The 57,522-nt window shown below is 63.4% G+C and carries 48 protein-coding genes, 2 tRNA genes, 1 pseudogene and 1 riboswitch (1 of these 52 cut by a window edge); of the genes and pseudogenes, 16 read left to right on the plus strand and 35 right to left on the minus strand.

Annotated features, from left to right (window positions below):
* The 3 genes from OEG79_RS18035 to OEG79_RS18045 all read right to left on the minus strand — a co-directional run.
* Positions 1-665, minus strand: partial view of an SO2930 family diheme c-type cytochrome gene (locus OEG79_RS18035; protein WP_264146313.1) — the 5' portion only. The gene continues 442 nt to the left of window position 1, outside the view; the window shows 665 of its 1,107 coding nt (coding positions 1-665); its start codon is at positions 663-665; its stop codon lies off the left edge, out of view.
* The gene (locus OEG79_RS18040; RefSeq protein ID WP_264146314.1) at positions 662-1,909 is read right to left on the minus strand and encodes a parallel beta-helix domain-containing protein; all 1,248 of its coding nucleotides are present in this window, start codon (positions 1,907-1,909) and stop codon (positions 662-664) included. The genes OEG79_RS18035 and OEG79_RS18040 overlap by 4 nt, the downstream gene beginning before the upstream one ends.
* A 236-nt stretch (positions 1,910-2,145) precedes the next feature.
* Positions 2,146-4,422 (minus strand): YgiQ family radical SAM protein, encoded by a 2,277-nt coding sequence (locus tag OEG79_RS18045; RefSeq protein WP_264146315.1) that lies wholly within the window; start codon positions 4,420-4,422, stop codon positions 2,146-2,148.
* A gap of 274 nt (positions 4,423-4,696) precedes the next feature.
* Between OEG79_RS18045 and OEG79_RS18050 the strand changes: the two genes are divergently transcribed.
* Positions 4,697-6,604 carry a diguanylate cyclase gene (locus tag OEG79_RS18050; protein ID WP_264146316.1) on the plus strand — a complete coding sequence of 636 codons (1,908 nt, stop codon included), beginning with the start codon at positions 4,697-4,699 and terminating at the stop codon, positions 6,602-6,604.
* Here OEG79_RS18050 and alr read toward each other — a convergent pair.
* The 8 genes from alr to rnr all read right to left on the minus strand — a co-directional run bounded on the left by alr (position 6,601) and on the right by rnr (position 14,778).
* Positions 6,601-7,677: an alanine racemase gene (alr, locus tag OEG79_RS18055; RefSeq protein ID WP_264146317.1), complete on the minus strand. Its 1,077-nt coding sequence runs from the start codon at positions 7,675-7,677 to the stop codon at positions 6,601-6,603. The genes OEG79_RS18050 and alr overlap by 4 nt on opposite strands.
* Positions 7,678-7,784: 107 nt before the next feature.
* Positions 7,785-9,179, minus strand: coding sequence for a replicative DNA helicase (gene dnaB, locus OEG79_RS18060; RefSeq protein WP_264146318.1), 1,395 nt, complete (start codon positions 9,177-9,179; stop codon positions 7,785-7,787).
* A 117-nt stretch (positions 9,180-9,296) separates the two neighbouring features.
* Entirely contained in the window at positions 9,297-9,743 is a 447-nt protein-coding gene (gene rplI / locus OEG79_RS18065; RefSeq protein WP_003246849.1) for a 50S ribosomal protein L9, read from the minus strand.
* A gap of 21 nt (positions 9,744-9,764) precedes the next feature.
* Complete coding sequence (locus OEG79_RS18070) at positions 9,765-10,652, minus strand: hypothetical protein (protein WP_264146319.1); 888 nt, start codon at positions 10,650-10,652, stop codon at positions 9,765-9,767.
* Positions 10,653-10,688: 36 nt separating this feature from the next.
* Positions 10,689-10,919 carry a 30S ribosomal protein S18 gene (gene rpsR, locus OEG79_RS18075; protein ID WP_003246847.1) on the minus strand — a complete coding sequence of 77 codons (231 nt, stop codon included), beginning with the start codon at positions 10,917-10,919 and terminating at the stop codon, positions 10,689-10,691.
* A 28-nt stretch (positions 10,920-10,947) separates the two neighbouring features.
* Complete coding sequence (gene rpsF / locus OEG79_RS18080) at positions 10,948-11,370, minus strand: 30S ribosomal protein S6 (RefSeq protein WP_264146320.1); 423 nt, start codon at positions 11,368-11,370, stop codon at positions 10,948-10,950.
* Between the two features lie 175 nt (positions 11,371-11,545).
* Positions 11,546-12,298 carry a 23S rRNA (guanosine(2251)-2'-O)-methyltransferase RlmB gene (gene rlmB / locus OEG79_RS18085; RefSeq protein WP_264146321.1) on the minus strand — a complete coding sequence of 251 codons (753 nt, stop codon included), beginning with the start codon at positions 12,296-12,298 and terminating at the stop codon, positions 11,546-11,548.
* Complete coding sequence (rnr, locus tag OEG79_RS18090; protein ID WP_264146322.1) at positions 12,295-14,778, minus strand: ribonuclease R; 2,484 nt, start codon at positions 14,776-14,778, stop codon at positions 12,295-12,297. Before rnr ends, rlmB begins: the two co-directional genes overlap by 4 nt.
* A 207-nt stretch (positions 14,779-14,985) precedes the next feature.
* Here rnr and OEG79_RS18095 point away from each other — a divergent pair.
* Together OEG79_RS18095 and OEG79_RS18100 are read left to right on the plus strand one after the other, a co-directional pair.
* Positions 14,986-15,072: transfer RNA gene (locus OEG79_RS18095), tRNA-Leu, on the plus strand.
* A gap of 83 nt (positions 15,073-15,155) precedes the next feature.
* A tRNA-Leu gene (locus OEG79_RS18100) sits at positions 15,156-15,242 on the plus strand.
* A 108-nt stretch (positions 15,243-15,350) separates the two neighbouring features.
* Here OEG79_RS18100 and OEG79_RS21360 read toward each other — a convergent pair.
* The 14 genes and pseudogenes from OEG79_RS21360 to OEG79_RS18165 all read right to left on the minus strand — a co-directional run bounded on the left by OEG79_RS21360 (position 15,351) and on the right by OEG79_RS18165 (position 30,434).
* Positions 15,351-16,235 carry a methyl-accepting chemotaxis protein gene (locus OEG79_RS21360; RefSeq protein ID WP_413247553.1) on the minus strand — a complete coding sequence of 295 codons (885 nt, stop codon included), beginning with the start codon at positions 16,233-16,235 and terminating at the stop codon, positions 15,351-15,353.
* A 21-nt stretch (positions 16,236-16,256) separates the two neighbouring features.
* Positions 16,257-17,267: pseudogene (locus OEG79_RS21365) on the minus strand (methyl-accepting chemotaxis protein); the annotation flags it as partial.
* A gap of 237 nt (positions 17,268-17,504) precedes the next feature.
* Entirely contained in the window at positions 17,505-18,800 is a 1,296-nt protein-coding gene (locus OEG79_RS18110; protein ID WP_264146324.1) for an adenylosuccinate synthase, read from the minus strand.
* Positions 18,801-18,858: 58 nt separating this feature from the next.
* Positions 18,859-20,046, minus strand: a complete 1,188-nt coding sequence (locus OEG79_RS18115) for an ATP phosphoribosyltransferase regulatory subunit (RefSeq protein WP_264146325.1) — start codon at positions 20,044-20,046, stop codon at positions 18,859-18,861.
* A gap of 37 nt (positions 20,047-20,083) precedes the next feature.
* On the minus strand, positions 20,084-20,269 hold the full coding sequence (locus OEG79_RS18120) for a DUF2065 domain-containing protein (RefSeq protein ID WP_264146326.1): 186 nt from the start codon (positions 20,267-20,269) through the stop codon (positions 20,084-20,086).
* Between the two features lie 105 nt (positions 20,270-20,374).
* On the minus strand, positions 20,375-21,244 hold the full coding sequence (gene hflC, locus OEG79_RS18125; protein WP_264146327.1) for a protease modulator HflC: 870 nt from the start codon (positions 21,242-21,244) through the stop codon (positions 20,375-20,377).
* Positions 21,244-22,413: an FtsH protease activity modulator HflK gene (gene hflK, locus OEG79_RS18130; protein WP_264146328.1), complete on the minus strand. Its 1,170-nt coding sequence runs from the start codon at positions 22,411-22,413 to the stop codon at positions 21,244-21,246. Before hflK ends, hflC begins: the two co-directional genes overlap by 1 nt.
* A 97-nt stretch (positions 22,414-22,510) precedes the next feature.
* On the minus strand, positions 22,511-23,812 hold the full coding sequence (gene hflX / locus OEG79_RS18135) for a ribosome rescue GTPase HflX (protein WP_264146329.1): 1,302 nt from the start codon (positions 23,810-23,812) through the stop codon (positions 22,511-22,513).
* A gap of 13 nt (positions 23,813-23,825) precedes the next feature.
* Positions 23,826-24,086 (minus strand): RNA chaperone Hfq, encoded by a 261-nt coding sequence (gene hfq, locus OEG79_RS18140; protein WP_264146330.1) that lies wholly within the window; start codon positions 24,084-24,086, stop codon positions 23,826-23,828.
* 101 nt (positions 24,087-24,187) lie between these two features.
* Positions 24,188-25,162 (minus strand): tRNA (adenosine(37)-N6)-dimethylallyltransferase MiaA, encoded by a 975-nt coding sequence (gene miaA, locus OEG79_RS18145; RefSeq protein WP_264146331.1) that lies wholly within the window; start codon positions 25,160-25,162, stop codon positions 24,188-24,190.
* Positions 25,162-27,042, minus strand: a complete 1,881-nt coding sequence (gene mutL / locus OEG79_RS18150) for a DNA mismatch repair endonuclease MutL (RefSeq protein ID WP_264146332.1) — start codon at positions 27,040-27,042, stop codon at positions 25,162-25,164. The genes miaA and mutL overlap by 1 nt, the downstream gene beginning before the upstream one ends.
* Positions 27,042-28,457, minus strand: a complete 1,416-nt coding sequence (locus tag OEG79_RS18155) for an N-acetylmuramoyl-L-alanine amidase (protein ID WP_413247554.1) — start codon at positions 28,455-28,457, stop codon at positions 27,042-27,044. The genes mutL and OEG79_RS18155 overlap by 1 nt, the downstream gene beginning before the upstream one ends.
* Positions 28,458-28,479: 22 nt before the next feature.
* Positions 28,480-28,947, minus strand: a complete 468-nt coding sequence (tsaE, locus tag OEG79_RS18160) for a tRNA (adenosine(37)-N6)-threonylcarbamoyltransferase complex ATPase subunit type 1 TsaE (protein ID WP_264146334.1) — start codon at positions 28,945-28,947, stop codon at positions 28,480-28,482.
* Positions 28,935-30,434, minus strand: a complete 1,500-nt coding sequence (locus OEG79_RS18165) for an NAD(P)H-hydrate dehydratase (protein ID WP_264146335.1) — start codon at positions 30,432-30,434, stop codon at positions 28,935-28,937. The genes tsaE and OEG79_RS18165 overlap by 13 nt, the downstream gene beginning before the upstream one ends.
* A gap of 61 nt (positions 30,435-30,495) precedes the next feature.
* Here OEG79_RS18165 and queG point away from each other — a divergent pair, with 61 nt between their 5' ends.
* Positions 30,496-31,560: a tRNA epoxyqueuosine(34) reductase QueG gene (queG, locus tag OEG79_RS18170; RefSeq protein WP_264146336.1), complete on the plus strand. Its 1,065-nt coding sequence runs from the start codon at positions 30,496-30,498 to the stop codon at positions 31,558-31,560.
* Between the two features lie 87 nt (positions 31,561-31,647).
* Here the strand turns inward: queG and orn are convergent, their stop codons facing one another.
* Positions 31,648-32,190: an oligoribonuclease gene (gene orn, locus OEG79_RS18175; protein ID WP_264146337.1), complete on the minus strand. Its 543-nt coding sequence runs from the start codon at positions 32,188-32,190 to the stop codon at positions 31,648-31,650.
* Between the two features lie 30 nt (positions 32,191-32,220).
* Positions 32,221-32,976, minus strand: a complete 756-nt coding sequence (locus OEG79_RS18180; RefSeq protein WP_413247520.1) for a class I SAM-dependent methyltransferase — start codon at positions 32,974-32,976, stop codon at positions 32,221-32,223.
* A gap of 112 nt (positions 32,977-33,088) precedes the next feature.
* Between OEG79_RS18180 and rsgA the strand changes: the two genes are divergently transcribed.
* Positions 33,089-34,120: a small ribosomal subunit biogenesis GTPase RsgA gene (gene rsgA / locus OEG79_RS18185; protein ID WP_264146339.1), complete on the plus strand. Its 1,032-nt coding sequence runs from the start codon at positions 33,089-33,091 to the stop codon at positions 34,118-34,120.
* Here the strand turns inward: rsgA and motB are convergent.
* Both motB and motA read right to left on the minus strand, forming a co-directional pair.
* Positions 34,114-35,112 (minus strand): flagellar motor protein MotB, encoded by a 999-nt coding sequence (motB, locus tag OEG79_RS18190; RefSeq protein ID WP_264146340.1) that lies wholly within the window; start codon positions 35,110-35,112, stop codon positions 34,114-34,116. The two genes, rsgA and motB, sit on opposite strands and share 7 nt — an antisense overlap.
* Positions 35,113-35,115: 3 nt before the next feature.
* The gene (gene motA / locus OEG79_RS18195) at positions 35,116-35,967 is read right to left on the minus strand and encodes a flagellar motor stator protein MotA (RefSeq protein ID WP_264146341.1); all 852 of its coding nucleotides are present in this window, start codon (positions 35,965-35,967) and stop codon (positions 35,116-35,118) included.
* Between the two features lie 119 nt (positions 35,968-36,086).
* On the opposite strand from motA, the gene OEG79_RS18200 reads away from it, so the two are divergent.
* The 5 genes from OEG79_RS18200 to OEG79_RS18220 all read left to right on the plus strand — a co-directional run bounded on the left by OEG79_RS18200 (position 36,087) and on the right by OEG79_RS18220 (position 43,518).
* Entirely contained in the window at positions 36,087-37,610 is a 1,524-nt protein-coding gene (locus tag OEG79_RS18200; protein ID WP_264146342.1) for an HDOD domain-containing protein, read from the plus strand.
* Between the two features lie 51 nt (positions 37,611-37,661).
* Positions 37,662-38,477: a rhodanese-like domain-containing protein gene (locus OEG79_RS18205; RefSeq protein WP_264146343.1), complete on the plus strand. Its 816-nt coding sequence runs from the start codon at positions 37,662-37,664 to the stop codon at positions 38,475-38,477.
* Positions 38,478-38,545: 68 nt separating this feature from the next.
* The gene (gene asd / locus OEG79_RS18210; RefSeq protein ID WP_264146344.1) at positions 38,546-39,406 is read left to right on the plus strand and encodes an archaetidylserine decarboxylase; all 861 of its coding nucleotides are present in this window, start codon (positions 38,546-38,548) and stop codon (positions 39,404-39,406) included.
* A gap of 175 nt (positions 39,407-39,581) precedes the next feature.
* A complete protein-coding gene (locus OEG79_RS18215) occupies positions 39,582-41,384 on the plus strand; it encodes a molecular chaperone (protein WP_264146345.1) in 1,803 nt (600 codons plus the stop codon).
* A 64-nt stretch (positions 41,385-41,448) separates the two neighbouring features.
* Positions 41,449-43,518 (plus strand): EAL domain-containing protein, encoded by a 2,070-nt coding sequence (locus tag OEG79_RS18220; protein ID WP_264146346.1) that lies wholly within the window; start codon positions 41,449-41,451, stop codon positions 43,516-43,518.
* Between the two features lie 63 nt (positions 43,519-43,581).
* Here OEG79_RS18220 and serB read toward each other — a convergent pair whose 3' ends face one another.
* Positions 43,582-44,796 (minus strand): phosphoserine phosphatase SerB, encoded by a 1,215-nt coding sequence (serB, locus tag OEG79_RS18225; protein ID WP_264146347.1) that lies wholly within the window; start codon positions 44,794-44,796, stop codon positions 43,582-43,584.
* A 216-nt stretch (positions 44,797-45,012) separates the two neighbouring features.
* Between serB and OEG79_RS18230 the strand changes: the two genes are divergently transcribed.
* A complete protein-coding gene (locus OEG79_RS18230) occupies positions 45,013-46,491 on the plus strand; it encodes an AhpA/YtjB family protein (RefSeq protein WP_413247555.1) in 1,479 nt (492 codons plus the stop codon).
* 12 nt (positions 46,492-46,503) lie between these two features.
* Here OEG79_RS18230 and OEG79_RS18235 read toward each other — a convergent pair whose 3' ends face one another.
* From OEG79_RS18235 to OEG79_RS18250, 4 genes are all read right to left on the minus strand, one after another.
* Complete coding sequence (locus OEG79_RS18235) at positions 46,504-47,412, minus strand: metal ABC transporter ATPase (RefSeq protein ID WP_264146349.1); 909 nt, start codon at positions 47,410-47,412, stop codon at positions 46,504-46,506.
* Between the two features lie 144 nt (positions 47,413-47,556).
* Positions 47,557-48,366 (minus strand): aldo/keto reductase, encoded by an 810-nt coding sequence (locus OEG79_RS18240; RefSeq protein ID WP_264146350.1) that lies wholly within the window; start codon positions 48,364-48,366, stop codon positions 47,557-47,559.
* Positions 48,363-49,538 (minus strand): NAD(P)/FAD-dependent oxidoreductase, encoded by a 1,176-nt coding sequence (locus OEG79_RS18245; protein ID WP_264146351.1) that lies wholly within the window; start codon positions 49,536-49,538, stop codon positions 48,363-48,365. Before OEG79_RS18245 ends, OEG79_RS18240 begins: the two co-directional genes overlap by 4 nt.
* Positions 49,539-49,601: 63 nt before the next feature.
* Positions 49,602-49,934: a DMT family transporter gene (locus tag OEG79_RS18250; protein WP_264146352.1), complete on the minus strand. Its 333-nt coding sequence runs from the start codon at positions 49,932-49,934 to the stop codon at positions 49,602-49,604.
* Between the two features lie 88 nt (positions 49,935-50,022).
* Between OEG79_RS18250 and OEG79_RS18255 the strand changes: the two genes are divergently transcribed.
* Positions 50,023-50,910, plus strand: coding sequence for a LysR family transcriptional regulator (locus tag OEG79_RS18255; protein ID WP_264146353.1), 888 nt, complete (start codon positions 50,023-50,025; stop codon positions 50,908-50,910).
* Positions 50,911-50,953: 43 nt separating this feature from the next.
* A complete protein-coding gene (gene waaA, locus OEG79_RS18260) occupies positions 50,954-52,219 on the plus strand; it encodes a lipid IV(A) 3-deoxy-D-manno-octulosonic acid transferase (protein WP_264146354.1) in 1,266 nt (421 codons plus the stop codon).
* 81 nt (positions 52,220-52,300) lie between these two features.
* Here waaA and OEG79_RS18265 read toward each other — a convergent pair whose 3' ends face one another.
* Positions 52,301-53,737, minus strand: a complete 1,437-nt coding sequence (locus OEG79_RS18265; protein WP_264146355.1) for a TolC family outer membrane protein — start codon at positions 53,735-53,737, stop codon at positions 52,301-52,303.
* A 223-nt stretch (positions 53,738-53,960) separates the two neighbouring features.
* A riboswitch (TPP riboswitch) is annotated at positions 53,961-54,067 on the plus strand.
* Positions 54,068-54,162: 95 nt separating this feature from the next.
* Here OEG79_RS18265 and thiC point away from each other — a divergent pair.
* The 3 genes from thiC to OEG79_RS18280 all read left to right on the plus strand — a co-directional run bounded on the left by thiC (position 54,163) and on the right by OEG79_RS18280 (position 57,330).
* The gene (gene thiC, locus OEG79_RS18270; RefSeq protein WP_264146356.1) at positions 54,163-56,046 is read left to right on the plus strand and encodes a phosphomethylpyrimidine synthase ThiC; all 1,884 of its coding nucleotides are present in this window, start codon (positions 54,163-54,165) and stop codon (positions 56,044-56,046) included.
* A 241-nt stretch (positions 56,047-56,287) separates the two neighbouring features.
* A complete protein-coding gene (locus OEG79_RS18275; protein ID WP_264146357.1) occupies positions 56,288-56,887 on the plus strand; it encodes an NUDIX domain-containing protein in 600 nt (199 codons plus the stop codon).
* Complete coding sequence (locus tag OEG79_RS18280) at positions 56,878-57,330, plus strand: DUF1249 domain-containing protein (RefSeq protein WP_264146358.1); 453 nt, start codon at positions 56,878-56,880, stop codon at positions 57,328-57,330. The genes OEG79_RS18275 and OEG79_RS18280 overlap by 10 nt, the downstream gene beginning before the upstream one ends.
* Positions 57,331-57,522: the final 192 nt, after the last annotated feature.

Raw genomic sequence — 57,522 nt, forward strand, 5'->3', positions numbered from 1 at the left:
GCCGTGCCATCGGCATAGGCAAAATCCCTGTTCAGATGCCGCGCTTTCGGCCCCAGCGGTTGCGCCCCCTTGCCCGCCTGTTCCTCATGACAACCCGCGCACTGGTTCGCATCGGGCACCTGATAGTCCACCGCCAGCACCTCGCCGCGCTCATCATGCAACTCCAGCTCGAAGCTGGCGCCCGCCCAGTCCAGGGTCGCCTCGCGCTGATCGCCATCCCAGACATAGGGCAGAGCGACCCAGCCCTGCTCCTGGTGCAGCAGGATGCGAGTCTCGATCAGCCTCACCCGTTCAAGCTCTACTGCCTCGGCATTGTGCTGCTCACTGCGCAGCAAGCGTCCCTGAGCGTCGCGCGGATAGTAGAAGGTCTTGCTCAGTACGGTGCCCACCGGGTAATCGAAACGGGCTTCGCCATACCGCGCGTTAGTGCCTGAGGGCATCCAGATGGTGCGCAGCTTGTGCGCATAGTCGGTGAACAGCGGCGTGTTCAGGTCGTAGGGCAACACACCCTCGACAGGCTGCAGGCGGCCGTCGCGCTGCTGCAGCACACCCCATTCACTGAGCTTTTCCGGATAGTTCTCGCCACTGGGCAGGTACAGCGGTGTACGTGGCTGCTCGCAGGCGGCGAGCAGCGCACTGATGAGCAACAGCCAGCCGCTCTTCATGCCTCATCACCCGCCTCGGCCAGCGCGGCACGCAGCTCGACGGCAGGCAGACGGGGCAGCTCGCAGCGATGCGGCCCGATGTCGGTACTGATGTTCCTGTAGCCGCCCGGGCCATCGACATTGAGGATGCCGGCGTCGCCATTGTCGATGCAGATGGCCAGTTCGGGCGGCAGCTTGCCGTTCACCTCCTTCTCGGGATTCACGTAGCCGTCCCAGAGGATATCCGGCAGGCGGCCATTGAGACCGAACTTGGCCAGCTTCAGCGCCTTGAGTTCGAGATTGTCAGGGCTTGTGCCCGCTGCGCCGAAACGATTGCCATGGATATGGATAGCCTCCGGATAGGGATCGAAATCCTCGGTGGTGGAAAGGTCGGTATATCCGGTGCTGAAGTAGCTGCTGACGATGACGTTGGCCGTGCGGTGATCGCCGATGTCGTTGTCGAAGATCTCCACCTTGTCGTTGGAGTTGACCAGTACGCCGGAACCGGCCGGGACACTGGCCACCGGCGTGCCCTTGTGGCCAAAGTTGTCGTGATTGTTGCCTTCGACCTTGTTGCGATAGACCCGCGTGGTGTGCCCCGGCTGCGGCAGATTGGGCATGTTGAATACCAGGATGCCGCCGGTATTGCCGGTGGCGACGTTGTCGTAGACGTCGGCACCGATGGTGTTCTCGATCTCGATACCCGCGACGTTGCGCTCGGCACGGCTGTTGCGCACCACCACGTTGCGCGATTGGCCGACATAGATGCCGGCGTCCGAGGCACCTATGGCCACCACGCCGTCGATCAGCACATTCTCGGTCTGCACCGGGTAGATGCCGTAGGCACCATTCTCGGTAGCTGGGCCGTTGGTCCACTCGGTGCGCACGCGACGGATGACGATGTTCTCGCCGCCCACGACCTTGAGCGCATCGCCCTTGGTATCTTCGAGCGCCAGATCCTCGATGGTGAAGTCGGAGGCATTCACCAGCAGCCCCTCGGCGCCGGACTTCTGGCCCTTGAAGTTGAGGATGGTCTTGTCCATGCCGGCGCCCCTGAGAGTCACCCCGCTGACCTTGAGACTGAGGCTGCGGTCGAGCTGCCAGGTACCTGCGGGAATCTCGATCACTTCACCGGGCCTGGCCTTGATCAGCTGAGTCTGCAGCTGTTTCTGAAAATCGAGGTTGGCAACAGGCGCAACATCACCGTCGCCGCATGCGACCAGCAACAGAGACAGGGCGAACAGCGAGGGGGCAGCAACACGCATGGGAGAGCTCCGGTTTTGTTGTTATTTTGGAACTATAGTACCAACACACCAACAAACCAAGGCGCATGTCCCAGGCAGTGCGCCAACATCGCTCACAAGCCTCTGCGATGCCGTGCTGGCGCATGATCAGGCGCTTTTCTGGGGGAAACGGCTGAGGTCATCCCGGCCTCTGGCCTGCAGTGTCAGCGCAGCTGGTGGATCATGTACAAGGCAGGCCTGAAGCCTGCCCTGTACATTCAGCGCGGAGCGACCGGACGCGGCTTCTTCTTGCCGCCCGAAGCCTTGCCGCCCTTCTTCTGCTCCTGCAGTTTGGCGAAGGCAGCCGCCTTGGCCTGCTCGCGCTTGTCCCAGGGTTTGGCACCATCGCTGGCGCGCGGTGGCAGGCCGTTGTGCTGGGTCAGGATCCTGCCGACCTTCTTGCTGCCGGCAGGTGTCGAGTTCTTGCGCCGCGCGCTCTGGTACTCGTCGGTCTGCGGCTGATAGGTCGGAATCAGCTGATGCTTGCCGTTGCCGATCAGGTCGGCGCGGCCCATGCGCTCCAGTGCCTCACGCAGCATCGGCCAGCCCTTCGGGTCGTGGTAACGCAGGAAGGCCTTGTGCAGGCGACGCTGCTGTTCGCTCTTGACGATGGTCACACCGTCGCTCTTGTAGGTGACCTTGCGCAGCGGGTTCTTGCCCGAGTGGTACATGGCCGTGGCCGTGGCCATCGGCGACGGGTAGAAGGCCTGCACCTGGTCGGCGCGGAAACCGTTGCGTTTGAGCCACAGTGCGAGGTTCATCATGTCCTCGTCGGTAGTGCCCGGGTGCGCGGCGATGAAGTACGGGATCAGGTACTGCTCCTTGCCCGCTTCCTTCGAGAATTTCTCGAACATCTGCTTGAAGCGGTCGTAGCTGCCGATCCCCGGCTTCATCATCTTGTCCAGCGGGCCGCGCTCGGTGTGCTCCGGAGCGATCTTCAGATAGCCGCCAACGTGATGGGTGACCAGCTCCTTCACATACTCAGGCGACTCGACAGCAAGGTCGTAGCGCAGCCCCGAAGCGATCAGAATCTTCTTCACCCCTGGCAGAGCGCGGGCCTTGCGGTACAGCTCGATCAGCGAGCTGTGGTCGGTGTTGAGGTTCTCGCAGATACCCGGGAACACGCACGACGGTTTGCGGCAGTGCTTCTCGATCTCCGGGTCCTTGCAGGCGATGCGGTACATGTTGGCGGTCGGCCCGCCCAGGTCGGAGACCACGCCGGTAAAGCCCGGCACCTTGTCACGCATCTCCTCGATCTCGCGCAGAATCGAGTCGTGGGAACGGTTCTGGATGATGCGGCCTTCGTGCTCGGTAATGGAGCAGAAGGTGCAGCCGCCGAAGCAGCCGCGCATGATGTTCACCGAGAAACGGATCATCTCGTAGGCCGGAATCTTCTCCTTGCCATACGCGGGGTGCGGCACGCGCGCGTAGGGCATGCCGAACACGTAGTCCATTTCCTCGGTGGTCATGGGAATGGGTGGTGGGTTGAACCACACATCCACCTCGCCATGCTTCTGCACCAGCGCGCGGGCGTTGCCCGGGTTGGTTTCCAGGTGCAGCACGCGGTTGGCGTGGGCATAGAGCACCGGGTCGTTGCGCACCTTCTCGAAGGACGGCAGGCGGATCACCGTCTTGTCGCGGGTCATGCGCGGGCTTTCGAGAATCTGCACCACCTTGGCTTCGTTGGGGTCTTCGACCTCGCCTTTGGCCTGCTCGATGGCACAGGCCTCGGTGTCCTGCGTATTGACGTAGGGATTGATGATCTTGTCGACGCGGCCGGGCCGGTCGATACGGGTCGAGTCGATCTCGAACCAGCCATCCGGCGTATCACGACGAACGAAAGCGGTGCCACGCACATCGGTGATGGCTTCCACCTTCTCGCCCCGCGACAGGCGCTGGGCGATCTCGACCACCGCACGTTCGGCGTTGCCGTAAAGAAGGATGTCGGCAGTGGCGTCCATCAGGATCGAACGACGCACCTTGTCCTGCCAGTAGTCGTAATGGGCGATACGGCGCAGCGAAGCCTCGATGCCGCCGAGGATCACCGGTACATGGGTGTAGGCCTCCTTGCAGCGCTGGCTGTAGACCAGACTGGCGCGATCCGGGCGCTTGCCGGCCAGACCGCCGGGAGTGTAGGCATCGTCGGAGCGGATCTTCTTGTCCGCGGTGTAGCGGTTGATCATCGAGTCCATGTTGCCTGCGGCCACGCCGAAGAACAGATTCGGCTCGCCGAGCTTCATGAAGTCGTCTTTGCTGCGCCAGTCCGGCTGGGCAATGATGCCGACGCGAAAGCCCTGGGCTTCGAGCAGCCGGCCGATGATGGCCATGCCGAACGAAGGATGATCGACGTAGGCATCGCCGGTGACGATGATGATGTCGCAGCTGTCCCAGCCAAGCTGATCCATCTCTTCCCGGCTCATCGGCAGGAAGGGCGCAGGCCCGAAACACTCGGCCCAGTACTTGGGATAGTCGAACAGCGGCTTGGCGGCTTGCATATTTTTTGATCAATTAGCTATCACGAGGGGCGCGGATGATAGCACAAATTTTGACCAAATCAGACCATTGCGCTCGGCTTTAATGCCATCAACCGCTTCGATGGCAATGCCTCCGGCACTGAGGCCGGCGCAGCCCCTCGTTCGCTCTCAATAAAGGCGCAAGGGCAGAAAATTCGGGCATCTTCGGCAGTAGCCATACGCCATATTTGTTTACGTCCGATAACAATCCTGTGCATATACTCAATTACTCGGCTGCCCCAACTCCAGGTTACCTATGCTGCAGCGTTTCGCCTTCCTGCTCGCCTTTCTGCTAGGTCTGTCGACTTCGGGCCCGGCCGCGGCATCCGTGCTACTCACCGATGCCAGCAGCGGCATGCCGCTCAACGCCCATATCGAGTTGCTGGAAGACACTAACGGCAACCTGAGCATCGAAGATCTCACCAACCCCGAGCAGCAGGCCCGCTTTCACCCGGCCAATGGCCGGGCCAGTGTCGGCCAGAGCCTGAACCCCTGGTGGATAAAACTCACCCTGCAACGCGATACGCACGCGCCAGCCAACTGGGTACTGGAGGTAGGCTCGGTAACCCAGCTCGACCTGCAGCTCTACCAACCCGATGGCCAAGGCGGCTGGCTGCTGCGCCAATCCGGCGAACGGGTGCCCTATCACGAGAGTCGCGACCACCCTTACCGGCGCATGGTGTTCGACCTGCCGCCCCTCGGCGAACAGCCGACCACCTTCTACCTGCGCGCCTTCGACCCTGCCGGCAACTCATTCCCGCTACGCATCTGGCAGCTCGATGAACTCAAGCAACTGGCAGCCAGCGAAAACCTGGTGCTAGGCGCCATCTACGGCGTGATCTTCGCACTGCTGCTGTACAACCTGTTCATCCTCATCTCGCTACGCGACAAGGCCTACTTCTGGTACGTGCTGACCACTGCGTTCGCACTGGTATTCATCATCAGCATGACCGGCCATGGCGCGCAGTATCTGTGGCCCGGCGGCGCGGTCCCGCCCTGGTTTGATCGCGTCACCCTGCCCTCGCTGTGGGGGCTGTTCGCCTGCCGCTTCACCCAGACCCTGCTGCAGACCAAACTGTACGTGCGCTGGGCACATCACCTGCTGAGCATGGCCTGCGCCCTCTACATCGTCGCCATCGTGCTCAACCTGTTCGGTCAGCGCTACCTGGCGGCCTGGATCATCGCCCTGCTGTCGCTGACCAGCATCCCGGCAGCACTCGGCAGCGCCGTGGTGCGGTGGCGTCAGGGTTTCTTCCCGGCGCAGCTGTATCTGTACGGCTATGGTCTGGTGCTCGGCAGCGTGAGTATCCTGCTGCTGCGCACCACGGGCGTGCTGCAACCGGCGCAGTGGAATGCCTATGTGTTCCCGCTGGCAGTGGCCGCCGAATCCATCCTGTTCTCTTTCGCCCTGGCTTATCGCATTCAGATACTCAAGCAGGAGCGCGCCGTGGCGCTGCAACAGGCCGATCGCGAGAAGACTGCGCGCCTGGCCCAACTGCAGGCCAGTGCCGACGAGCTGCAAGCCGCGATAACCAGACGCACCGCCGAACTGGCCGCAGCCAATGAACGGCTGCGAGAACGCGAGCGCGAGCTGCAGCATGCCGCCTTTCACGATCCACTGACCGAGCTGCCCAACCGCCGCTATCTGGTCGAACGCTGCGAGTCGGCGCTGGGGCATGCCCAACGGCACAAGGAGAGTGTGGCTCTGCTGTTGATCGACCTGGATCACTTCAAACCGATCAATGATCGCTTCGGCCACGCGGCCGGCGACATGATGCTGCAGGTAATCGCCAAGCGCCTGCGCGAACGTGTGCGTCTTGGCGATGCAGTGGCGCGTCTGGGCGGTGACGAGTTCGCCGTGCTGATCTGCGGCAGCGACGCCGAAAGCCAGGCCCGGGAGATCGCCGAACGCCTGCTGGCGGAGCTTTCCGAGCCGGTGCACTACGGTGCCGAGCGCCTGCGTGTAACCATCAGCCTCGGCGTGGCGCTCTACCCGCAGCATGCACAGAACTTTGCCGGGCTGTACAAGGTCGCCGATCAGACGCTCTATCGGGTCAAGGAGCTGGGCCGCTCGGGAGCCCGCGTGCACGGCGATGATGGTGAGCTGAGCGAACAGGCCTGCCTGCAGCTGGACGTACTCAAGGTGCCCAGCGGCCTGGCCTAACCGATATAGCGACGCGGCACCCGCGCTGTGACCTTGGTCAGCAACTCGTAGCCAATGGTGCCGCACGCCGTCGCCACCTCGTCCAGCGGCAGATTGGCGCCCCATAGCTCCACCGGCGAATCGATATCGGCCTCGGGCAGGTCGGTGATATCCACAGCCAGCATGTCCATCGACACCCGACCCGCCAGCACGGCACGCTGCCCCTCGACGAGTACCGGCGTGCCACTCGGTGCATGGCGCGGGTAACCGTCGGCATAACCGCAGCTGACCGTGGCAATGCGCGAAGGCCGCTGCGCTACCCAGCTCGCGCCATAACCGACACTTTCACCAACCGCCACTTCGCGCACGGCGATTACCCGGGCAGCCAGGGTCATGGCAGGCTTCAGGCCAAGCTCACGCGCACTCAGTTCGGCAAACGGCGTGGCGCCATAGAGCATGATGCCCGGGCGCAGCCAGTCCATGTGCGCGGCGGGAATGGTCAGCACGGCCGCGGAGTTGGCCAGCGAGCGATGGCTGAAGTCGAGGTCCAGCAGATCGAGGAAACGCTCCACCTGCTGTTCGGTGAGCGGATGACCGCGCTCGTCGGCACAGGCGAAATGGCTGATCAGATTGAGCTCGGCGACCTGCTCGGCGCTCTCGAGCCGTGCGTGCCAGTGGCGCAGGCTGGCGGCATCGAAACCCAGCCGATGCATGCCGGAGTCCAGCTTCAGCCAGACATTCAGCGGCCGCACCGGCTCACTGGCGAGCAGGGCCTCAGCCTGCGCCGCGCTCTGCACCACCAGATCGAGCCCCAGCTGCGCGGCAATGGCGTATTCGCCGGCCTCGAAGCAGCCCTCGAGCAGCAGGATGCGCGCCTCGCCATGCATGGCGCGTACTTCCGCTGCCTCTTCCAGGCAGGCCACGGCGAAGCCATCGGCCACATCGTGCAGCGCCGTGACCACCTCACGGACACCGTGCCCATAGGCGTTGGCCTTGACCACCGCAAAAGCCTGGCGCCCGGGCGCGCAGCGCTTGGCGACAGCGTAGTTGTGAGCAATGGCGGAGAGGTCGATGATGGCAGCAAGCGGACGCATGGCAGGGAGCCTGAACGAAATACGGGCGCCCATCTTAACCGCTGGGCGCCCGTTTTCATTGAGCGAGATCAGATTGCTCTCGTGGGCGCATCCGCTGACAGGCGCTGTTACTCGTCTTCGAACTGATAGCTGCCCGGCGCCAGGTTCTCGAAACGCGAATACTTGCCGAGGAAGGCCAGCCGCGCGGTACCGAGCGGACCGTTACGCTGCTTGCCGATGATGATTTCGGCCACGCCCTTGTACTCGGTCTCCGGGTGGTAGACCTCGTCACGGTAGACGAACAGGATGATGTCGGCGTCCTGCTCGATCGCTCCGGATTCACGCAAGTCGGAGTTGATCGGGCGCTTGTTGGGGCGCTGCTCCAGGCCCCGGTTGAGCTGCGACAGGGCGATGACCGGGCAGTTGAACTCCTTGGCCAGCGCCTTGAGCGAGCGCGAAATCTCGGAAATCTCGTTGACCCGGCTGTCGCCGCTGGAACCGGGAATCTGCATCAGCTGCAGGTAGTCGACCATGATCAGGCCGATCTCGCCGTGCTCGCGCGCCAGGCGCCGGGTACGTGCGCGCATTTCCGATGGGGAAATACCGGCGGTATCGTCGATGAACAGCTTGCGATCGTTGAGCAGGTTGACCGCGCTGGTCAGGCGCGGCCAGTCATCGTCGTCGAGCTGACCGGCACGCACCTTGGTCTGGTCGATACGCCCCAACGAGGCGAGCATACGAATGACGATGGATTCCGAAGGCATCTCCAGCGAGTAGACGAGGATCGCCTTGTCGCTGCGCATCAGGGCGTTTTCCACCAGGTTCATGGCGAAGGTGGTCTTACCCATCGACGGACGGCCGGCAACGATGATCATGTCCGCCGGCTGCAGGCCGCTGGTGAGGTTGTCCAGGTCATCAAAGCCGGTGGACAGACCGGTAATCGCATCGCCGTTGTTGAACAGCGTGTCGATGCGGTCGATGGCCTTGACCAGAATGTCATTGATGCCCACCGGGCCACCGGTTTTCGGCCGGTCCTCGGCGATCTCGAAGATCTTGCGCTCGGCCTCGTCGAGAATCTCCTCGCCGGTACGGCCTTCCGGCGCATAGGCACTATCGGCGATCTCGTTGCTGATGCTGATCAGTTTGCGCAGGGTGGCGCGCTCACGAATGATCTGCGCATAGGCCTTGATGTTGGCTACCGACGGCGTGTTCTTCGCCAGTTCGGCGAGATAAGCCAGGCCACCGACCTGCGACAGCTGCCCCTCCTTGTCCAGTTGTTCGGACAGGGTGACGACGTCGAAGGGCTCGTTACGCTCGGCCAGCTTGAAGATCGCGCGAAAGATCAGACGATGGTCATGGCGGTAGAAATCGCCATCGGAAACTCCATCGAGCACACGCTCCCAAGCATTGTTGTCGAGCATCAGGCCACCCAGTACCGCCTGCTCCGCCTCGATGGAGTGCGGAGGCACTTTCAGGGCAGCAGTCTGCAGGTCGTATTGCTCGGGAATGCTGATGTCGTTCATAGGCTCGGGGAGAAAATACTGCGATAGAAAAACAAAGGGCACGGATCGCCGAAGCGATGCCGTGCCCGATTGTCAGCAGACCTGCAGCGGAGTGCAAGCCCGCCTGGCGGCTACTGATTAGGCAGCGACCACGATCACCTTGACGGTGGCTTCGACGTCGGTGTGCAGGTGCAGTGCAACGTCGTACTCGCCGACCTGACGGATAGTACCGTTGGGCAGACGAACTTCAGCCTTGGCCACTTCAACACCGGAGGCGGTCAGGGCGTCAGCGATGTCGTGGGTACCGATCGAACCGAACAGCTTGCCTTCATCGCCAGCGGTGGCGGTGATGGTGACTTCCAGCTCAGCCAGTTGAGCAGCGCGAGCTTCAGCGGAAGCTTTCTTCTCGGCAGCCAGTTTTTCCAGCTCGGCGCGGCGGGCTTCGAACGCAGCTACGTTTTCAGCGGTAGCAGCGGTGGCCTTGCCTTGCGGCAGCAGGAAGTTACGGCCGTAACCGGCTTTAACATTCACTTTGTCGCCCAGGTTGCCCAGGTTGGCGATTTTTTCCAGCAGGATGACTTCCATTTGGGTCTTACCTCTTAACTTTTAACCTTCACCGTCCGCGGGCCCGCTCTTGCGAGCGAGGCGACCGCGAAAATCAAACAGACTGTCGACGATGGCCAAAACCACCAGCAAGGGATAGATCAGCTGCATGAACAGCAGGAGCGTGATGTACATGCCCACCAGCCAGAAGCGAGCGAGTCGTCCCTCAACCACCAGGCCATGCACCAGGGCAATCCCGGCGAACAGCAAAGGCACACTGCACAGCGGCGTGAGCATGGCCAACTGCGGCCCCAGATTGGGGCCTAGCATCATGCCCGCCAGCAGCAACAGCGCCTGCGGCAGCGACAGTCTCAGGGCGCGGAACTCGCGACCGAAACCGCCAGGGTTGTACAACACGGCCTGCCAATAACGCCCAAGGATCAGGCTCAGCAAGCTCAGGATCTGCAGCAAGGCCGCCAGCAATCCGGTCAGCACCGGTGCAATCAGCGCCTCGAGCCGCTCGCGTTCGCTCTCAGACAACTGCTGATGAGCCCCATCGAACATGGTCGGCAGCAGCTTCTGCAGCTCACCGGCCATGGCCTCGATGGGTTCGCGGAATACCGCCCCAAGGACCAATCCATACACCAGGCCCAGTACCACACTGCTCAGCAGTATGCGGTTCCAGGTCCAACTGGCGCGTAACAACAACGCCAGCCCCAGCGCACCGACCAGCACCAGCAAGGTGCGCGGTTCGCCGAAATACCACCAGGCAATCGCCGGCAGCATGGCCCAGGCCAGGATGCCCATGGCATCACTGGCTCCGCGTCGCAACAGCACCAGGCTGCCAGCGGCGGCACTCAACCAGAACAACAGCGGCATCGCTGCCGATCCCACCACCACGAGGGTGGCCTGCATACGGCCGCGCATGATGTATTCAGCCAGGGCGCGCATGCGATCTATTCCTTAACTCTTGTCGACTATCCGATCTCAGCGGCCGTGGCTGTCGGTGTAGGGCAGCAGGGCCAGGAAGCGGGCGCGCTTGATAGCGGTGGCCAGCTGACGCTGATAACGAGCCTTGGTACCGGTGATACGGCTGGGAACGATCTTGCCGGTTTCCGAGATGTAGGCTTTCAGGGTGTTGAGATCTTTGAAATCGATCTCTTTCACGTCTTCAGCGGTGAAGCGGCAGAATTTACGACGACGGAAGAAACGTGCCATGTGATTGGCTCCTCAATAGATCCGTGGATTACTCGTCAGCGTTGTCGCTGTCGTTGCTGTCGCTGTCATCGCCGTCGTTGGACTCGGCGTTTTCAGGACGTTCACGACGCTCGCGGCGCTCACTGCGGTTCTCTTCGGCCTTCAGCATCTCGGACTGGCCAGTAACGGCCTCGTCGCGACGGATGACCAGGTTACGGATCACGGCGTCGTTGTAGCGGAAGTTGTCTTCCAGCTCGGCCAGGGCCTTGCCGGTGCACTCTACGTTGAGCATCACGTAGTGGGCTTTGTGGACGTTGTTGATGGCATAAGCCAGCTGACGACGGCCCCAGTCTTCCAGGCGGTGAACCTTGCCACCGTCTTCTTCGATCAGCTTGGTGTAACGCTCGACCATGCCGCCGACTTGCTCGCTCTGGTCCGGGTGAACCAGGAAGATGATTTCGTAATGACGCATAAATGCTCCTTACGGGTTGTAGCCTGCCAACTAAGGTGGTCAGGCAAGGAGTGGTTTTTTCTCGTGATGAGCTTGCCGGGCGGTAGGCGCAAATAGGCCTGCCGTTACGGCAAGGGGCGACATTCTAGAGAAGCCCCCTGCCGCACGCAAGGCGAATTGGCGATTATTTGAGCAGTCAACCCTGGTGCTTGGCCCGACGCTGGCGCACCGCCTCGAACAGGCAGACGCCAGTGGCGACGGAGACGTTGAGACTGCTGACGCTGCCGCCCATGGGCAGCCTGACCAGGTAATCGCAATGCTCGCGAGTCAGACGGCGCATGCCCTTGCCCTCGGCGCCCATGACCAGCACCGTCGGACCGGTCATGTCGAGCTGATACAGCTCCTGCTCGACCTCACCTGCAGTGCCGACCACCCAGAGCCCCTTCTTCTGCAGTTTCTCCAGGGTGCGCGCCAGATTGGTCACCGCCACCAGCGGGATCACCTCGGCCGCACCACAGGCCACCTTGCGCACGGTGGCATTGAGCGTGGCGGACTTGTCCTTGGGCACGATCACCGCCAGCGCCCCCGCCGCATCGGCGGTACGCAGGCAGGCACCGAGGTTATGCGGATCGGTCACGCCGTCGAGCACCAGCAGCAGGGGTACACCCTCGCTACGCTCGAGCAGCTCGTCGAGCATGTTTTCACCCCAGACCTGACTCGGACTGACCTCGGCGACCACACCCTGGTGCACGCCCTCGGCCCAATCGTCCAGCTCCTGGCGCTCCTTGTGCCCGACCGGCACGCGGTACTGCGCCGCCAGCTCCAGCAGCGGCTGGATACGTGGTGCCTGACGACTCTCGGCCAGCCACAACTGCTTGACCCGCTTGGGATGGTGGCGCAGCAGTGCCTCCACGGCGTGAACGCCGTAAACCTTTTCCAACTGACTCATCGCTTCGCCTTACGCTTGCTCGGCTTGCCACCGCCCGCTTCGGCCTTGGCCTTTGGCGCAGGCGCGCCCTTGCGGTGACTGGCGGTTTTCTTCGCCGGCGCCTTGCCGCCGCCCTTCTTCGCACTGTCGAGCAAGGCCTTCTTCACTTCCCGGCTTTTCTGCACATCGGTGTTGCCTATGCCGCCGGCTTTGCCACCACGCCGCGAATCACCCCCCTTGGCCTTGCCCTGACTCAGTTCGAAGTCGATCTTGCGCTCGTCCAGGTCGACGCGCATGACCTTGACCTCGACGCTGTCGCCAAGGCGGAAGCTGCGGCCACTGCGCTCACCGGACAGGCGATGGTGAACCGGGTCGAAGTGGTAGTAGTCGGCCGGCAGCGCGGTTACGTGCACCAGGCCGTCGACGTAGATGTCGCGTAACTCGACGAAGATGCCGAAGCCGGTCACCGCAGTGATCACGCCCTCGAAAGTTTCACCGACGCGATCCTGCATGAACTCGCACTTGAGCCAGTTGACCACGTCACGGGTCGCCTCGTCGGCACGACGCTCGGTCATCGAGCACTGCTCGCCGAGTTTCTCCAGCGCCGCCTCGTCATACGGATAGATACGCGCCCTGGGCATGATCGCCGCTCCAGCACGCTCCACGTGCTTGGTTTCGCGCTTGGAGCGGATCACGCTGCGAATGGCGCGGTGCACCAGCAGGTCAGGGTAGCGACGGATCGGCGAGGTGAAGTGGGTATAGGCCTCATAGTTGAGGCCGAAGTGACCGGCGTTTTCGGCGCTGTACACCGCCTGACTCAGCGAACGCAGCATCACGGTCTGGATCAGGTGATAGTCCGGACGCTCGCGGATGCTTTCCAGCAGCCGCTGATAGTCTTTGGGCGACGGGCCGTCCTTGGACTTGCCACGCTGCAGCGACAAACCCAGCTCGCCGAGGAAGGCCTTGAGCTTCTCCAGGCGCTCGGCCGGCGGGCCGTCGTGCACGCGGTACAGCGAGGGAATCTCGTGATCCTGCATGAAGCGTGCAGTGGCCACGTTGGCGGCCAGCATGCACTCCTCGATCAGCTTGTGCGCGTCGTTGCGCTGGGTCGGACGGATCTCGGCGATCTTGCGATCCTCACCGAAGATGATGCGCGTCTCCTGCGTTTCGAAGTCGATGGCGCCGCGCTCGTGACGGGCCGCAATCAGCACCTGATACAACGCATAGAGCTGGTTGAGGTGCGGCAGGACTTCCTTGTATTCGCTGCGCAGGGACTTGCCCTCGCTGCTCTTGGGATCTTCCAGCATCAGGCTGACCTTGTTGTAGGTCAGACGTGCGTGGGAGTGGATCACCGCTTCATAGAACTTGTAGTCGACCATCTGGCCGCTCTTGGACATGGTCATCTCGCAGACCATCGCCAGGCGATCGACATGCGGGTTGAGCGAGCACAACCCGTTGGACAGTTCCTCGGGCAGCATCGGCACGACGCGCTCGGGGAAATACACCGAGTTGCCGCGCTCGACCGCCTCGGCGTCCAGCGCCGAACCAACCTTGACGTAGTGCGACACATCGGCGATGGCCACGTAGAGCTTCCAGCCACCGGAGAACAGCTTCCAGCGGCTGCTGTTCTTCTCGCAGTAGACGGCGTCGTCGAAGTCGCGCGCGTCTTCACCATCGATGGTCACAAAAGGCAGGTGGCGCAGGTCGACGCGCTTTTCCTTGTCCTTTTCGTCCACTTCGGGCTTGAGCTTGCGCGCCTCCTTGATCACGGCCTCGGGCCAGACATGCGGGATGTCGTAGCTGCGCAGCGCCACGTCGATCTCCATGCCCGGGGCCATGTAGTTACCGATCACTTCGATGATGTCGCCCTGCGGCTGGAAGCGAGAGGTCGGCCAGTGAGTGATCTTGATCTCGACAAACTGCCCGACGCGCGCACCGGCGGTACGTCCGGGGGTAACCAGCACTTCCTGCTGGATCTTGGGATTGTCGGCAACCACGAAGCCGATGCCGTTCTCTTCGTAGTAACGGCCGACGATGCTCTCGTGGGCACGGCTGATCACCTCGACGATGCCGCCTTCGCGACGGCCACGCCGGTCGAGACCGGCCACGCGCACCAGGGCACGGTCACCATCGAACACCAGACGCATCTGCGCCGGACTGAGAAAAAGGTCATCGCTGCCGTCATCCGGCACGAGGAAGCCGAAACCGTCGCGGTGACCGCTGATGCGCCCGCAGATCAGATCGAGCTTGTCCACCGGCGCGTAGGTGCCGCGGCGGGTGTAGATGAGCTGACCATCGCGCTCCATGGCACGCAGACGGCGGCGCAGCGCTTCGAGCTGGTCCTCGGTATCGAGACCAAACTCTTCGACCAGTTGCTCGCGACTGGCGGGCGAACCCCGCTCGGCCAGATGGGCCAGGATCAGTTCGCGGCTGGGAATGGGGTTGTCGTATTTTTCCGCCTCGCGGGCGGCCTCGGGATCGAGGGATTGCCAATCGGCCATGTAGGAAGGATTACCTATGCTTATGTATAAAGGTGTATGCCATTTGCCTATTGAAGCGCGAAAACGGCATTTGCGGCAGCTTTTCCGCCGACAATAATTTTTTTGGGGTCAGGGGTTTACAAGCCAAATGCCCGCCCGTATAGTTCGCGCCCACAGCGTCGAGCAGACGTTGTAACACGAAGCAGATGAGGAATCATCGGTTTCTGTGCCCAGGTGGCGGAATTGGTAGACGCGCTGGTTTCAGGTATCAGTGGTGGCAACACCGTGGAAGTTCGAGTCTTCTCCTGGGCACCAAATTTCGTGAAGCGGCTTGATAACCCACTTTGCAAATAACGGATGCAACGCTCCGTGTCGGTAACGACGAACATTGCTGCAGTGCCCAGGTGGCGGAATTGGTAGACGCGCTGGTTTCAGGTATCAGTGGTGGCAACACCGTGGAAGTTCGAGTCTTCTCCTGGGCACCAAATTTCAAAAAACCGAGTCAGATGACTCGGTTTTTTATTGCCTGAAGAAAAGTCAGACGCGTCAGCAACCGCTGAGAAGCGAGGCGCACAAGGCGCCCCGCCCAACGATCAGACCTTGAACTGCCCCAGACTGGCCTTGAGCTGCGCCGCCAGTTCGTCCAGCACCCTCGCATTGCCGGCAATCGCCGCCACCGCATCGGCTGCACGCTGCGCTTCGGCATGGATGATCTCCACACGCCCACGCACCGCACCGGCCCCCTCGGCCTGATGGGCCGCAGCCTGAGTCGCCGCGTTGATAGCACCGTGCACATCGTCCACGGATTGCTGCACCGACTGCTGCAGGCGCGCGCTGTCACGCAGTACCTGCAGCCCTTCGCTGCCCTGCTCCCCCGCCTGGGCGATAGCGGCCACTGCTTCCTGCGCGCCACGCTGCAAGGCAGCGATGTGGGTCTGAATATCACCGGTGGACTGCTGGGTCTTGCTCGCCAGCGCCCGCACCTCGTCGGCCACGACGGCGAAACCACGACCGCTTTCGCCGGCGCGCGCCGCCTCGATGGCAGCATTGAGTGCAAGCAGGTTGGTCTGTTCGGCAATGGACTGAATCACCGTCAGCACCACCTCGATCTGCTCACTCTGCTTGGCCAGACGCTCGATCACTGCCGAGCCGTCCGCCACGCGTGCGACCAGCCCTTCGATCAGGGAGGAAAGTCGCTGGGCGATGGCCGCATTCTCATGCGCCGCCTGGCGAATGGTATCGACGCGCTGCAGCGCCTCCTGCATGGACTGGCTCTCCGCCTGCGCCTCGTCGGCCATTTGCTCCAGCGCCTGCAGACTCCCTGCCACCTCGTCGCGCTGACGCTCAGCGGCCGCTTCGGCTGCCACGCCGCGCTGGCTCAGGCTACGAATCTGCTCACCGGTACGCAGGGCCACTTCGCCAGACTCACGCACAATGGGCTGCAACTTGGCGATGAAGCGGTTTACCGCATCGGCCATCTCACCAACTTCGTCCTGACTGTCGATGCTCACACGCCGGGTCAGATCACCCTCGCCCGCTGCCAGGTCGTTGAGTGCGGCACTGAGCAGGCGCAGACGACTGAGCACGCGCCAGCCGAGCACCAGCGCCACGACCACCAGTGCCAAGGCACCGACGACCAGCAACCCCAGAGCGATGTTCCAGCGCAGCGAGTCAGCGGCCTCGAGCACCGATTCGCCACCGTTACGCGCCATCTCCTGGGTGTAACGCTCAGCCGATTGCAAACGCGCCCGCAGCGCCCCGGTCGCCTCCTCGAAGGCACCCGCCAGACTGCTGTCAACCAGTTCGCCGGCACCATTGACCAATGACGTGAAACGACCATCCAGGGCGGTCAGTTCGCGCTGAACCACATCCAGCGACAGGCCCATCTGGACCTTGCCAATCGAAGCCCCCATTGGATTGATGTCAGCCTCGACCACATACACTCGCGGGTCCCGCGAAGCGGCATCCACCAGCTTGTCCAGCGGCGAATCGCCCTGACCAGCGGCTACCAGCTCACGCACCTGCGCATTGCTGCGGTTGAAATTGCGGGTCAGGCGTTTGCCTTCCGCGTCATAGATGACGGCGAACAGCACCGCCGGGTCCTGCTGGGCAATTCGGGTCAACGCCGTGAGCCCCGGAATGTCCAGGTCCCAGATTGATTTCGGAGCGACACCAGCCAGCAACTGCGCCAGGGACTGACCAGACTGCTTGAGATTGCCCTCGAGCACCACGCGCAACTGCGCCTGCTCGTCCTTCAACTGAGTGGAAAGGCCTTCGCCCAGTCGACTACGCGTGCTGCCCGCCAGCCCCGAGAGCCCCTGGCTCAACTCACGCTCGGCCATACCCAACTCTTCACCCAGGCGGCGGCTTTCACCGCCCAGGCGCTGAGCCAGGTCTTCGACCATGCCGTCGACCGACGCACGCATCAACCACACTGCCAACCCGACCTGCACCAACATGGCCAAACCGAGCGCAACAAATACCGGGCGCAGCAAACGACTGCGCAACATGGAAACGATGGCGAACACTGGGGACACTCCTCAACGACCGTACTGACTATAACGGCGACTTCCGGGATTTATTGAGTCCAAGCAAGGTGCGTGCCTATCAATACTGAAAAAACAGCGCCAAACCACGCACTCCCCGGCACGATGACGACAGATCAGAGCAGCATCGCCTCCCTCTGCAAAGGGCGCAGGCCATAAAAAAGCCGCCCGAAGGCGGCTTTTCAAATCAACAAACGGCCATCAGGCGAACGGATGACGCAGGATGATGGTTTCGTTGCGATCCGGGCCGGTGGAAATGATGTCGATCGGCGCACCGACCAGCTCTTCCACACGCTTGATGTAGGCACGAGCCGCGGCAGGCAGGTCTTCCAGGGTCTTGGCGCCCAGAGTGGACTCGCCCCAGCCCGGCATTTCCTCATAGACCGGCTGCAGGCCGATGTAGCTGTCGGCATCGGTCGGCGCATCGACCAGCACCTGGCCATTGGCATCCTTGTAGCCGGTGCAGATACGGATGGTTTCCAGGCCGTCGAGCACGTCCAGCTTGGTCAGGCACAGACCGGAAATGCTGTTGATCTCGATGGCGCGACGCAGGATCACCGCATCGAACCAACCGCAACGACGGGCACGACCGGTGGTGGCACCGAACTCGTGACCACGCTTGGCCAGGAACGCACCGATGTCGTCGAACAGCTCGGTCGGGAACGGGCCGGAGCCGACACGGGTGGTGTAGGCCTTGGTGATGCCGAGGATGTAGTCCAGGTACAGCGGGCCGAAACCGGAGCCGGTTGCGATACCACCAGCGGTGGTGTTGGAGCTGGTGACGTAGGGGTAGGTGCCGTGGTCGATATCCAGCAGCGAACCCTGGGCACCTTCGAACATGATGTCCTTGCCTTCGCGGCGCAGGTCATGCAGCACGGCAGTGACGTCGGCCATCATCGGCTTGAGCAGCTCGGCGTACTCCATGCACTCGTCCAGAGTCTTCTGGAAGTCGATGGCCGGCTCCTTGTAGAAGTTGACCAGCTGGAAGTTGTGGTAATCCAGTAGCTCACCCAGCTTGGCAGCGAAGCGCTCACGGTGGAACAGATCACCGACGCGCAGACCGCGACGCGCAACCTTGTCCTCGTAGGCCGGGCCGATACCGCGGCCGGTGGTACCGATCTTGGCATCGCCACGGGCCTTTTCGCGCGCCTGGTCCAGCGCCACGTGATAGGACAGGATCAGCGGACAGGCCGGGCTGATACGCAGGCGCTCGCGCACCGGCACACCCTTCTCTTCCAGCTTGGTGATTTCGCGCAGCAGTGCATCCGGCGCGACCACCACACCGTTGCCGATCAGGCATTCAACGCCTTCGCGCAGGATGCCGGAGGGAATCAGGTGCAGAACGGTCTTTTCACCGTCGATCACCAAGGTGTGGCCAGCGTTGTGGCCACCCTGATAACGCACGACTGCAGCAGCCTGCTCGGTGAGCAGGTCGACGATCTTGCCCTTGCCCTCATCACCCCACTGGGTGCCCAGGACGACGACATTCTTACCCATGATACTTGTCCTCTTCGCGCAGCTTCGATGCCGGCCGCCGGCCGGCGCAAAAATAGTTTCAGGACGCCAGGGGCGCCACCTGCCAACGTCCATCACGCAACGTCAGCAGGCGGTCACAGCCTGCTTCGCGCGCATCCGCCTCGCTCTGCCCGGGCAGCGCCTGTACCACACGCTCACCCTCACTACGCAGACGACGAACGGCCTGCCACAGATAGAGATCATGATTATCCGGAGCCCAGACGCCACCGAGCGCTTCATCCAGACGCATGTCACCCAGGGTCACCAGGGTCTTCAGATCAGTGGAGAAGCCGGTAGCCGGGCGTGCCCGACCGAACACCGCACCGGTATCGTCGTAACGACCGCCCTGAGCAATGGCACCGCCCTCGCCCGGGACGAAGGCCGCGAACACAACGCCAGTGTGATAGTTGTAGCCGCGCAATTCGCCGAGGTCGAAATACAGCGGCAATTCGGGATAACGCAGCTCCAGCGCATCGGCGATGGCCACCAACTCATCAAGGGCGGCATGGACCGCATCCGGCGCTTCGACCAGGACAGCCTGAGCCAGATCCAGCACCTCGCGCCCACCACACAGCTCGGCCAGCGAACGCAGCATGTTGCCCAGGCCTGCCGGCAACGCCGCAGTCAGGGTCTCGATTTCGTCCATGGCCTTGCGCTGCAGCGCGTCGAACAACTGCTGCTCGGCCGCACCGGACAGCCCCGCGGCGCGGGCCAGACCGCGGTAGATGCCGACATGACCAAGGTCCATGTGCACGTCCGGCACTGCAGCCAGCTCAAGGGTCTCGACCAGCAGGCTGATCACCTCGATATCGCTGGCCGGGCTGGCGTCGCCATAGAGCTCGGCGCCGAGCTGGATCGGGCTGCGCGAAGTGGTCAGCGCACGCGGCTTGGCGTGCAGCACGCTGCCGGCATAGCACAGACGGCTCGGCCCCTCGCGGCGCAGGGTGTGGGCGTCGATACGCGCCACCTGCGGAGTGATGTCGGCACGAAAGCCCATCTGCCGGCCGGAGAGCGGATCGGTGACCTTGAAGGTACGCAGATCGAGATCCTGGCCGGCGCCAGTGAGCAGGGATTCCAGGTACTCGATATGAGGGGTGACGACGAATTCGTAACCCCAACGTTGGAACAGATCCAGCACCTGACGGCGTGCCGCCTCGATGCGCGCCGCTTCCGGCGGCAGTACTTCTTCGATGCCATCTGGCAGCAGCCAGCGGTCTACCGTTGCCATTTCGCCATTCCCCTCTCGATCCGGGCGGCACAAGCCTTCAGTGAAGCAGATATAGAAGAGCAGTACCCAGCAGCATGCTGGCCAGCCCCATAAGACGCAGTCGGCGGTCGGGCAGACGCGCAGCCTGCAATACCGCCCCGCGCCAATGACGCGGATAGAGGAAGGGCAGGATGCCTTCCAGCACCAGTACCAGACACAGTGCGACGCCGAGTTCCTGCCACATGATTCCCACAGACGCAAAAAAGCCGGGATTTTCCCGGCTGCCGCATCATACCACGTTTTCCCCTGAGGTCACCCCGGCGACGCATCGCGCCGCCAGGGTTGCCGATCAACGCTTGGACTTTTCCAGGTAACGGAAGAAATCGCTACTTGGATCCAGCACCAGGACGTCACGCTTGTCAGCGAAGCTTTCGCGGTACGCCTGCAGGCTACGGTAGAAGGAGTAGAACTCCTGATCCTGACCGAAGGCACGGGCGTAGATGGCAGCAGCCTGGGCATCACCATCACCGCGCAGCTCTTCCGCTTCACGGTAGGCTTCAGCCAGCAGCACACGACGCTGACGATCGGCATCGGCGCGAATACCTTCGGCCAGCTCACGACCCTTGGCGCGGTGCTCGCGGGCCTCACGCTCACGCTCGGTGCTCATCCGCTCGAACACGCTGCGGTTGACCTCACGCGGCAGGTCGATGGCCTTGACCCGCACATCGACCACTTCGATACCCAGCTCACGCTCGGCAGCACGATTGAGGGTTGAGGTAACGTCAGCCATCAGCGCATCGCGTTCACCGGAAACCGACTCGTGCAGGGTGCGCTTACCGAACTGGTCACGCAGCGAAGCTTCCAGGCGACGCGCCAGACGCTCGTCGGCGACCTGCTTCATGCCGGACGTGGCCTGATAGAAACGCTCGGCATCCTTCACCCGCCATTTGGCGTAGGCGTCCACCATCAGTGCCTTCTTCTCCAGGGTCAGGAAGCGCGAAGAAGTGGAATCCAGCGTCAGCAGACGGCCATCGAAGATGCGCACCTGGTTGACGTAAGGAATCTTCACGTGCAGACCAGGCTGCACGTCCGGATTGACCACACGACCGAACTGCAGCAGAACCGCACGTTCGGTTTGCGCCACGATGTAGAAGCTATTCCATGCCACCAGGGCCAGAACCACGGCCACGATCAGGCCGATCAGGGACTTGTTGCTCATCAACGGCCCTCCCGGGTACGCAGGTTACGCTGCGACAGATCGCTGCTCAGCGGCACCGCCGGATCACGCGTCGTCGAAGTGCTACTGTTGGCGGAACTGGATGAAGAGGAACCACCACGGCTGTCGATCATCTTGTCCAGCGGCAGATAGAGCAGGTTGTTCTGCCCCTTGTCGCCAGTGACCAGAACCTTGCTGGTGTTGCTCATCAGTTCCTGCATGGTGTCCAGATACAGACGTTCACGGGTCACCTCCGGCGCCTTGCGATACTCGGCTACCAGCTTGGTGAAGCGGTCCGCCTCACCCTGGGCGCGGGCGATGACTTCATCGCGATAACCGTTGGCTTCTTCCAGCAGACGCTGGGCCTGACCACGCGCTTCCGGAATCACGCCATTGGCGTAGGACTCGGCCTGGTTCTTCTCGCGCTGCTCGTCTTCACGGGCACGGATCACGTCATCGAAGGCTTCCTGAACTTCACGCGGCGCCGCAGCGCTCTGGATGTTCACCTGGGTGATGGTGATACCGGTACGGTAGTTGTCGAGGAAACGCTGCAGACGCTCACGCACTTCGCTGGCCATCAGCTCACGACCTTCGGTCAGCACCTGGTCCATCTCGGTGGAGCCGACGACATGACGCACGGCGCTGTCGGTGGCGTGCTGTAGGCTGACTTCCGGCTGGTCGACGTTGAGCACGAAGTCCTGCAGGTTGCTGATGCGGTACTGCACGGTCAGCGGGACTTCGATAATGTTCTCGTCTTCGGTCAGCATGGCGCCCTGCTTGCTGTAGGCACGCTCACGCGTCACGTTTTCCTGGAACTTACGATCGATCGGCGGGAAGTAGATGTTCAGACCCGGACCGACGGTCTCGTGATATTTGCCGAAGCGCAGCACCACGGCCTGCTCCTGTTCATCCACCACGTAGATCGCGCTGTACAGCCAGACCACCGCCAACAGGCCGAGGCCTACGAACAGCAGACCGAAGCCACCGCCACCACCGCTGCGTCCGGAATCGTCATCACCACGCTTCTTGCCGCCACCGAAAAGCCCGTTCAGGCTTTCTTGCAGCTTGCGGAACGCTTCGTCGAGATCCGGCGGGCCCTGGCGTCCACCGCCTTTGCGGCCGCCCCAAGGGTCTTGATTGTTCGAGTTTCCACCCGGCTCATTCCAAGCCATAGCGTTCTCCGTACTGATAAAGCAAAGGCGCGCCCACGGCGCGCCGGCCAATGCTACCCAAAGCCCCATGGTGACAGCAAAGCCACCGCTGCGGGCTTTATTGCAAAGTATGTTGCTCGATGAAGACCTGAGGCTCCAAACCCTCGCGACTCACCAGGCGATTGAGCTCGACCCGCGGCAAACGCACCGACAGCAAGCTGTGCCCCTGGTCGTCGTGCTCTTCGCCCTGCACTGCCCCCAGGGCGAAGAACTGCGCCCGCAGCCTTCCCAGACGTTGCGGCAGCTGCAGGGTGGCGACGAACAGATCCTCGCCCAACAGCTCTGCAACCGCCTGTCGCAACAAGTCCAGACCACGCCCTTCGCGCGCAGACAACCAGACACGAACCGGTTTGCCATCACTATCACGCTGGATCTGCGGTTCCACACCTTCCAACAAATCCAGCTTGTTGTACACCTCGAGCATCGGCAACTCGTTCGCGCCGATCTCCTTGAGCACGGCCTGAACCTGCTCGATCTGCGCCATGCGCTCGGGCTCATGGGCATCGATCACATGCAGCAGCAGATCGGAGTTGCTCGATTCTTCCAGCGTAGCGCGGAAGGCTTCGACCAGCTTGTGCGGCAGGTGACGAATGAAACCCACGGTATCGGCCAGCACGATCGGGCCGAGGTCATCGAGCTCAAGGCGGCGCAAGGTCGGGTCGAGGGTGGCGAACAACTGGTCGGCCGCGTACACCTCGGAAGTCGTCAGGGCGTTGAACAGGGTGGACTTGCCAGCGTTGGTGTAGCCGACCAGCGAGACCGAAGGAATGTCGGCACGCTTGCGGCCACGCCGCGCCTGCTCGCGCTGACTGCGTACCTTTTCCAGGCGCGCCTTGATCTGGCGGATACGCACCCGCAGCAGGCGGCGGTCGGTTTCCAGCTGGGTTTCACCCGGACCGCGCAGGCCGATACCGCCCTTCTGCCGCTCAAGGTGGGTCCAGCCACGCACCAGGCGCGTGCTCATATGGTCGAGCTGAGCCAGCTCGACCTGCAGCTTGCCCTCATGGGTGCGCGCGCGCTGGGCGAAGATATCGAGGATCAGCCCGGTACGATCGAGCACACGACACTCGAAGGCGCGCTCGAGGTTGCGCTCCTGGCTGGGAGTCAGGGTGTGATTGAAGATGACCAGATCGGCTTCGGCGGCCTTGACCTGGTCGCGCAGTTCCTCGACCTTGCCGCTGCCGATCAGGAACTTGGCAGTCAGACGACTGCTGGGCACGCAAAAGAAAGCGACCATGTCAGCGCCTGCCGACATGGCCAATTCTTGAAACTCCTGGGGATCTTCGCTCGCCTCGGAGTCTTGGCCTTCCAGATGAACCAGGATGGCCCGCTCACCGCCCTCATGACGCTCGAAGAACAATGCAACCCCCTATTTAGGCGTTACCCGGCTCGCCATCGCCCTGCTCGGAATCGCCAGCGCTCGGCAGGCGCACCGGACGGCTTGGCACGACGGTGGAAATGGCATGTTTGTAGACCATCTGACTGACAGTGTTCTTCAGCAGAATGACGAACTGGTCGAAGGACTCGATCTGGCCCTGCAGCTTGATGCCGTTGACCAGATAGATGGAAACAGGGACGCGTTCCTTACGCAGGGTATTCAGGTAAGGGTCTTGTAGCGAATGCCCTTTTGACATGTGCCGCACTCCTTTCGAGGATCAATTTTCAGTAATTTCAGTAAGTAAACAATAGCTTCAGACCGACTCACCCCCAAGGATAGACGGCCAGCGGCAAGGTCTCATTTCAATATGGAGACGCTTGCCAGGTATTTCAAGGCGCGAGACAGATTGTCGCAGGCCAGACTGTCCAGCCAGTGCAAGTCGTCCCAACCGCGCAACCAGGTGAATTGTCGCTTGGCCAACTGCCGAGTGGCGATGATGCCGCGCTCGACCATTTCGTCCCGGGACAGCTCGCCATCGAGGTACTCCCACACCTGGCGATAACCCACCGCCCGTATAGACGGCAGTCCCGCGTGCAAGTCACTTCGACTACGCAGGGTTTCGACCTCTTCCACGAAACCCTGTTCCAACATCGCCCGAAATCGTTGAGCGATGCGGTCATGCAAAATCTGACGCTGCGCTGGTGCGATAGCAAGCTGGACAACAGTATAGGGCAATTGCCCACCGCCCGACGTGCCCGTATCAGGATTTCCTGCTGCCTGGCGCCGACGATGCTCGGTCATGCTCAGACCGCTGACGAGGTAGACCTCCAACGCCCTGGTCAGCCGCTGTGGATCGTTGGGATGGATACGCGCAGCGGACTCGGGATCGACCGCAGCCAGCTCGCGATGCAGCACTTCCCAACCTTCGGCCAGTGCGCGCGCCTCGAGTTCGGCACGAATCGCCGGGTCGGCACTTGGCATATCGGCCAGTCCTTCCAGCAGCGCCTTGTAATAGAGCATGGTGCCGCCCACCAGCAGCGGAATACGGCCGCGCGCCGTACTCTCGGCCATGGCCGCCAGGGCATCGGCGCGAAATTCGGCGGCCGAATAGCTCTCGGCCGGATCAAGAATGTCGATCAGGGCATGGGGAAACTCATCGAGCACCGCCCGCTCGGGCTTGGCCGTGCCGATATCCATGCCACGGTAGATCAGCGCCGAATCCACGCTGATCAGATCACACGGCAGTGCGCGTGCCAGCTCCAGGGCCAGATCGGTCTTGCCGGCAGCGGTCGGGCCCATCAGGAAGATGGCCGGTGGCAGTCCAGCGGCCATCAACGCCCCCGCAGGAACAGCTTGTCGAGGTCATCCATGCCCAGCTGCGTCCAGGTCGGACGGCCATGGTTGCATTGGCCGCTGCGTTCGGTCTGTTCCATGTCACGCAGCAGGGCATTCATCTCGGGGATGGTCAGGCGCCGGTTGGCACGCACCGAACCATGACAGGCCATGGTCGCCAGCAGCTCGTTGAGGTGCGCCTGGATGCGGTCGCTGGTGCCATATTCCAGCAGGTCAGCCAAGACATCTCGCACCAACTGGGTGGCTTCGGCCTGCTTGAGCAGCACAGGGATCTGGCGAATCGCCACGCTTTCCTCGCCCAGACGCTGCAGCTCGAAACCCAGGCGCTGGAACCACTCACCATGTTCTTCAGCGCAGTCCGCCTCGCGCTGACTGAGGGCAATGGACTCCGGCACCAGCAATGGCTGACCACGCAGGCCCTCACTGGCCATGGCCTGTTTCAGGCGTTCATAGGTGATGCGTTCGTGGGCGGCATGCATGTCCACCACCACCATGCCCTGGGCATTCTCGGCGAGAATATAGACGCCCTTGAGCTGCGCCACGGCGTAACCGAGCGGCGGAATGTCGCCCTGCTCCTGCGGCATGGGCTGAGCCTGAGCCGTCGGCAGCGGCGAGAAGTACTCGCGGTAGGCGGCCTGAGCCTCGCCCGTCGACACACCGGGACTGACGGCCGGCTGCTGGTATCCCGAGCCGGTGCCGCGCCAGGCCGGCTGCATGCTGGGCGCCGGTGTTTCCAGAATGCTGGCAGCCAGACCCATCTCGCCCTGCGGGCCGAACTCCCCTGCAGCCAGCCCCGTCGGGCGCACCATGGGTGATACGGCGGCAGGCGCTGCGACCTGATCTTCAGGGCGCACATCGGCCAGGGCACGATGCAGCGTGCCGTAGAGGAAGTCATGCACCATGCGGCTATCACGGAAGCGCACTTCGTGCTTGGTCGGGTGAACGTTGACGTCCACCGTCGCCGGGTCGATTTCCAGGAACAGCACGAAGGTCGGGTGGCGGCCATTGAACAGCACGTCGCGGTAAGCCTGACGCACCGCATGAGCGACCAGCTTGTCGCGCACCATGCGGCCGTTGACGTAGAAATACTGCAGATCCGCCTGGCTGCGCGAGAAGGTCGGCAGGCCAACCCAGCCCCACAGCCGCAGCCCGCCGCGCTCGATTTCGATGGGTAGCGCCTGCTCCAGGAACGCCGGACCGCAAACTGCGGCAACGCGACGCGCGCGACTGATCTCGTCACCTGCCTCGTGCAGGCTGAGCACGGTCTTGCCATTGTGGCGCAGGTGAAAGCCGACATCGAAACGCGCCAGCGCCAGGCGCTTGATCACTTCCTGCAGGTGATCGAACTCGGTTTTCTCGGCACGCAGAAACTTGCGCCGTGCCGGGGTATTGAAGAACAGGTCACGCACCTCCACCGAGGTGCCCACCGGATGTGCCGCGGGCTGCACGCGCGGCTCCATGTCGCGCCCTTCGGTTTCCACCTGCCAGGCCTGCGCTGCATCGGCCGTACGCGAGGTGAGGGTCAGACGCGATACCGAACTGATCGACGCCAGCGCCTCGCCGCGAAAACCCATGCTGAGCACAGCTTCCAGGTCCTCCAGCTCGCGAATCTTGCTGGTGGCATGGCGCGCCAAGGCCAGCGGCAGATCATCGGCAGCGATGCCAGAACCATCGTCACGCACCTTGAGCAGCTTGACGCCACCCTGCTCGACTTCGACATCGATGCGCCGGGCACCTGAGTCCAGGCTGTTTTCCAGCAGTTCCTTGGCCACCGAAGCCGGGCGCTCGACCACCTCGCCCGCGGCAATCTGGTTGGCCAGGCGCGGGCTGAGCAAATGAATACGGGACATGACACTCACTACTGGGCAGCCAGGGAGGTGGCGGGTATCTGCAATGTCTGGCCGACCTTGATCACGTCGCCATTGAGCTTGTTGGCGCCGCGCAGGGCAGCCAGGCTGATCTGATAGCGCTGAGCGATGAGCGCCAGACTTTCACCGCGTGCCACCACGTGCTCGCGCGGGCCGGCGACGATCTTGCCTTCGTCACGCAACCAGGCCACGTAGGTGCCGGGCGGCGGGTTTTCGTGGAAGAACTGCTTGACCCCGGTAGTAATCGAGCGGGCCAGGGCCTGCTGATGGCTGGCGGTATGCAGCTTCTTCGCCTCGTTGGGATTGGAGATAAAGCCGGTTTCCACCAGGATCGAGGGAATATCCGGAGACTTCAGCACCATGAAGCCCGCCTGCTCGACACGGCGCTTGTGCAGCGGAGTGATGTTGCCCATGTTCGACAGCACCTTCTGCCCCACATTGAGGCTGGAGGACAGCGAAGCGGTCATCGACAGATCCAGCAGCACGCCGGCGAGCATCTTGTCCTTGTCGTCGAGGCTGACGTTGCCGGCACCACCGATCAGGTCCGACTGGTTCTCGGCATCAGCCAGCCAGCGGGCTGTCTCGGAAGTTGCACCGCGTTCGGACAGGGCATAGACCGAAGCCCCGAATGCCGCAGAGCGCGGCGCGGCATCGGCATGAATGGAAACGAACAGATCCGCGCCCTTCTTGCGCGCAATTTCGGTGCGCTTGCGCAGCGGAATGAAGTAGTCGCCGGTACGCACCAGCTCGCCACGGAAGCCCTTCTCGGCGTTGATCTGCCGCTGCAGTTCCTTGGCGATGGCCAGAGTCACGTGCTTCTCGTATTGCCCCTTGACCGGCGAGAGCGCGCCCGGGTCCTCGCCACCATGGCCGGCATCGATGGCGACGATGATATCGCGCTTGCCGTTGGGCACGGGCGTCAGTTTGGGCGAAGGCTGGGTCGGTGTGACCGGCACCGGTGGCGCACTGGCGGAAGCACTGGGCGCCTGAGTGGCAGGCGGCGCACCGCCCTGATCGAACAGGTCAACCACCAGGCGATGGCCGTACTGCTGATTGGGGGCCAGGGTAAAACTCTTCGGTGAAACCGGCGCCGACAGGTCGATGACCACACGCAGATCATCGGCACTGCGCTGAGCCGAACGCACGCCGGTGATGGGGGTATTGGCGAGGGAAAGCTGATCGAGGCTGGTGGCCAGCTTGGCGCCGCTAACATCGATGACGATGCGATCGGGAGCTGCCAGAGTGAACACACTGTGCTGTACCGGGCCGGACAGGTCGAAGACCAGGCGGGTATTGTCAGGCGCACGCCACAGACGCACGCCGCGCACATCGGAGGCAGCCAGCACCTCGGCAGCCAGGGCCGCCAACAATACCCCCACAGCGGTAACCAGCGCGCCTATGCGCATAACCAACCCCATCGTTTCTTGTTCATTGCTTGCCGCTCAGGGCCTTGCACCAGGCCTCCCCTCGAGCCCCATGCCCCTGCAGCAACAGCGAACGGCCGCCCGCTTGGGGGCTAATGGTAATGTCCAGGTCAGGCTTTGGCAAAACGCCCGCGCCGCGCTGCGGCCATTCGATCAGACACAGAGCGTTGCCTTCGAAGTAGTCGCGGATGCCGAGAAACTCCAGCTCCTCGGGATCGACCAGGCGGTACAGGTCGAAATGGAAGGCTCGCACATCGCCAATCTCGTAGGGCTCGACCAGGGTGAAGGTCGGACTCTTGACCGCACCGGCATGCCCCAGACCACGCAGGATGCCGCGTGACAGAGTGGTCTTGCCGGCGCCCAGATCACCGTGCAGATAGATGGTGCCCACACCACCACTGACCTCGGCGATCGACGCACCCAACGCCAGCATCGCAGCCTCGTCGGCCGCCTCGAGCTTCACTTCACGCAAGGACAGAACTCCTCCAGTAACTGACGAATGGTGCCGGGCAGATCACCGGCAGCCAGCCCACGGCCGTGCAGGGCAAGTGTTTCCCCGGCCCGCGCATGCAACCAGACCGCCAGGCATGCGGCATCGTAGGGCGCCATGCCCTGCGCCAGCAGCGCGCCGATCAGGCCGGCCAGCACATCCCCCAGACCTGCACCAGCCATTGCCGGATGACCACGACTGCACAGGGCCATACGCCCATCCGGCGCCGCGATCAGACTGCCGGCTCCCTTGAGCACAATCACCAGACCATAACGCTGTGCCAGGGCTCGCGCCGCCGCAGGCCGGTCAGCCTGCAACAGCGCCGTGTCGATCCCCAGCAGGCGCGCCGCCTCGCCCGGATGCGGTGTCAGCACCCCCAGGCGCGGCGCAGCGACCTGACCGGCCGCGAGCAGATTCAGCGCATCGGCGTCCCAGACCTGGGGCTGCTCGACGCCCGATACACCAGACAGCAGACTGCGCCCCCAGGCGTCCTGCCCCATGCCCGGCCCGACCACGCAGACATCGGCGCGCTCGACCAGTGCCAGCAACTGGTTTGCCGATGACACCGCCGTGCACATGACCTCCGGCCGCCGCACCAGCGCCGCCGTGACATGCTCGGCACGCGTCGCCAGCGAAACCAGACCGGCACCGGCGCGCAAAGCGCTGTCAGCACTGAGCAACGCAGCGCCGCCCATGCCCAGATCGCCGCCGACCACCAGCAGATGACCGAACTGCCCCTTGTGCGCCACTGGCGAACGCGCCGCCAGGCGCGGCAGATTGGCGGGATCGAGGCGTTGCGCCACGCTGGGAGCGCTTGCCAGCAGCTGCGCATCACCCTGCAGGTCATCGAACTGCAACTCGCCGCACAACTCCGGACCAACGCCCGTCAGCAGGCCGACCTTGAGCGCGATGAAGGTCACGGTCAGATCGGCGCGCACCGCCACGCCCAGGCGTGCGCCGGTGTCGGCCTGCAAGCCTGAGGGGATGTCCACGGCCAGCACCGGCAGGCCACTCTGATTGAGCATGCGGATCGCCTGGGCATAGGGCTCACGCACGGCACCGGTGAGACCCGTACCGAGCAGGGCGTCGACCAGCACACCGGCCAACGGCGCACACTCGCTCCAGGGCTGAATATCCACCCCCGACGCCCTGGCCTCGGCACAGGCCTGGGCGGCGTCGCCGACCAGCGCAGCGGGATCGCCGACCGCCAGGACCTGGACACGCCAACCAGCGCGCCGCGCCAGAGCCGCGACCAGATAGCCATCGCCGGCATTGTTGCCGCGTCCGGCCAGCACGGTGATTTCGCCAGCCTCAGGCCAGCGCCGGCGCAGCGCGCGCCAGGCGGCATGAGCGGCACGCTGCATCAGCTCAAAACCCGGCGTGCCGGCGGCGATCAGTTGCGCGTCCAGAGCGCGCACCTGTTCGGCGCTGTGCAGGCTCAAGGGCAAAGAAGAGGAAAGTGAATGCATGGCTCGCTCGCGACGGATGTCTGGCAGAATTATACGCACCTCCACCGTCTGCGCCCGACCCATGTCCGAACAAACCCTCGACCTCGACGCTCTGGCCCTGTCCATCAAGGACTGGGGGGGCGAGCTGGGTTTCCAGCAGGTCGGCATCACCGATGTCGAGCTGAGCGAGCACGAAGCGCACCTCAAGCGCTGGCTGGCGGCAGGTTACCAGGGCGAGATGGACTATATGGCCGCCCACGGCGACAAGCGCTCGCGCCCGCAGGAGTTGGTACCCGGCACATTGCGCGTGGTGTCGCTGCGCATGGACTATTGGCCTGGCGATACGCAGATGGCCCAACGCCTGGGCGAGCCTGAGCAGGCCTACGTGTCGCGCTACGCCCTGGGCCGCGACTACCACAAGCTGATCCGCAAACGCCTGCAACAACTGGCAGAACGCATCCAGCAGAAGATCGGCCCGTTCGGCTATCGCGCCTTCGTCGACAGCGCACCGGTGCTGGAAAAGGCCATCGCCGAAAAGGCCGGCCTGGGCTGGATCGGCAAGAACACCCTGGTGCTCAATCGCAAGGCCGGCAGCTATTTCTTTCTTGGCGAGCTGTTCGTCGACCTGCCGCTGCCGGTCGACGCGCCCCATGGCAGCGAGCACTGCGGACGCTGCAGAGCCTGCATGGATATCTGCCCCACCGCCGCCTTCGTCGGCCCTTACCAGCTGGATGCGCGGCGCTGCATCTCCTACCTGACCATCGAGCTGAAAGGCTCCATTCCGATAGAACTGCGCGCGCCCATCGGCAACCGGGTGTTCGGCTGCGACGACTGCCAGATCGTCTGCCCGTGGAATCGTTTCGCCCGCCCCACCGAACAGAGCGACTTCCAGCCACGTCACGGCCTGGACAATAGCGGCCTGGCCGAGCTGTTCATGTGGACGGAGCAGGAGTTTCTCAGCCGCACCGAGGGCTCGCCGCTACGCCGTGCCGGCTACGAGCGCTGGCTGCGCAATCTGGCGGTCGGTCTGGGCAATGCACCTTCGACCATCCCGGTGCTGCAGGCGCTGCAGGCACGCCGCGAGCATCCATCGGAACTGGTGCGCGAACATGTGGAGTGGGCACTGGGGCGGCACAACGCCTTGTAGAGCGAGTGACGCCCATAACCCGGATGGCCTGCCGGCCACCAATCATGCCCGCATCACGGGAGACTCCCGCTGCGCAGGCGGTGCTCATCAGACCTTGAGGAAATGCTCGCGGTAGTGGCGCAGCTCGGCGATGGACTCGCGGATGTCGTCCAGCGCCTGGTGCGTGGCGGTCTTCTGGAAGCTGTCCTTGACCTGCGGCGCCCACATGCCGGCGAGGATTTTCAGCGTCGAGACGTCCAGGTAGCGGTAGTGGAAGTAGGCTTCCAGCGCCGGCATGTACTTGTAGAGGAAACGGCGATCCTGACCGATGCTGTTGCCGCAGATCGGCGACTTGCCCTTCGGCACCCATTGCTCCAGGAAGGCGATGGTCTGCGCTTCGGCCTCTGCCATATCGATGCGGCTCTCGCGCACACGCTGGGTCAGGCCGCTCTGGCCATGGGTGCGGGTATTCCACTCGTCCATGCCGGCCAGGGCCTCGTCACTCTGGTGAATGGCGATCACCGGGCCTTCGGCGAGCACATTCAGATCGCTGTCGGTGACGATGGTCGCCATCTCGATGATCACATCGCGCTCCGGCTCCAGGCCGGTCATTTCCAGATCGATCCAGATCAGGTTGTTGGGGTTTTGCATGGTCAGGGCTCCTTCGCTCAGGCGCCAATTCTAGCGGATATCCGAGCCCTTGATCTGCCAGATCAGCAGAGCCGCCTGCCGCCCCTGGTCGACCTCGAGCAGCCGATCAGCCGGCACCCCCGGGATCTCGAAGGTGTTGCTGATCAGCCAGCTACCGGCACGCATCTCGGCTTGCGCCTTGGCCCAGAGTCGCGGCATCGGCACCGGAGAGAGGAAGCAGTAGACGACGTCGAACTGGCTGAGATCGACCCGCCACAGACTTCGATAGCGAATGCTGCAGTTTTCCTGAAACAGGCAACGCAGCCAGGCGACAACGAAAAGCAGGGGCGCCGTTTCCACACCGACGAACTGCCCGCGCGGGAACTGCCGGGCCAGTTGCAGCAGGATGCCCGCCGTACCACAGCCAAGATCGACGAAACGCAGCGGCGGCTCCAGCTCGCTCAGGCACTGCTGCAGACGCTGCTGCGCCTTGTGCCCGCTCAGATAGAGCGGCACCCGCTCACGCAAACTGTTCCAGTTGATCAGCAGCAACAGCACAAAGCCCAGCAGAAACAGCCAGGCAGGCAAATCGGCGCGCTGCACCAGCAACAGCGCCGGCAGGAACGCCAGGTTGATCCACAGCCACCAGCGCGACAGCCCCAGGCGCCAACCGATTGCAGCGGCCAGCACGCCTTGCAGCAGCACCACGGAAAACAGCGACATGCGCCAGTGCAACAGGGCCAGCAGGTACACCAGCACCACTACCAGCGCCACAGCCAGGCCCTGCGCCATGAGCGCGCGCAGCATCGGTGCCTTCCCGCCTGTCGTCATTCGCAGCCCCCGTTTCTGGCAGCCGAATGACCACCGAGCGCTCATGCTAAACTCGCCGCGATCAACACTCCACCACCCCGGACGCTCCATGGCCAAACGCCAACTCAACCGCCGCCAGAGCTGGCGCATCGAAAAGATTCAGGGCGAACGTGCCGCCCGCGCAGCCAAACGCGAATCGCGCGCCATGGAGGCACTGGAAGGCGGCGACCTGGGCCCGGAGCAGACCGGCCTGGTGATCGCTCATTTTGGCGTCCAGGTGGAAATCGAGGGTTTGCAGGGCGAACTGGCCGGCCAGGTGTTTCGCTGCCACCTGCGCGCCAACCTGCCGGCGCTGGTCACCGGCGACCAGGTGGTCTGGCGCCCGGGCAATCAGGGCGACGGCGTGATCGTCGCGCAACTGCCGAGACACAGCGAACTGTGCCGCCCCGACATGCGCGGCCAGCTCAAGCCGGTGGCGGCCAACGTCGACCAGATCGTCATCGTCTTCGCCCCCCTGCCCGAACCACACGCCAATTTGATCGACCGCTACCTCGTCGCGGCCGAGCATGCCGGCATTCGCCCGCTGCTGCTGCTGAACAAGGCCGACCTGATCGACGAACAGAATCAGGCGGCGCTCGATGCCCTGCTCAAGGTCTATCGCCAGCTGGAGTACCCGCTGCTGGAGGTCTCGGCCCATCACGGAGACGGCATGGAGCAGTTGAAGAAGCGCCTGGACGGCCATGTCAGCGTATTCGTCGGCCAGTCCGGAGTAGGCAAGTCATCCCTGGTCAACGGCCTGCTGCCCGGCGTCGATACCCGCGTCGGCGCCCTGTCGGAGCTGACCGGCAAGGGTACGCACACCACCACCACCGCCCGGCTCTTCCACTTCCCCGGCGGCGGCCAGTTGATCGACTCCCCCGGTATCCGTGAATTCGGCCTGGGCCATGTCAGTCGCGACGACGTGGAGGCAGGCTTCATCGAGTTCCACGATCTGCTCGGGCGCTGCCGTTTTCGTGACTGCAAGCACGACCGCGAACCGGGCTGCGCCCTGCTGCAAGCCCTGGAAGACGGCCGCGTGCAGCCGCAGCGCATGGCCAGCTACCGGCACATACTCGCCAGCCTGCCGCAGGACGATTACTGATTGTTCAGCTGTTCGAACGGGCTGCTGCCACTCTCGAAGATATTCAGTCGCTCACGCAACTGATCGGCCGGCAGCGCCTCGGCGGGCGCCCCTGACGGCGCGGCAGGAGCCGGTTTCTGTACCGGCTCGCCTTCTGCGCCCTGTTCACCCTCGATCGCACGCTGTGCCTTCTTGGTCAGCACGACGATATCGATACGGCGGTTGACCGGATTGAACGGGTCCTCGCGATCGAACAGTGCCGACGAGGCATAACCGACCACCCGCGCCACCTGCTCGTCGGGGTATCCGCCGGCGACCAGCGTCCGCCTAGCGGCATTGGCGCGATTGGCTGACAGCTCCCAGTTGCCGAATTCCCCCTGCCCCGAGAATGGCTTGGCATCGGTATGACCGCTGACACTGATCTTGTTCGGCACCGCGCGAATGGTGTCGGCCATGGCCAGCAGGATGTCCTCGAAATACGGCTGCAGGTTGGCGCTGCCGAGGGCAAACATCGGGCGATTCTCGGCATCCATGATCTGGATGCGCAGGCCATCCTGAGTGATCTCGAACAGAATCTGATCCTTGAAGCGCTGCAGTTCGGGGTTTTCCTCGACCTTGTTCTGCAGCTCCTGCAGCAGCAGCTCAAGGCGTTCCCGCTCCAGCTTGTCAGCCAGGGTTTCGATCTGATCGGTGCTGACGTCTATCTCATCCGGCTGGCTCTCCGGGGTATCGGTCACATCCGGATTGAGCGTGCGCTCCGGCGCCGGCGTCGGTGTACCGCCCAGGTCGATGGCGTAGGGACTGGCACTCTCGGTGAAACCGATGGGGTCCTGGAAATAACCGGAAATCGCCCGTTTCTGTTCCGGCGTGGCCGACGACATCAGCCACATCACCAGGAAGAACGCCATCATGGCGGTGGCGAAGTCGGCGAAGGCGATCTTCCAGGCACCACCATGGTGCCCGCCTGCGGTCTTCTTGACCCGCTTGACGATGATGGGTTGGTTATTTTCCATGGCTTAGTTGCCGCGCATGGCCTGCTCGAGCTCGCTGAAGCTCGGGCGGTGCGCCGGATACAGCACCTTGCGCCCGAACTCGACAGCCAGGGACGGCGGCATGCCGGAGGCGGAAGCGACCAGCGTCGCCTTGATTGCCTCGTAAAGGTTCAGCTCTTCCTTGGCGTCATGCTCCAAGGCACCGGAAAGCGGGCCGAAGAAACCGTAGGAAGCGAGAATACCGAGGAAGGTACCGACCAGCGCCGTACCGACCTTCTCACCGATCTGTGCGTTGTCCGCTTCAGCCAGGATCGACATGGTAACGACGATCCCCAGAACCGCCGCGACGATACCCATGGCCGGCATGCCGTCAGCGACCTTGGCCACTGAATGCCCTGGGTGTTCCAGTTCCTCCCTGAGACTGGCCAGTTCCATGTCGAACAACCCTTCCAGCTCGTGCGGAGCCATGTTGCCGGAGGACATGATGCGCAGGTAGTCACAGATGAACGCCGTCATGCGCGCGTCCTTCAGTACCCCCGGGTACTTGCTGAAGATCGGGCTGGCGCCGGGCTCCTCGACGTCGGCCTCGATGGCCATCATGCCCTCGCGACGACTCTTGTTGAGAATCTCGTAAAGCAGCTTGAGCACTTCGAGGTAATAGGTATGGGTGAAGCGGCTGCCGAACATGCTCAAGGACTTCTTGAACACGGTCATGAACATGCTGCCCGGATTGGCCTGCAGAAACGCGCCAAGCGCTGCACCACCAATGATCAAAACTTCGAAGGGATGGACCAACGCCATCAGTTTCCCACCCGAAAGCATGAATCCACCGAACACGCTGCCGAGGACGACGATGATGCCTATGATTTTTGCCATGAAGAAAACGCTTGCAGAGCCCAGAGGACGGGTTGCTCAAAACAACCCTTCTATTTATCGGAACTTATACGCCAGACTATAGCCACTTATGGTCAAAAGCCAGTTCGACTCGAGCCAATATGTCGACGTCCAAGTCTCTGCCACGCACGCTAGACGCCTGGGTACAACAACTGGGCAAGCTGCCACTGCCAATCGAGCAGCAGCAACATGCACGCATACGCCGTACTCTGGGTGACAACCATCGCACCTGGCGCGAAATTGCCGAGGTCATCGAGTCGAGCCCGTCTTTTGCCCTGCAGGTGCTGCGCGAAGCCAACCAGGCGAGCAACATCCTCAGCGATCCTGCCGAAAGCATCGATACGGCCCTGGCGCGACTGGGCCTGAGCCGCTGCGAAACGCTGCTCAACCAGGCACCCTCGCTGCGGGAAGACGAAATCCCCCTGGCGTTCCGCCAGATTCTGCTGATCAGCCAGCACGCCAGCCAGCAGGCTCGCGGCCTGTTCGGCGCACGGCTGGCACGCCTGTGGAACGAAGTGCATGGCTGCAGTCTGCTGTTTCTCGCACCGATCTGGCCGCTGCTGTGCGCCCATCCGCATCTGCTCGAGGCCTGGGAGCAACGCGTGCTGCTCAAGGGAGAGCAACCGGCTGCAGTGGAGAAGGAACTGCTCGGCATCAGCCTGATTCAGCTGTGCCTGGCACTGGCCGAGCGTTGGCGCCTGCCGGAATGGATCGTGCGCGGCTATCGTCTGCTGGAGAGCGACCGACGCAAACTGGTGAAAGCGCTGCATATTGCTCGCGTTAACGAGCAACCGCTGCATCAGCAACAGATGCTCGACGAGGATGCCCCCCTGCGCCACTGGCTCACCCAGCCAAGCAACTGCGTGCTGCTGGCCAACGGCCTCGCGGTGTCGGCTCACCATGCCTGGGGGACTGCGCATTGCCTGCGCTGGCAGCGCCTTACCGGCCTCTACCTGCAAGTGCCCTTGAGCGACCTACAGCAGGAAGTACACCAGCATGCCGTCAGCAGCGCACGCCTGATTCACGACACTGCGCTCTGGCATCCGGCCCAGGCGCTGATCTGGCCGTGGGACGCCCAGCGCCTGAAACCAGCCGTGATCGCGGCACCGCCCCCGAAACGTGATGACCTTACTACCTGGCGGCAGCATTGCGCGCGCCTGCTGGCCGAGCCCAGCAGCTTCGCCAACGTGCCGCAACTGACCGCATGCGCCCGCGACGCCTTGCAAGCCTGCGGCCTGAAACGTGTCCTGCTGCTGCTCGCCGACCGCCATCACACCCGCCTGCTGGCCCAGCAGCAGGCCGGTCTCGATGCCAGTGCAGCGAGCATCAGTCTCGACCCGGCGCAGAGTCAGGTCCTGAAACGCCTGCTCAGCGAACCCGGCCAGTTGCGCCTTACGCCCGCCAATATGGCGCAGTTCTCCGCCCTGCTGCCAGGCACTCTCAAGGCACTGTTCCCCAGCGAGCATCTGCTGCTGCGTTCGCTTGCGAGCAATGGCCGAGTGGTGATGCTGGTCGTGGCCGACCAGGACGGGCAACCGCTCAATGATGTCAGCCTGCAGGCCTTTGGCAGGACGGTGCAGTGCATCGAACGTGCACTTGGCTGCTTTTCCAGACGCGGGCGCTGAACAGCTGCGTTTCCGCTACAATCGACCTCTTTTTCATACAAGGAGGCCGTCATGTCCGCCTTCGACAATCTACCTCTGGTGATCGAGCCATCCGAGCTGGCGGCACGCCTGGATGCTCCCGGGCTGATCCTACTCGATCTCAGCAGCGCGGCGCGTTATGCCGCCGGCCACATCCCCGGTGCGCGCTGGGTGGATGCCAAACGCACGCAACGGGGCCAGCCGCCCGCTCCCGGCCTGCTCCCGGAGCGAGCGCAGCTCGAAGCGCTGTTCGCGGATATCGGCCACAGCCCCGAAGCTACATACGTGGTCTACGACGATGAAGGCGGCCCCTGGGCCGGCCGTTTCATCTGGCTGCTCGACGTGATCGGCCATCAGCGTTACCACTTCCTGAACGGCGGCCTGCAAGCCTGGATCAGTGACGATCTGCCGCTGAGCCAGGATGTCCCCACAGTGGCCCGCAGCGAAGTGACACTGACGCTGAACGACGCGCCTACCGCCACGCGCGACTATCTGCAAGCACGCCTGGACGCACCCGACCTGGCCATCTGGGACGTGCGCGGCGCAGACGAATACCGTGGCGAGAAGCTGAGTTCAGCACGCGGCGGGCACATTCCCGGCGCCATCCATTTCGAGTGGACCGCGGGCATGGACCCGCAACGCGGCATGCGCATTCGCACCGACATTGCCGAGGTTCTCGAAGGCCTGGGCATTACACCGGACAAGGAAGTGATCACTCACTGCCAGACCCATCGCCGCTCCGGCTTCAGCTACGTGGTGGCCAAGGCGCTCGGTTATCCGCGCGTGAAGGCCTATGCCGGTTCCTGGTCGGAATGGGGCAACCTGCCCGACACGCCCATCGAACGCTGAGTTCGCAGACCGTCAATCGCACCTTGCGCAGCCAGGCTGCGCAGGCGCAGAACCATCAAGGAAACCCGATGAAACAACGCCTCTTCATTCTCAGCCAGTACCTGCTGCCTCACCACCTGCTGTCGCGCCTGATCGGCTGCGTTGCCGAATGCCGCATCGCCTGGCTGAAGAATCCGCTGATCTCGTGGTTCGCCAAGCAGTACCAGGTCAACATGAGCGAAGCACAGAATGAAGACCTGCGTGCCTTCGAGCACTTCAACGCCTTCTTCACCCGCGCCCTGAAAGCAGGCGCGCGTCCGCTGGATGAAACCCCCGGCGCCATTCTCAGTCCGGCCGATGGTGCGATCAGCCAGCTCGGTGCCATCGAGCATGGCCGCATCTTCCAGGCCAAGGGCCACAGTTTCAGCGCGGTCGAACTGCTCGGCGGCGACGCCGAGCGCGCAGCCCCCTTCATGGGCGGCCAGTTCGCCACCGTGTACCTTTCGCCGAAGGACTATCACCGCGTCCATATGCCGCTGGCCGGCACACTGAAAGAGATGGTCTACGTGCCGGGCCGCCTGTTCTCGGTCAACCAGACCACGGCGGAAAACGTGCCGGAGCTGTTCGCCCGTAACGAGCGTGTGGTCTGCCTGTTCGACACCGAGCGCGGCCCGATGGCGGTGGTACTGGTGGGCGCCATGATCGTCGCCAGCATCGAGACGGTATGGGCCGGCCTGGTAACCCCGCCCAAGCGCGAGCTGAAGAGCACGCGTTACGACGCGCAGGCACGCGAGCCAATCGAGCTGGCCAAGGGCGCCGAAATGGGCCGTTTCAAACTGGGTTCCACCGCCATCGTGCTGTTCGGCCCGAACCAGGTGCAATGGGCCGAAGAGCTGTGCGCCGGCAGTGCAGTGCGCATGGGTCAGCTGCTGGGCAATGCCCAGAACTGAGCCGCTGAGAAGCTGAGAAAAGGCCTCTGCTTCTCGACCGTTCGGTCATGGTTCCGTACTCTGGCAAGGCAGACCGTCCAGGCGAACGGGCTGCCAGTACAGGCAGATGCTGCTAGAGTTCGAAAGACTATTGCTAGAGCCGCTCGCTATTGCGTGGCCGGAGTATCCGAGTTTGATGGACAACCAGAGTACCCATCTTCAACTGTTGCGAGTTCCCACGCCGAGCAAGCAGACCCTGACCTTCTGCGACGGCAGCCCCCGCGATCTCAAACGCTGGATTGCAGGACTGCCCAAGGCGAATATCGGTGAAACCGCCCGGCAGCTGTATCAGAGTCTGGTGGAACTCAACCAATTCCTCACTCCTCCGGAAAACCGCCTGCAACTGCTGGAACTGCTGCGCCCCGAGGTCAGCTTCGTCTGCCAGCACCTGCAGCACCACTTTCTCAACCAGGCCATCGTTCTCGACGAGCGTCCACGCAAGGTCGCCAACCTCTGCCAGGCCCTGCAGAACCATCTGGCGGTCGGTTACAAGCTGATCATTACCGGCATCATTGCCCGCAGCGGCAAGGAGCGCGACCAGCTCCTCGCCGTTTCCCTGCAACGCGCCAGCCACAGCCTGTGCAGCCCGCTGATTCGCGCCAGCCAGCTCTACTGCCCGGTACCCGAGGGGCTCTGGCTGGAACTGCACCAGCTTTATCAGATCGCCTGCGAGCAGCGCCTGCAGCGGCAGGTCATTCGTGACCCGCTGGCGCGCCACACCCCGGGCCTGAGCACCGAACAGACCTACGTGACGGCGCTGCTACTCGGCTGTGCGCGCACCAACCAGATGCGCCAGAACGGCATTGCGCGTCTGGCCGAAGCGCTGGAGCCATGGAGCACGCTGGTCAGGCTGCAGACAGGCGATGATCCCGACAGCCTGTTCGTGCTGGCGCCACAGGTTGACGGCCCGCCGCGCTACAGATCGCTGTATCAGAGCGGCGAACTGCACAACCTGCTGGGCATCGACACACAGCCACTGGTCGAGGCCATCAAGGAATACCTCGAACTGCCCGAGGCCGAACGCAGCAAGTCGCGCCTGGTGGTTCCGGACGGCATCAGCCTCGATCTGCTGCAGCACGTAGCGGCCGCCTGGGGCGACATAGCCGAGCGGACCTTCCACCGGACGTCGGGCCAAGGCAGCCTGACCCTGTGCATAGGCATGACCGCCCTGCACTTCTTTCTCTCCGGCAACCGCTCATTCGGCGAAGTACTCAAGCGCCCCGTGGAAACCGGCGCAGCGGTATTCAAACCGGCCAGCGGAGAGCCCGATATCTGGTCCAACGCCTTCGACGCCCAGCGCAACGCCGCTGACGAAATTCATTTCGAGGAAATTCAGTACACCAAGGTCAGCAACGGCGAGCAGGCGCAGCCCCGGAACAATGGCGAGAACTATCCAACCTTCTCGCTGGCCATCGTCAACCACAGCCCCGGCGGCTACTGCCTGTCCTGGGCCAAGGAGGTGCCCGGTCAGCTGCAGGCCGGCGAGTTGCTGGGTGTTCAGGACGCCGCCGGCCAGGGCTGGAGCGTGGCCATCGTGCGCTGGATTCGTCAGGTTCGCGGCGGCGGAACACAAATGGGCATCGAACTGATCGCGCCACATGCTCGCCCCTGTGGCCTGCAACTGCTGCGCAAGGGCGAACAGGGCAGTCAGTATCTGCGCGCCCTGCTGCTGCCGGAGATCGGCGCCATTTCCCGTCCCGCCAGCCTGCTCACGCCACGTCTGCCGTTTCAGGAAGGCAGCAAGGTGCTGATCAACGACCAGGGCGAAGAACACCGTGCGGTGCTTACTCGCAAACAGGTCAGCACCGGCAGCTTCAGCCAGTTCGAATACCATCGCCTGGGCGTGGAGGAGAGCACAGCCGGGACACCGGTCACAGCGTCGCAAAGCCACAAGCCCGCCGGGGAGGAAGATTTTGACTCCCTCTGGAAGTCGCTGTAGGCTCCGGCGAATTCACCATTTGTCGCCTTTTCGCGTCCGTTCGGCGCGGTAATGACCCTCTATCATGGCTATCGAAAAAAAAACCATCCGCCTGCTGATTCTTGAAGATTCGCAGAACGAAGCAGAGCGCCTGGTCAGTCTGTTCCGCAACGCCGGGCACGCCACTCGCGTGCATCGCCTGACCTCCAGCGATGACCTGGCTGAAACCCTGCAACAGACCTGGGATCTGCTGATCTGCGCGCCGAGCAGCGAGTGCCTCGACCCCAGCGAAGCGATTACCGCCATCCGCCGCCAGGCCAAGGACATCCCGGTCATCCAGCTGGTCGAAGACAACGATTCCGAGATCATCACCGAAGCCCTGCTGTTTGGCGCGCAGGACGCCCTGCCACAAGGCGAGGACGAACGCCTGGTGCTGGTCGCCAAGCGTGAACTGGCCAACCTGGAAGAGCGCCGTGCCCGTCGTGCCGCCGAAGTCGCATTGCGGGAAGCGGAAAAACGCTGCCAGCTGCTGCTCGAGAGTTCGGTGGACGCCATCACCTACGTCCACGACGGCATGCATATCTATGCCAACCGTGCGTACCTGGAGCTGTTCCGCTACGAAGATGGTGAAGAGCTCGAAGGCATGCCGATGATCGACCTGATCGCCAGCGCCGACCACGCAGCCTTCAAGGACTTCCTGAAGAACTATCAAAGTGCCGAAGGCCATGCCGAGCTGAACTGCCAGGGCGTACGCGCGGACGGCAGCAGCTTTGCCGCGCAGATGAGTTTCTCACCCGCCACCTACGACGGCGAACCCTGCATTCAGGTGGTGATCCGCGCGGAAACCTCCAATGCCGAGCTGGAAGAGAAACTGCGTGAAATCAGCAGCCAGGACCTGGTCACCGGCCTGTTCAATCGCAACCATTTCCTCGAACTGATGGACAACGCAGCCGAACGCGCCGTCAGTACCGGTCAGCCCTCGACCCTGGCGTACATTCGCGTCGACCGCTACGCCAGCATGCAGGGCGAAATCGGCCTGGCCGGCATCGACCTGTTGCTGACCGACCTGGCCGGGCTGCTGCGCGCGCACTTCCCCGCGGAGACCCAGCTGGCCCGTTTCGGTGACGACGTGTTCGCCGCGCTGCTACCGGGACAGACACCCGAGCAGTGCCAGGCCAGCCTGACGTCCCTGCTGAAAAAGATCGAAGGCCACCTGTTCGACGTCAGCGGCCGTACCGTGCAGACCACCCTGTCGATCGGCGTGGCCGGCCTCAGCGAGAAAACCGCCAAGGCACAGGAAGTCATCGACCGTGCGCATCGCTGCGCCGACGAGCTCAGCGACGGCAACGCCATCAAGCTGTTCAACCCGGCAGACGAACTGGCCGCAGCCGCCAGCCGCGGCAACCTGCTGGCCATGGTGCAGCAGGCGCTGGAGAACAATTCCTTCCGCCTGCTGTTCCAGCCGATCATCAGCCTGCGTGGCGATGCCAACGAGCACTACGAAGTGCTGCTGCGCATGCTCAACCCGCAGGGCGAGGAAGTGCCGCCAGGGCAGTTCCTCTCTGCCGCCAAGGATGCCGGACTGGGCGAGAAGATCGACCGCTGGGTGATCCTCAACTCGATCAAGCTGCTCGCCGACCACCGTTCCAAGGGTCACAACACCCGCCTGTTCGTGCATCTGTCCAGCTCCAGCCTGCAGGATCAGACTCTGCTGCCCTGGCTCAGCGTGGCGCTCAAGGCAGCCCGTCTGCCTTCGGACTCGCTGGTGTTCCAGTTCAGCGAGCCGGATGCCATCACCTACCTGAAACAGGCCAAGGCGCTGACCCAGGGCCTGGCGGAATTGCACTGCAAGGTCGCCCTGAGCCAGTTCGGCTGCGCCCTGAACCCGTTCAACACGCTCAAGCACCTACAGGTGGACTTCGTCAAGGTCGACGGTTCGTTCACCCAGGACCTGAGCAACGCGGAAAATCAGGAAGCGCTGAAAACCCTGCTCAGCAGTCTGCACGCCCAGGCCAAGCTGACCATCGTACCCTTCGTCGAAAGCGCCAGCGTGCTGGCTACGCTGTGGCAGGCCGGGGTCAATTTCATTCAGGGTTACTACCTGCAGGGCCCGAGCCAGTCGATGGACTACGACTTCTCGGCCGGTGACGAATAAGCTCGCAACAACGAAAAAGCCGCCTGAACAGGCGGCTTTTTCATTTCCGAAAGAACGCGACGCTTATTCCTGCCCCTCGCGATCACGAAAGCCCAGCAGATAAAGAATGCCGTCCAGCCCCAGGGTGGAGATCGCCTGCTTGGCGGATTGCTTGACCAGCGGTTTGGCGCGGAAGGCCACACCGAGGCCGGCCAGGCCAAGCATCGGCAGGTCGTTGGCGCCGTCGCCGACCGCGATGGTCTGCTCCAGCTGCAGGCCCTCCTTCTGCGCCAGCTCGCGCAGCAGATCGGCCTTGCGCTGAGCATCGACGATGGGCTCGACAGCCACCCCGGTAACCTTGCCGTTCTCGATCTGCAGTTCGTTGGCGAATACGTAGTCGATACCCAGCCTGGCCTGCAGCTGCCTGGCGAAATAGGTAAAGCCGCCGGAGAGAATCGCGGTCTTGTAGCCCAGGCGCTTGAGTTCGGCGAACAGCACCTCGGCCCCTTCGGTCAGGCGCAGCGACGCACCGATCTCTTCCAGCACGTCCTCGGACAGGCCCTGCAGCAGGCCCAGGCGCTCCTTGAAGCTGGCACGAAAATCCAGCTCGCCGCGCATGGCCCGCTCGGTGATTTCGGCGACCTGCTCACCGACACCGGCGGCCTTGGCCAGCTCGTCGATCACCTCGGCTTCGATCAGCGTCGAGTCCATGTCGAATACCGCCAGACGGCGATTGCGGCGGAACACCGAGTCACGCTGGAAGGCGATGTCGACATTCAGTTCCTGGGCCACGCTGAGGAACTCGGCACGCAACGCAACAGGGTCGGCCGGCTCGCCACGTACGGAGAACTCGATGCAGCCCTTGCCCTGCTCGGCCGGCATGTCCAGCGGCATGCGCCCGGAAAGACGGTCGATATGATCGATGTTCAGCCCGTACTTGGCGGTAATCGCGCTGACCCGCTGCAACTGCTCAGCACTGACCTTGCGCGTCAGCAGAGTGACGATATGACGAGCCTTGCCCTGACCGCCGACCCACTGCCGGTAGTCCTCTTCCGAGACCGGGGTGAAACGCACCTGCTGGTCCAGCTCGTAGGCAGTGAACAACAGATCCTTGAGCACCGCCTGAGAGCGGCCGTTGTCAGGAATCTCGATGAGGATGCCGAACGACAGGGTGTCGTGGATCACCGCCTGACCGATATCGAGGATGTTCACCCCGCCCTGAGCCAGCACACCCGTGATGGCAGCGGTGAGTCCGGGGCGGTCTTCGCCGGTGATATTGATCAGGACGATTTCGCGCAAGACGCACTCTCCAAGGCAAAGGATTGAGGCCGGCAGACGGCTAATTGACCACTGGCCGACGAAAAGGCCCACATTCTACCCAGTTTCCCTGCGATCCGGGCAGCCATGCGCTTTGCCCGCTCCAGGCCGCTCGCTATACTGCGCGGCAACTTCAGTCGACAAGAGCCGTGCTCTGTGAACCGGCCCGCGCCCGCCAAACCCGACAACTTCTTCATCATGATCTTCCACGCGCTGCGTCAGCGGCGAGTGCCCCTGGTCCTGCGCATCGCCAGCCACAGCCTGTTGCTGGTGGCGCTGGCGATGGTCATCTATGCCTGGGTCATGGGCATGCAGTTCAAGCAGGCCATGCAACAGCAGGCCGATGCGCTGGGCCAGGCGCTGATCACCCAGACGGCGGCCTCGGCCACCGAACTGCTGGTGTCCAACGACATCCTCAGCCTCAACGTGCTGCTCAACAACCTGGCGAAGAACCCGCTGGTGGCCCATGCCGCCATCTACAGCGTGGACAACCGCATCCTCGCCGAAGCGGGCCCGCGCCCGACGCGCAGCGTATTGGGGGAAACCGAAGGCCTCTACTCCACGCCCATCACCTTCCAGGAAGTGATGGCCGGGCAATTGCGCATTAGCCTGGACATGAGCCAGTTCCAGCAGCCGATGACCATCAGCCTGCAGAGCATGGCCATTCTCAGCCTGATCCTGCTCGCCCTGACCCTGTCACTGAGCATGCGCCTCGGCCGGTACATTTCCACACCCCTGCTGCAGATGCGCCTGTGGCTGCGCGACCCGGACGACCCTGCTCCCGGCGCTGGCCGCAACGACGAGATCGGCGACCTGGCGCGCCAGCTGCAGGCACGCCTGGTGCCGGAAAAACCCGAGCCCGAACCGGAGCTGGATGACGAACCGCTGTTCGAGGATGCCGACGACTATCCTGCGGACGACGAGCGTTTCGACGAGGCGCAGCGGATCAGTACCGGGCATGATGTCGACGAGGTGGAGCTGAGCGAGAACGACGAAGACGGGCTCAAGCCCTGGCCCGACTCGATAGAGCCGGACGATCCCTTCGCCGACCTGCGTGACGACCCAGAATCCACAGCGCCGGTCGCCCAGGCTCCACGTCCGTCGCAAGCCAGCGCGGTACTGGCCATTCAGCTTGGCGCCCAGGAGCAACTGCGCCGCCTGCCGCGCACGCGCCTGCTGGATCTGCTGGATCGTTACCGGGGTTGCCTGGAACAGGCAGCCGCGCTGTATCAGGGCCAGCTGCATACCCTCAAGGACGGCAGCAGCCTGATGCTGTTCCATGAGCGCGAGTGCGGCGAGGACTATCTGACCCACGCCATCTGCTGCGGCGAGCTGATGCGCGCCCTGGGCCACGCCCTGCAGATCGAGGTCGCCGACAGTGGCATCACCCTGCTACTGCAACTGGGTCTGACGCTGGGTCGCGATCTGGAAGAACTTGGCCAGGCCGAACTGCTGCTCAGCGACAGCGCCCTGGATGCCCTGGCGCTGTCGCAACACAGCCGCAACCTGCTGCTGGTGGAACAACGCGTGGCACAGGATGCCCTGGCTCGCCAGCGCGCGCGTATCCGCCCGATCGCCAGCCCGGAAGGTGCCAGTTGCGTGGAGCGTCTGCTCGACCCTTATCCAGCCCTCCTGGAACGGCAGCTGACGCGTATGCACGAAAGCCGGGCACACTGACGCCCGGCTCGATCAGGCGCTGGCCAATGCCCGCCGTTGCGGCATCTTGATACCGTAACGCTGCAGCCAGTCTCTCCAGCGAATCCGCTCGTCACGTACCAGCCAGCCATCCTGCTCGGCGAAACTTTCCGACAGCCACACGCCGCGGGTGCTGGCAGCCTGCAGCTCGCCCTTGCGCAGGGTGAACAGGCCGCCACTGGGCACACCCTGATGCAGCGCCAGCAGGTAGATATCCGGCCGGCGCCGTTCCAGTCGCGCCACCAGCTGGCCATCTTCCAGATGCTCATCGACATGAAACAGGCTCAGCTGACGGGCATCGCGCGGCAGCTCCAGGCTCATGTCGTAGACCAGTTGCAGGGACGCAGTCGGCAGATGCACGTAGGCCCGTGGCCGCTCCAACAGCGTCAGGTTGCCGCACTGCACCGGCCGCGCCGCGCCAGACAGCGGACTAAGACGAAAATGACTGGCCTCGCGATAACGCAGCGCGCCCTGATAGGGCGTCGGCAACCAGGTATCGCCGAAGCGGCCGCTCAACCAGCCATCGGCGCTTTCCAGCAGACACTCCTCGGCCACTTCCTGAATGGCCGTGAGCAGCGGCAGGTTGAGTTCATGCGCCGGCACGTAACCGGAAATCAGCTTGAGCACGGTGTCGCCGCGATCAGGACGGCGCTGGCGCACCAGCAACCAGTAATCACGCCCATGCAGGCGCAAGGTCAGGCGCACCGAGACGCCGAGGTTGGCCAGCTCCACGGAAAAACGCGAACTGTCCGCCACCTCGATCAGGCGGCGCCGTTCGAGCATCTGCTGGAAATTCAGCGGCTGTCCCAGGCTCTGGTAGCTCAGCCCGTCCGGGCCGGCCTCGACGAACAGCGGCAGGGTCTTGAAGTTACTCGGGTCCTTGCGGATCAGCGTACGCGGCATCTCGACTCCTCGTTCCGTCTGGGCATGAGCCGGCTCGTCGGCCAGTGCTCACGCGAGGCTCAGGTTGAAGCGAAAACCGTTCAAGGCTGCCGCAAGCGAGCCACCCGATACAACCCAAGGCTGTAAGAAGAGATGACCGCGGCGTCAGCCAAGCCCCTGCAGCACAGCGGCCACGGTCGCCACATTGGCCGCCAGGTGCGCGGGCGTGATGGTGCCGACAATGGCGCTGCTGACACCTGGATGGGCGAAGATCAGCTCGAAGCTGGCCCTCACCGGGTCGACACCCTCGGCCAGACAGGCATGCCCGCTGGCCAGAGCCTTCTTGATCAGAATGCCCTTGGCGTGACTGGCAGCGTAGTCCAAAACCGGTTTTTCGCCCTGCTCGCTCAGGTTGTAAGTGACCATGGCGCAATCCCCCTGCTGCAGTGCCAGCAACCCGCCCTCGACGGTCTTGCCGGAAATGCCGTAGGCGAGAATCTTGCCTTCGCGCTTGAGCTCAGCCAGCGTCTCGTAGACGCCGGTATCCCGCAGCACCGCCAGGTCATTGCCGTCGGAATGCACCAGCAGCAGGTCTATGCGGTCCGTCTCCAGACGCTTGAGGCTGCGCTCCACGGACAGACGCGTATGAGCTGGCGAGAAATCGAAACGGGACTGCCCCTGTTCGAACTCCTCGCCGGTCTTGCTGACGATCACCCACTCGTCACGCTGGCCACGCAGCAGCGGGCCGAGGCGCTGCTCGCTGATACCGTAGGCCGGCGCCGTATCAATCAGGTTGATACCCAGTTCGCGTGCCTGTTTCAGCAGAGCGCGGGCCTGGGCATCGTCGGGAATGGTAAAGCCGTTGGGGTACTTCACGCCCTGGTCACGGCCCAGCTTGACCGTACCCAGGCCCAGCGGCGAAACCCGCAGACCAGTGGAACCCAGCGGGCGATGCAGATCGTGCAAGGTGGTCATGGCAGCAACGCCTCCCATACCGGCTGGCCCAACGGTGGGCGCGGCAGTTCGGGCAATGGTGCATGCGTGCCGGGGCGCAGGTTGTCGCGCTGAAACGTGGTCAGCACGCGGGCAGCGAAGTCCGGTGCCAGAGCCAGCTTGGTTGGCCAGCCCACCAGCAAACGCTTCTGTTCGGCGAGAAAGGCGTTGTCCGGACGCACCAGCCCCGACTGGGCGGGCTCGGCGCGATCCACGCGCAATGTGGCCCAGCGGGTCTGGCTCTGATCGACCCAGGGCAGCAGTGCCGCCATTTCCTTCTGCGCGGCCTGGATCTGCGCAGCTTCGTCGCGCGCAACACCATCGGCCTCCGCCAGATCGCCGCCCAGATACCAGACCCATTGGCCATCTGCCGCAGGATGAGTGGTCACCGTCACCCGCGGCTTGGGCCCGCCGCCGAGGCAATGGGCATACAGCGGTTTGAGCGCCGGCCCCTTGGCCAGCACCATGTGCAGCGGACGCAGTTGCTGCGCAGGTTCCCCGACACCCATCGCGGCGAGCAGCCCGGCATTGCCGGCGCCGGCACTGAGCACCACGCGTTGCGCACGAATCTCGCGACCATCGACGATCAGGCCAACCAGCTCACCATCTTCACGCAACGGCTCGATACGTTCGCCAGCCAGCAAGCCGTCGCCGGCCAGTTCGGCCAGGCGCGCGATCAGGCTCGGGACGTCCAGCACCAGTTCGGCCAGGCGATAGACCTTGCCCTTGAACTTCGGATGCTGCAGCGCCGGCGGCAACTGATCGCCCTTGACCTGATCGACCCGACCGCGCACCGCCTTGCTGGCGAAGAAGCTGGTGAGGTTGCCGGCCAGAGTGCCGGGGGACCACAGATAATGGGCATCGGAGAGAATGCGCACGCCGGACAGGTTCAACTCGCCAGCACCTGCCAGCGCCTCGCGCCAGCGTCGCGGCATGTCGGCGATGGCCTCGGATGCGCCGGTCAGCGCACCGTGCAGGGCGTACTTGGCGCCGCCGTGAATGATGCCCTGCGACTTCAGGCTCTGCCCGCCCCCCAGACTGCCGCGCTCCACCAACACGGTGGCGAAGCCCTGCTGGCGCAGGCGAGCATTGAGCCAGAGGCCGGCGACACCACCGCCGACGATCAGGACATCGGTGCTGAAAGACTGGGACATGAACGAGCCTCGGCGAAAAACAGGCGCGCAGTATAACCCGTCAGCCAACGCCCCCGAGGTCGATCAGTGCCCGGTCGATTGCGAGAACAGCTGAATCACCACCACGCCGCTGACGATCAGCCCCATGCCCAGCATGGCCGGCAGATCGAGCTTCTGCTGATAGAGAAACAGCGCCGCAACGCTGACCAGCACGATCCCCAGCCCGGCCCAGATGGCGTAGGCGATGCCCACCGGAATGGTGCGGACCACCAGCGTCAGCATCCAGAAGGCGATGCCGTAGCCGCCGACCACCAGCAGCAGCGGCAGAGGCTTGTTGAAGCCGTCGATAGCCTTCATTGAGGTGGTGGCGACCACTTCGGCCGCAATGGCGATGGCGAGATAGAGGTATCCGGGCATGAGAGCGACTCCTGAGCAATGGCCGCCATTCTAGGATCGCCCACGATGGGATAAAGTCATTACCTATCTACTCACAAGATAGGTCACCATGAACTGGAATCTCGATCAGCTGCAACTGTTCGTTCGTACCGCCGAGAGCCGCTCCTTCTCTGCAGCAGCCCGGCAAACCGGACGCGCGCAGTCGGCCGTCAGTACCGCGATCGCTTTGCTGGAGAGCGATCTCGGCGTGACCCTTTTCGAGCGCAGCAGCGGACGTCAGCCGCAACTGACCGAAGCCGGCAAAGCCCTGCTGGAGCAGGCGCGCAGCGTGCTGCAGCAATGCGAACGCCTCGACGGCCGCGCGCTGGGGCTGGCCCGAGGCGAAGAAGCGCGCCTGCGCCTGGCACAGGACGAAGCCATGCCCTACCAACCGGTGCTGGCCAGCCTGGAAGCGCTGGCCGATGCCTTCCCCTTGCTGGAAGTGCAGCTTTCCAGCGGCGCTCAGGGCGACGTGGCGCGCAAGCTGCTGCAGCACCAGGCCGACCTGGGCCTGCTGTTTCATCACGAACAGATGCCACGGGAGCTGGAGAGCCAGCGCCTGGGCATGATCGAGATGGTCACCGTGTGCAGCCCGAACCATCCGCTGGCTGCACTTGGCAGCGTGGAGCGGCGGGATCTGGCCGAGCATCGCCAGTTGCTGATGACTCCGCAGGACAGCCACTACCCTGGCGGCGAACAGATCAGTCCGCTGGTGTGGCGCGCCGACAGCTTTTACGTAATGGCCGAACTGGTGATACGCGGCGTGGGCTGGGCCTGGCTGCCGCGTCATGTGGCGCAATATCCGACTTACCAGGGCCACCTTCAGGAGCTGCGCAGCGACTGGGCGCCGCTGCCTCTGGTGGTGGAGCTGGTTACCCGGCGCGACGGTGCGCTCGGCCCGGCGGCCAGCTGGCTGGCCGACTGCCTGACGCGTGAACTGCTGCATCCGCAGGCATGAACGCGCTTCCCGAGGATGGCGGGCGACGATAAGCTGCGCGCCCATGAACAGACTCATCTACACCCTGCTGCTGCACCTGGCCCTGCCCCTGATCGCCCTGCGCCTGGCGCTGCGCGCACGCAAGGCGCCGGCCTATGCACGGCGCATTAACGAACGTTTCTCCTTCGGCCTGCCGGCGATGAAACCCGGCGGCATCTGGGTGCACGCGGTATCGGTAGGTGAAAGCATCGCCGCCGCACCGATGATTCGCGCGTTGCAGGCGCGCTACCCGGAACTGCCGATCACCGTGACCTGCATGACCCCGACCGGCTCCGAGCGCATCCAGGCGCTGTTCGGCGATAGCGTGCAGCACTGCTACCTGCCCTACGACATGCCCTGGGCCGCCGCGCGCTTTCTCGATCACACCCAGCCGCGCCTGGCCGTGGTGATGGAAACCGAGCTGTGGCCGAACCATATCCACCAGTGCGCCAAACGCGGCGTTCCCGTCGCCCTGGCCAATGCGCGCCTGTCCGAACGCTCGGCGCGCGGCTATGCACGCTTTGCCAGGCTCACCGCACCGATGCTCGCCGAACTGTCGCTGATCGCCGTGCAGACCCAGGCCGAGGCGCAACGCTTTCTCGACCTGGGCGCACGCCCTGGCTGCGTGGAAGTGACCGGCTCGATCAAGTTCGACCTGAAGATCGATGCCGAACTGCCGCAGCGTGCGGCCGGACTACGTCACCAGTGGCAGGCCGAGCAGCGCCCGGTGTGGATTGCCGCCAGCACCCATGCGGGCGAAGACGAAATCATCCTCGCCGCCCATCGCCTGTTGCTGGCGACGCGGGCGGACGCGCTGCTGATCCTGGTGCCACGCCACCCCGAACGCTTCAATTCGGTCCATGAACTTTGCCTCAGCGAAGGACTGACCACACGCCGCCGCTCCAAGGGCGAAGCCGTGCAAGCCGGTGACCAGGTACTGCTGGGCGATACCATGGGCGAGCTGCTTTTTCTCTATGCGCTGGCGGATATCGCCTTCGTCGGCGGCAGTCTGGTGGCCAACGGCGGGCACAACCTGCTGGAACCCGCTGCGCTGGGTAAGCCGGTGCTGAGCGGCCCGCACCTGTTCAACTTCCTGGAAATCGCCGCGCAACTGCGCAAGGCCGGTGCCCTGAGTGAAGTGGAAAATGCCGAACAGCTGGCAGCCAGGGTCGACATGCTGCTGGAACAACCTGGCGAGATGCAGCGCATGAGCCAGGCCGGTCTTGCCGTGCTCAAGGCCAACCAGGGCGCACTGGAGCGGCTGCTGGAGGGTTTGCGCCGCCTGATGTAGCCGAATACGGTGCTCCCGAAGAGGGACAACGCTGCAAACAAAAAGCCCGACTTGCGTCGGGCTCTTTGTTTGGCGAAGGATTCAGAAATCCTGATTGTTCTTCAGGCGCTCTTCGGCGGCAGAGGCCAGGTCCGGCGGCAGGAAGTCCTTGTCCGGGTTGTAGTCCGGCTTGAGGAAGCTGCCCAACGCTTCCAGGTCGGCCGGGCTGAGGGTGCCGGCGGCCTGCTTCAGGCGCAGGTTGTTGAGGATGTAGTCGTAGCGCGCATCGTTGTAGTTGCGTACGGCGCTGTACAGCTGTCGCTGGGCATCGAGCACGTCGACGATGTTGCGGGTACCGACCTGATAACCGATCTCGGTGGCTTCCAGGGCACTCTGGTTGGAGATGATCGACTGGCGACGCGCCTGCACGGTTTCCACGTCGGTGTTCACCGCGCGGAACAGGTTGCGGGTGTTCTGCACCACCTGGCGGCGCAGGCTTTCCCGCAGTTGCTCGGTCTGGCCGAGGCGCTGGTAGGCCTCGCGCACCTGCGAGCTGGTCAGGCCGCCGCTGTACAGCGGGATATTCAGCTGCAGGCCGATGCTGCGCTGCGAGACGTCACCGCTGTAACCCGGCAAACCATTGTTGTTGGTGAAGCCCAGGCTGTCGTTATCGCCCTTCTGATAGCTGGCAACCGCATCCAGGGTCGGGGCATGACCGGCCTTGCGCTGGCGCAGGTTTTCCTCGGCAGCGTTTACCGCGTACAGGCTGGCCTGCAGATTGAGGTTCTGCGCGGCGGCAGTATCGACCCAGGATTTGGCATCGTTCGGCGTCGGCGCCAGCACCGGCAGGGTATGGACGATGCCTTCGACCGCCACGTAATCGCGATTGGTCAGGGCCACCAGGGCTTCGAAGGCATCATCCACCGCACGCTCGGCAAGCAGGCGGTTGGCACGGGCGGTGTCGAAACCGGCCTGGGCCTCGAGCACATCGGTCTTGTCGGACAGACCGACATCGAAGCGCTCGTTGGCCTGGTCCAGCTGACGCTTGAAGGCCGCTTCTTCGGCCTTGGTCGAGGCCAGGTTGTCCTGGGCACGCAGCACGGCAAAGTAGGTTTCGGCGCTCTGCAGAATCAGGTTCTGTTCGGTGGCCGACAGCTCCAGAGCAGCCTGTTCACTGGTGGCCTCGGCGGCCTGCAACTGGAACCAGCGGTCGGCACGGAACAGCGGCTGGCTGAGGTTGGCCTGATAGACCAGACCACTGCGCGAGACGGTCACGCTGGGCGAATCCACTTCAGTACGCGTATCACCGTAGGTAGCACCGGCAGACAGGTTGGGCAGCAGGCCGGCACGTGCCTGCGGCACCACTTCACGGCGCGCCTGATAATCGGCGCGCGCGGCGGCGATATCGGCGTTGTTTCTCGCGGCTTCCTGATACACGGTGACCAGATCGGTCTTGCTCGACAGCGGGGCCTCTTCGGCCTGAACCAGGCCCACCGAAGCGGCGGCCACGGCGATTGCCAGGGAAAGTCTGCGCAACATGATGGATGTCGATCCTTGAATAGGCGGTAATCGGCAAGGCTACGGGGCGCCACAGGCGAGGGTCAAGCGCGCCATGACCAGCATCAGTCTAGCTGGCGGCAAGCTATGTTGCCCGTTTGCAACAATTCAATAGCGACAGCCGCAACAGTCGCTTTCCGACGCACGGGTCGGAATTTATTGACCGCCGGGTTGGTTTTCTCCCACGAGCTTGTTTAGACTGCCCGGGTTCTTGTCGGGGTGCCCCAAATGCGGGGCTGAGATTGGCAGCTGCCGGATCCCGTTGAACCTGATCAGGTTAAGGCCTGCGTAGGGAACAAGATGTCCTCGCCCAATCCGGCGAGTCCTCTCGGCACCGCCCTTGGTGTCTCTCGCGCCCTTCGTCCGCTCAGGTTCCAACTCCGACATCTATCCCGGAGAGAGCCTTGATGAGCGCACAACAACAAAAGAATCTGAGTGAATCGGCCCAGGTCGACCAGCAGTCGGTACAACCCTTCCCCCGTTCGCAGAAAGTCTACGTACAGGGTTCGCGTCCGGATATTCGTGTGCCGATGCGCGAGATCAGCCTGGACGTCACCCCCACCGATTTCGGCGGCGAGATCAACGCCCCGGTCACCGTCTACGACACCTCGGGCCCCTACACTGATCCGAACGTGACCATCGACGTGCGCAAGGGCCTGGCTGATGTACGCAGCGCCTGGATCGAGGATCGCGGCGATACCGAAAAGCTGCCGGGCCTTTCCTCCGAATTCGGCCAGCGCCGCCTGAATGACGCCGAGCTATCGGCCATGCGCTTCGCCCACGTGCGCAACCCGCGCCGGGCCAAGGCCGGCCACAACGTCAGCCAGATGCACTACGCCAAAAAGGGCATCATCACGCCCGAGATGGAGTTCGTCGCCATCCGCGAGAACATGAAGCTGGCCGAGGCACGCGAAGCCGGTCTGCTCAACGAGCAGCATGCCGGCCACAGCTTCGGCGCCAGCATTCCCAAGGAAATCACTCCCGAGTTCGTGCGCAGCGAAGTCGCCCGTGGCCGCGCCATCATCCCGGCCAACATCAACCACGTGGAGCTGGAGCCGATGATTATCGGCCGCAACTTCCTGGTGAAGATCAACGGCAATATCGGCAACTCGGCACTGGGCTCCTCGATCGAGGAAGAAGTGGCCAAGCTGACCTGGGGCATCCGCTGGGGTTCGGACACGGTGATGGACCTGTCCACCGGCAAGCACATTCACGAAACCCGCGAGTGGATCATCCGCAACTCGCCGGTACCGATCGGTACCGTACCGATCTATCAGGCGCTGGAGAAGGTCGGCGGCATCGCCGAAGACCTGACCTGGGAGCTGTTCCGCGATACCCTGATCGAACAGGCCGAACAGGGCGTGGACTACTTCACCATTCACGCCGGCGTACTGTTGCGTTATGTACCGCTGACCGCCAAGCGTGTCACCGGCATCGTCAGCCGCGGCGGCTCGATCATGGCCAAGTGGTGCCTGGCGCATCACAAGGAGAACTTCCTCTACACCCATTTTGAAGACATCTGCGAAATCATGAAGGCCTACGACGTCAGCTTCTCGCTGGGCGACGGCCTGCGTCCGGGCTCGATTGCCGACGCCAACGACGCCGCGCAGTTCGGTGAACTGGAAACCCTTGGTGAGCTGACCAAGATTGCCTGGAAGCACGACGTGCAGTGCATGATCGAAGGCCCGGGCCATGTGCCGATGCAGCTGATCAAGGAGAACATGGACAAGCAGCTGGAATGCTGCGACGAGGCGCCCTTCTACACCCTCGGCCCACTGACCACCGATATCGCCCCGGGTTACGACCACATCACCAGCGGCATCGGTGCGGCGATGATCGGCTGGTTCGGCTGCGCCATGCTCTGCTACGTCACCCCCAAGGAACACCTGGGCCTGCCGAACAGGGATGACGTCAAGACCGGCATCATCACCTACAAGATCGCTGCCCACGCCGCCGATCTGGCCAAGGGCCATCCGGGCGCGCAGATCCGGGACAACGCACTGTCCAAGGCGCGCTTCGAATTCCGCTGGGAGGACCAGTTCAACCTCGGCCTGGACCCGGACACCGCGCGCGCCTTCCACGACGAGACCCTGCCCAAGGACTCGGCCAAGGTGGCGCACTTCTGCTCCATGTGCGGGCCGAAGTTCTGCTCGATGAAGATCACCCAGGAAGTGCGCGAGTACGCCAAGGATCAGCGCATCGATGCCGTTGACCTGGATGCCGAACAGGGCATGCAGGCCAAGGCCGAGGAGTTCAAGGCGCAGGGCAGCCAGCTCTATCAACGGGTGTAGCAGCCCGTCAGCGAAGCTTGATCTGGCAGCACTATGCTCGCTAGTGTGATGTGTAACGGGCCGCAGTTCAGACCGTGTGAAAACGTAGCGAGCGAAGGTCAGGCAAGACAAAAAACGACGAGAAAGCGCAGTTTACGAGCTGTAAATGAGCATTTTGAGCCGTTTTTTAACGCCGCTTGGCCGAGCGCAGTAGTTTTCACACAGTCTGAGTTTGGCCCGTTACGACCATCTGGGGAATGCAATGAACAAAGACGACATCGACATCATCGAGCGCGAGAACTGCTTTCGCGGCTTCTACCGACTCGACCGGATCAAGCTGCGCCATCGCCAGTTCGCCGGCAACATGGGCCCGCAGCTGACCCGTGAGCTGTTCGTGCGTCACGATGCCGTCTGCGTGCTGCCTTACGATCCGCAACGCGACGAGGTGGTGCTGATCGAGCAGTTCCGTGTTGGCGCCATGGACAAGAGCGCCAATCCCTGGCTGCTGGAACTGGTTGCCGGCCTGATCGACAAGGAAGAGGAGCCCGAGGAAGTCGCGCGTCGCGAGGCCATCGAGGAAGCCGATCTGACCCTGACGTCGCTGTGGCCGATCACCCAGTACTACCCTTCGCCTGGCGGTTCGGACGAGCGCGTGCATCTGTTCGTCGGGCGCTGCAGCAGTGAAGGCGCCGGTGGCGTGCACGGCCTGCCTGAGGAGGGCGAGGACATCCGCGTGCAGGTGATGGCGCTGGAAGATGCTCTGGCCGCGGTACGCGACGGACGCATCGACAACGCAGCGAGCATCATCGCCCTGCAGTGGCTGGCGCTGAACCGCGATGAAGTCCGGGGAATGTGGTCGTGAATCTGCTGCGCGAGCGCTACCGGGTCGACCTGGTAGAGCTGCAGACGGCTTGCGAAGCCAATTACGCACGCCTGATGCGTCTGCTTCCGCACATGCGCGAACGTACGGAAAGCCGCCGGGTCGCCCTGAGCCAGGGCGAGCACCTGCTCGGCGTGCTGGCTCTGGAAGTTCTGGAGAGCTGCCCTTACACCACCACCCTGTGCGTGCGCCAGGAACACAGCCTGCCCTGGCTGCCGGTACCGCAGCTGCAGGTGCGGGTCTATCACGATGCGCGTATGGCCGAGGTGGTCAGTGCAGAAAATGAGCGGCGCCTGCATACCCGCTACCCCTACCCCAACGCGGCGATGCATCAACCGGACGAGAAGAGCCAGCTCAATCTGTTCCTCGGCGAATGGTTGAGCCACTGCCTGGCCTGTGGGCACGAGCCACAGCCAGTGATGTAACACGGCCGCGCCATCAAGCTTTTCGTCACCTGGCCGATAGCGCGGCACGATCTGCCGTCACGGCAGACGCAACGAGGTTATTACAAGGGATGGCAAAAAACGCTTCTGGCGTTTTTTCTGTGATCTGCGTCCGCTTCCCGGGTTTTCCCTTTACTGCGGCAACCACCATAATTCACTCGATAGAGCCCAAGG

Origin of the sequence: Pseudomonas sp. Z8(2022) (assembly GCF_025837155.1) — a bacterium.
Taxonomy (GTDB): Bacteria; Pseudomonadota; Gammaproteobacteria; order Pseudomonadales; family Pseudomonadaceae; genus Aquipseudomonas.

Coding starts and splice junctions, on each gene's coding strand:
- OEG79_RS18220 (WP_264146346.1), top strand. CDS start 41,449: ATGGCTATCGAAAAAAAAACCATCCGCCTGCTGATTCTTGAAGATTCG.
- OEG79_RS18230 (WP_413247555.1), top strand. CDS start 45,013: ATGATCTTCCACGCGCTGCGTCAGCGGCGAGTGCCCCTGGTCCTGCGC.
- OEG79_RS18120 (WP_264146326.1), bottom strand. CDS start 20,269: ATGTGGCAGGAACTCGGCGTCGCACTGTGTCTGGTACTGGTGCTGGAA.
- queG (WP_264146336.1), top strand. CDS start 30,496: ATGTCCGAACAAACCCTCGACCTCGACGCTCTGGCCCTGTCCATCAAG.
- OEG79_RS18070 (WP_264146319.1), bottom strand. CDS start 10,652: ATGCGCGCCCTGGCTGAATACATCATGCGCGGCCGTATGCAGGCCACC.
- motA (WP_264146341.1), bottom strand. CDS start 35,967: ATGGCAAAAATCATAGGCATCATCGTCGTCCTCGGCAGCGTGTTCGGT.
- OEG79_RS18200 (WP_264146342.1), top strand. CDS start 36,087: ATGTCGACGTCCAAGTCTCTGCCACGCACGCTAGACGCCTGGGTACAA.
- rnr (WP_264146322.1), bottom strand. CDS start 14,778: ATGGCCGATTGGCAATCCCTCGATCCCGAGGCCGCCCGCGAGGCGGAA.
- hflK (WP_264146328.1), bottom strand. CDS start 22,413: ATGGCTTGGAATGAGCCGGGTGGAAACTCGAACAATCAAGACCCTTGG.
- OEG79_RS18110 (WP_264146324.1), bottom strand. CDS start 18,800: ATGGGTAAGAATGTCGTCGTCCTGGGCACCCAGTGGGGTGATGAGGGC.
- OEG79_RS18265 (WP_264146355.1), bottom strand. CDS start 53,737: ATGTTGCGCAGACTTTCCCTGGCAATCGCCGTGGCCGCCGCTTCGGTG.
- OEG79_RS21360 (WP_413247553.1), bottom strand. CDS start 16,235: ATGGCCGATGCGGTAAACCGCTTCATCGCCAAGTTGCAGCCCATTGTG.
- OEG79_RS18115 (WP_264146325.1), bottom strand. CDS start 20,046: ATGGCAACGGTAGACCGCTGGCTGCTGCCAGATGGCATCGAAGAAGTA.
- OEG79_RS18205 (WP_264146343.1), top strand. CDS start 37,662: ATGTCCGCCTTCGACAATCTACCTCTGGTGATCGAGCCATCCGAGCTG.
- dnaB (WP_264146318.1), bottom strand. CDS start 9,179: ATGAACGACATCAGCATTCCCGAGCAATACGACCTGCAGACTGCTGCC.
- miaA (WP_264146331.1), bottom strand. CDS start 25,162: ATGGCCGCTGGACTGCCACCGGCCATCTTCCTGATGGGCCCGACCGCT.
- OEG79_RS18215 (WP_264146345.1), top strand. CDS start 39,582: ATGGACAACCAGAGTACCCATCTTCAACTGTTGCGAGTTCCCACGCCG.
- OEG79_RS18165 (WP_264146335.1), bottom strand. CDS start 30,434: ATGCATTCACTTTCCTCTTCTTTGCCCTTGAGCCTGCACAGCGCCGAA.
- alr (WP_264146317.1), bottom strand. CDS start 7,677: ATGCGTCCGCTTGCTGCCATCATCGACCTCTCCGCCATTGCTCACAAC.
- OEG79_RS18050 (WP_264146316.1), top strand. CDS start 4,697: ATGCTGCAGCGTTTCGCCTTCCTGCTCGCCTTTCTGCTAGGTCTGTCG.
- OEG79_RS18255 (WP_264146353.1), top strand. CDS start 50,023: ATGAACTGGAATCTCGATCAGCTGCAACTGTTCGTTCGTACCGCCGAG.
- thiC (WP_264146356.1), top strand. CDS start 54,163: ATGAGCGCACAACAACAAAAGAATCTGAGTGAATCGGCCCAGGTCGAC.
- motB (WP_264146340.1), bottom strand. CDS start 35,112: ATGGAAAATAACCAACCCATCATCGTCAAGCGGGTCAAGAAGACCGCA.
- OEG79_RS18045 (WP_264146315.1), bottom strand. CDS start 4,422: ATGCAAGCCGCCAAGCCGCTGTTCGACTATCCCAAGTACTGGGCCGAG.
- hfq (WP_264146330.1), bottom strand. CDS start 24,086: ATGTCAAAAGGGCATTCGCTACAAGACCCTTACCTGAATACCCTGCGT.
- OEG79_RS18155 (WP_413247554.1), bottom strand. CDS start 28,457: ATGCGCATAGGCGCGCTGGTTACCGCTGTGGGGGTATTGTTGGCGGCC.
- OEG79_RS18240 (WP_264146350.1), bottom strand. CDS start 48,366: ATGACCACCTTGCACGATCTGCATCGCCCGCTGGGTTCCACTGGTCTG.
- hflC (WP_264146327.1), bottom strand. CDS start 21,244: ATGAGCAACAAGTCCCTGATCGGCCTGATCGTGGCCGTGGTTCTGGCC.
- waaA (WP_264146354.1), top strand. CDS start 50,954: ATGAACAGACTCATCTACACCCTGCTGCTGCACCTGGCCCTGCCCCTG.
- asd (WP_264146344.1), top strand. CDS start 38,546: ATGAAACAACGCCTCTTCATTCTCAGCCAGTACCTGCTGCCTCACCAC.
- rpsF (WP_264146320.1), bottom strand. CDS start 11,370: ATGCGTCATTACGAAATCATCTTCCTGGTTCACCCGGACCAGAGCGAG.
- rplI (WP_003246849.1), bottom strand. CDS start 9,743: ATGGAAGTCATCCTGCTGGAAAAAATCGCCAACCTGGGCAACCTGGGC.
- rsgA (WP_264146339.1), top strand. CDS start 33,089: ATGGCCAAACGCCAACTCAACCGCCGCCAGAGCTGGCGCATCGAAAAG.
- OEG79_RS18040 (WP_264146314.1), bottom strand. CDS start 1,909: ATGCGTGTTGCTGCCCCCTCGCTGTTCGCCCTGTCTCTGTTGCTGGTC.
- OEG79_RS18180 (WP_413247520.1), bottom strand. CDS start 32,976: ATGCTGCGCGCGCTCATGGCGCAGGGCCTGGCTGTGGCGCTGGTAGTG.
- OEG79_RS18235 (WP_264146349.1), bottom strand. CDS start 47,412: ATGCCGCGTACGCTGATCCGCAAGGACCCGAGTAACTTCAAGACCCTG.
- OEG79_RS18245 (WP_264146351.1), bottom strand. CDS start 49,538: ATGTCCCAGTCTTTCAGCACCGATGTCCTGATCGTCGGCGGTGGTGTC.
- orn (WP_264146337.1), bottom strand. CDS start 32,190: ATGCAAAACCCCAACAACCTGATCTGGATCGATCTGGAAATGACCGGC.
- rpsR (WP_003246847.1), bottom strand. CDS start 10,919: ATGGCACGTTTCTTCCGTCGTCGTAAATTCTGCCGCTTCACCGCTGAA.
- rlmB (WP_264146321.1), bottom strand. CDS start 12,298: ATGAGTCAGTTGGAAAAGGTTTACGGCGTTCACGCCGTGGAGGCACTG.
- OEG79_RS18275 (WP_264146357.1), top strand. CDS start 56,288: ATGAACAAAGACGACATCGACATCATCGAGCGCGAGAACTGCTTTCGC.
- OEG79_RS18250 (WP_264146352.1), bottom strand. CDS start 49,934: ATGCCCGGATACCTCTATCTCGCCATCGCCATTGCGGCCGAAGTGGTC.